The sequence below is a fragment of the Bacteroides sp. 3_1_13 genome, from assembly GCF_001185845.1.
Classification (GTDB): domain Bacteria; phylum Bacteroidota; class Bacteroidia; order Bacteroidales; family Bacteroidaceae; genus Bacteroides; species Bacteroides xylanisolvens.
In genome coordinates, this window is record NZ_KQ236956.1 from 1,012,402 (window position 1) to 1,069,749 (window position 57,348).

Below are 57,348 nucleotides of genomic sequence, written 5' to 3' on the forward strand. Positions count from 1 at the left end.
ATGAATCACTAAAGAAATACTTCGTACAACGCATAAAGAAAGCCGAAGGCTGGACGCTGCGCGATGTGGAATTTAGAAACTCAATCAATTTATTCAAGTCTGTTATCATTGATGAAAGCCATCGCTGTAAGTCTGCATCTACTCAACAGGCAAAGTTTTGCAAGGGTATTTGTACAGGTAAAGAATGGGTGATAGAGCTTACAGGAACACCGGTAGTAAATCGGCCTAAAGATTTGATTCCACAGCTGGCAATTCTAAACCGTATGGATGATTTCGGTGGCTACAAACCATTTGTTAACCGGTACTGCTCCGGACAAAGAGAAGCATCGAATTTGAAGGAATTGAACTTCAATTTATGGAAATATTGTATGTTTCGTCGTGAAAAGTCTCTCGTCCTTACAGATCTTCCAGATAAGATACGCCAGGTAAATACATGTGAAATTACTAATCGTAAGGAGTATATGGATGCAGAGCGTGATCTTATTATGTATCTACAGAAATATAAGGATGCCGACGATGAAAAGATTGAAAAGGCTCTGCGAGGGGAAGTCATGGTACGTATCAATATTCTACGGCAGATCTCCGCACGTGGAAAAGTACGCGATGTTATTGAATTTGTGAAAGACTTCCGAGAGAATGGAAAGAAGATAATTCTCTTTTGTTCGCTTCATGAAGTTGTAGATCAACTGAAACGTTACTTTCCCACTGCCGTATCTGTTACCGGTAGAGATTCGCAGGATGAGAAGCAAAGAGCGGTTGATGCCTTTCAGAACAATCCAAAAGCGGATATAATCATTTGCTCGATAAAAGCGGCTGGAGTTGGTTTAACGCTTACTGCATCAAGTAATGTCGCTTTTGTTGAATTCCCTTGGACGTATGCTGATTGTTGTCAGTGCGAAGACCGGGCACACCGTATCGGGCAAAAAGACTCTGTTACCTGTTACTACTTCCTTGGCCGGCGCACTATTGACGAAAAGGTCTATCGCATAATTCAAGAGAAGAAAAACATTGCTAATGCTGTAACTGGTTCTACCGCGGATATTGAAGAAAATATCGTCGATATGGTTGCACGTATCTTTGATACTGATTATGATGATGAATAATTTAAGTCTGCAAAGATATGAATCTAATCAGGCTGAACTGGTGACCAAATGATTTCTCCATTGATATATCTGAAGTGTATTGAGGAACGGTTTGCAACCTTCTCTCCTGAAAAAGTAAATTCTTTATGAAAATTCTCACTTTCATGGTTAATGGTAATAACCAATGTATCATTTGTCGTGACTTTCTCTGTATTGATTTTATAAGATACAGATGTTTCAAGTCTACTTGAAGGGCGGATTGTTCTATTACGATATATTGTTGACATATATTTGTTTTTTTGCAAATATAATAATAAACTAATAAGCCTTGGGCGGCTTTATAAAACCCAATATTAGAAAGTATGAATAAACTTGGAATTTTGGCGGCTATCGTATTTGTCGCAATTGTTGTGGGATGTTTTGTTACCATCCCTTATTATAACGTTTGGCAGCAAGAAATGTCTGGAAAGGCTGAATTCGCTAAAGCAGAACAAAACCGTAAAATAAAGATTGAAGAAGCTAAAGCTAATCTGGAAGCTGAAAAACTGAATGCCCAAGCTGAAATCGAACGTGCCAAAGGTGCTGCCGAAGCGATTAAAATTGAAAATGGAAGTATTACTCCTGCATATATCCAATATTTGTGGGTACGTCAACAAAGCAATCTGAATGATAAAACTGTGATATACATACCAACGGAAACAAACCTTCCTGTTTTGGAAGCGTCGAGAAATAAATAATAAATCTGCTATGCGGTAGATTCTTGTTTACCGCATAGTTCAAATCAGTATAGAAAGGAATCAAAATGAAAACATTTGAAGTAACATTAACGATTGAAGCGTCCGACTGTACCACAGTAGAGGATGTTTGTAAATCTTTAGAAGAGAATAGTTCCCTTATCGAATTTGATTTATCAGAAGGGAATATTACAGATTAATGTATCAGAGTAAGAATTTGAGTAAACCAAGAATAGATATGAATAGTAAAAACAACAAAAATGAATCACTAATTGAACATATTGATAGTTTGATTGGTGAACTTAACATTGTGAGAAATCATGTATTAAACAATGACTTGCAAACGGCGAGTGAATATACCAACGCTATAGTGACAGGAAGTGAAGAGTTGAGAGACAAGATTGAGGAGAATGATAATGAAGATAATTAAGTTATAACAACTTTCAAAACAAGAAAGAATTGAATGAAACGTCCACAGAGTAATGGATTATTCGAAGTTGCAGGAGGTCAAGAGAAAGAACGTGGCTTCTGCTGCATGAAACTGATAACTTTCCTCTCTGCTAATAATGTAACAGATTGGGATGAATGGCATGGAGCGCATCTTTCTGCTATGTCAGGGAGATGTCCCTATGCTTCGCAGTGCCCAATTCATGAGAGAACGATAGCAGTAGTAGGTAGAAGACCAATACAATTTAGCTTATTTTGAATAATGACTAAAGAAAAGTGCATTTTATGCGGAAAAGAAACGGTATCGGTTATTAAAACTGGTACCGTCTTTATGTGTTATAATTGTTATGCAGATCAGCGTAATCCTACGCGCTCTAAAGAAGTACATAATAACGAGGAAGCTCGAATACAAACAGAGTTCTTTAAACTTATTCCTCTATATTTCCCTAATATACCTGACAAACTTATATTTGCCGTTCCGAACGGTGGAAGCCGTCATATACGTGAAGCTGCTAACCTGAAACGTCAAGGAGTAAAGCCTGGTGTTTCTGATGTGATCGTACTTATTCCCAAAAAGGGTTTTGCTTCTCTCTGCATAGAGTTTAAAACGAGGGTAGGGAAACAGTCAGAAGAACAGAAAGAGTTTCAAAAACAAGCGGAATCATGTCGTAATAAGTATGTGGTAGTTCGAAGTGCATCACAGGCAATCGAAGAATTACGAAAATATCTTTCTTAATAGAATTGAAATTTGTAATACTGAAATTCCACAGATTGAAATAGCTTTTATATGATAGGGGAGAGGGCATCTATTTTTTATATCTTTGCTCTAAAATTACAAGTATGACATTTGAAGAAGCAGTATCATTAGTTGACCGGATAAAAGAGCAAGTTATCGGTGTACCTGTTAAAGGCCGCTTGATTGAATCTTTGTTCATTGGGCCTACAAACTGGAATGAAATGCATGTTTTTATGAATATCAGTTTGCAAAAAGGAGAGGATGAAGCTATCAGCGAGTTTATCGGAAAAAGTTTCTCTGTGTATGGCAGGTCAGTAACTTATATTAATCCGGATCTTCCGCGGTGGGATGTAACTGTGCTGGATGATTGGGAAAAGACTATTTATAATTAAAAAAAGTGTCTGCAATGGGCAAATAAATAGAAATTATTACTATCCTCATAGTAAGCATGGAGGGTTAATAATATGGGGATTCAAACATTAATATTTTATCTACAAAACTAGCTAATGTTTGTTTTTTTACTACTTTTGCAAAAAAACAAACAAATGCATACACCTAACTCTATTTCCTGCATACTCAAAAGTAATCTAAGAATACCTGATACTATTAACAATCAAATAGAATTAAAAGGACGATACAAAAAGAATGGTACTAAGGATTATAATGGATTTTACTTCGATACCTTAATTGATGAGAATACTGAAGAATCTATAGTTATAAAAGTCAGCAAAGGCATTAGAGATCAGCTTGAAAATGACTATATTTATTCGTTCACTGGAGTGCTTGTTATATCGAATAAAAAAGACTGCTTATTCCATTGCTATTTAAGTGTAACAGACACAACAGCTAAGCTGGAAAGAAGAATATCCACAAAAGAAGAACAAATACTTAAATTGTTGGAAAAGAAAAGTGGAAAGAAAACATCTAATATATCAATTGAATTAGAAGATATATTATTAAAAAATATAAAGCCGAAAATATGTCTGCTATTTCCTCAAAGAACAGAAGTCAGAACAGAATTCTGGGATGCATTAGGTTCAGGAATAAATATGTATGACTGCCATGAAGTTCAATGTAACTTTGGCAGCATACAAGAGTTTACCCGTTGTATAGATAGTTTAGATTCTAAGAAGTACGATGCTATTTTCATTTTAAGAGGAGGAGGCGAAGGATTAGAGTTCTTCAGTAATTGTGAAGTTATCAATTCTATATTAGAATGTAATACTCCCATATTTTCAGGAGTGGGACATGGAGATTCAAACATTCTATTGAGATCATTCGTTAGTGAATACAAAAACAATCCAACTGACACAGGATACCACCTTGCTAAATTAGCCAAAGGTACTAGAAAGCGGATAGAGGACCAATTAGAGTCCAACAAAAATCATAATAATATGATCAAAAACAAAGATGCCATTATTGAATCGCAAAAAGCACAAATAGATGAACTCAAGAAAAATAAAATGATTTATATTTTAGCAACAGCAGCAACAGTTGCCATTATATTGTATATGCTGATGGGGTAATACTGCGATTCATAGATCATCCTCATCACCGGAATGCAAGTTTAGTTCTAACTAGTCAAAGGGGGATAGACATAGAGAGGTAGCTTATTCGGCTACCTCTCTAATACATAATACTATTTTAATAGAGATATTATCTCATTAGGAGTATGAATTACATGGTCAGCATCTGATCTTAACAACGACTCTTCATTAGCACTTCCCCATAAACAAGCTACACTTTCAATTCCCGCTCCATTTGAAGCTATCACATCACTAACCTCATCTCCAAAAGAAATAACATCTTCCGCACTTAAACCTAATTGAGTCAATGCTAAATTCATTCCTTCCGAGTTTGGCTTTTGTAATTTGACATCATGATAAGCAACAACTGTATCAAAAGGTATATTGAAGTGATTTAACACTTTCTTTACATAAGCAGAAGGAGCTTTACTCACAATTCCAACTTTTAAATCATTATCTTTTATAAATTCAAATACTTTGTCATAAGCTTCATATAATACAAATTTAGGAATCAGTGAATAAACCGTATTCCAATTGCGAGCACTTCTATACGACTTAGCAATATTTGAGTCTACTAAGGTTTGATCAAGATCAAAAATTATACCTTTCTTCATAAATATACATATTAGAATAATAGTTGTGATTCGTAATCATGTTTATACTGAAGCTGGTTTCCTGACTGCAAGAATTTGTATAACATATTCGCTTCACGTAATTGAAGAGCTCCTTTTCTGATTAAATAACTATTTCCACAAACATTCTCCATTTCATTCACACGTTGATCTTTATAAAAGACCGCTGCTAAAATTTTATTATTATCAATGGTCGTTTGGACAGCGTGCATTGTGCCACCCTTTATCCCAGTTTGAATTACAATTGTAGCAATAGCTAACCCGGCTTGTAACCTATCTCTTTCTACGAAGTTCGTTTTAAAAGCAGGAGAGCCATAAAAATACTCGGATAGTAGTACTCCACCTTTTTCTACTATTTCTATAGCAATGCTTTCATGTGCCTTTGGAGAAATAGTATGAAGACCATGAGCTAATATAGCTGTAGTTGTTCCATTTTTTACAGATAAGGCAGCTTTATGAGCAATAGTATCACATCCTAATGCTAAGCCACTAACAATATTAAATCCTTTTTCTGCAAAATATTCTCCATAATATTGCCCTGCTTCTTCTCCTTCTATGGTAGGGTGTCTTGTCCCAATTATTGCAATTGATTTCTTATTATTAATACTATTAATATCACCTTTATAATTAAGTATTATTGGAGCTACATCTTTAAATCTATTATTAGTATATGATTTCAGCTTTTTAAGTTGTATCGGAAACAAATTATCATATTGAGAAATGATATGTACGCCGTTATTCAAAGATTTATCTAAAACTCTTTGAGCTTCATCAATAGCTTTCTGAAAAAGATCTGGAGTCAACTCTTTATTTAATCTTATATAATGAGTTTTTATGCACTCCCGTACATATGATACAATGTCATTATCAGAAAATAAGTTACGTTCTATCATGGCTTTAGCTACCAACTCCACTGTCTTAGGACCAAAACCGGGTAAATGTTTTAGTTTAATAATTAATTCCGTCTCTTTAGATATACTCATATCAATTATAAATTTTCGTTAGCATGTTCATCATGACTCGTTCTTGCAATGCAAAATAAATAAAAAGTTGCGTTAGGCCATTCTTCTTTTAATGTTTTTATTATTTCAGCAGATGTGACGCAAGCTGTTGAAATATCATCGACAATCAACACCGATTTATTATTAAGATCTTTTTTTACCTCTATTTCAAAAACTCCGTCCATTTCTGCCTTCCTAGAAGCTAAATCCGGTAATCTATGTAGAGGAGTAGTTACCCTTTTTTTCTTTAACAAACGTGGTAAATATGTTGCAGAAACAGCATCTGCAATAGCAATAGCTAAGGGTCTTAATTTTGAAGATTTCAATGCTGTTGTTTCAGAACTTCCTAATGTTCTAATAACATAATCAAACTTTAAGTTTGCGCTATTTATGGCTTCAATGCATTTATCGATAATATACTGATCATTTTTATCATTTCTATTCCATTTAAATTGCTTAATCATGCTAGTCCACTTGGTTGTATCTGTATATCCTTTAGGAATATAATATACTATATGGTATGCCTCTTCCAGACCTGCATCTGTATATTGAGGATCATTTGATAAACTTTTTAATTTCATACATTACTCTCTTGTTGTTTTTGCAATAAAAATACCAGTGACACTTTTAGCACCTGTTTCTAAAAGTTTAGCAGAAACTTGTTTAAAGGAGGAGCCTGATGTTATAATATCGTCAAATAGTAATATATTTTTATCTTTATACTGTTCTGAATTTATTATTAGATATGGTGTTATATTTTTATTACTAGTGCCTTTCGTTTCTTCATGTTCAATTGCAGAAAGGTAGTTAAAACCGTTTTCAATATTTAAAGCTTTAGCTACTATACTACAAAAATATTCAAAACGCTTATTTGTCTTTTCTGGTTTTGAAGCAGGTATTATCATTAAACAGGTGTTTTCAAGATTAACACTCTCTTTTTTAATACTTTCCACTATTATATTAGCAGCATATTCAACATCAGCTTTATGTCCATCTTTAAAACTATATATAAAACTACGAATAGTCTTTATATTAATATCTACATCATTTCCTATACTAGATAAAGGGTAATAATCATGAATTACATAGTACTTACATTCTTTAAAAGTCATGCTTTTTTCTTTTCTCATTCGAACTAAACATGAATCACGATGACGGAATTCTTTAATTTTCTTATCATATTTAAGAGTATACATAGCATTTTATATTTAAGGATTAATGATTTTCAAAAATAAAAATAGATATCAAAAAAAACAATTTTAGAAGAATGTTTATAAACATAAAGCCAAACCTCATTACACTTGGTCGAGCTCCATTCATAATTGGAGAGTCTATACCAAATATTACAACAGACATCCACGTTTGTACACAAATGTACCGATTATAAATGAGATAAGTAAAAGAAAATATCCCAATTTTCGCAAGCAGGGATATTCGAAGTTTCTTTATTATGAATTTAAAAGTAGTTATTTCCTTCTTATACTGCACACAAACCAATAGACGACGATTAAGGTAATGCTACCTATATAGACTTTGTCTTTATATAAATCCCACCATGAAAGTTTTACTATCTTTTCCTTTTGGCTTAAAATAGCATCCATTCTATACCCCAATGAATCCAATCTATTCGAGAGCTGCTGCAAAGTAATAGATAGTGTTTCGTCAACTTCAGTCCGTTCTTGCTCCTGTTTGGAAGCGGTGGTAGTACTTTCTTTGACCGGGTATTGTTTTCCGGTTGAATCCGGAAGCGATAAGTAAACTGTTTTATTCTCAATTTTCAGATCACTCAACTTGTCAGTAGTAATCTTCGTTTGCTTACTTACATCAGTCCTCAATGACTCAATTATACTTTGAATACGACTCAATTCACCGGAATAGTCTACCTGCTTTTGAGTTTCCATATTCCGGGAAGTCTTGCAGGAAGTAAACCATATTCCCGACATCAGGAATATGGTTATATAGATTAGCGTTTTCATGGTCGGATCACTGTATTACGAAGAAAATTAGAAAATTCACTTCTTACATCGAAGCAGGGGCACGCCTTAATATATTCTTTTGGCTCTATCTCTCCACTGCTGTCCAGATCCGGCGAAGTATCACGGTGTCCGAGCACTTCAATTATAGGGTATTCCTTACAGAGCTTCGCGACCAATTCGCGTAGTGCCATCTTTTGAGCTGGAGTACGTGTATCTGCAGGTTTTCCAGATGCGTCCAAGCCTCCGATATAACAGATGCCAACACTATGCTTATTATATGAAGACTCTGAAAATCCTTTGGTATTACAATGCGCTCCGTCAATGCTTAACGGTCGCCCATTCTCAACCATTCCGTCAAGGTTAACAATGAAGTTATAACCGATCTGATTGAATCCCCGAGCCCGGTGCATCCGGTCAATATCTTTGGCTCGTAGAGCCTGTCCGGCACGCGTGGCCGAACAATGGATGATAATTGCATCAATAGTTTTCATTTTGCGTCTCCTTTTTGTAAGTAGTTCGTTAAATAGGGGATGTTCTTTATAAACTCAACACTTAATACATAGTGCAAGAAAGCTACTACCTTATGGCCATTGCTAGAGTTGGGTAGAATTTCTTTGATATTCCTTAGAATGTTCACCCCGTAGAAATAGAAAACGCTATACGTAATAAATGAAACACATTGTAGCGCACCTTCCGGATTTCCTTTGTGTTCACCAATAAAGTAGATGCAGCTAACCAAGGCAAAGAAAATAGTTGCTTCTACGATACATCTCCAAGCCTTTTTAAAAGAAAAACTCTCATGATTGATAAGGAGTGCAGTAAGTAGCCCGCAAATGAAATTGAGGGCAAATACAGCAATAAGACTTTTGATCTCCCCAGAAATAGGATTGAGATAAGCAGCTATGCCGGTAACCAATCCAATAAGTAAGTTTTTGAAATAATCCATATCATTTTTATCTAAAATATTAATACTTTATTTTAATACCTCGCTACAATCATCAATAGCTGTCTGAAATACTTGTTTCACTTCGCCAAAGGTTAGCCCATGATCCTCATGTAGCGAGAATCCGGTTACTCCATTTCGCGAAGTATTGAAGAAACCTACTGTGGCTTCATCCTTAATAATCTCGGCAGTAATATCTTTCACCGCTTCGGTACCACGAGTTGACATTCTGTACTTAATCCTGATAGCGTCCGTAACCTTAGTTGTGGCAGTACTGTTAGTTGATGTAATGTTCATTCTTTACCTCCTCCTTCAATTAGTTCATTAATTTGCCCGAAAGCACCTGCTGTAAAGACATCTGCACAAATCTCCTTTAAGAGAGTGGCGTCTTCTGTTGTAATCTCAAGTATTCCTCGGTTATTTATGATTTGTTGGAGCATATTGTAGGCACGTAGTTTTTTTGCCATATCCATACCTGATTGAGGATTCATACCGGCAGCATAAAGCGCTTCCGAAACCATATCACGAAGAAACTGCTTCTGTTCCTTGCCATTGACTATTTTAATGGCTTCCTTGCCTCTAAAATCTATTAAAGGTTTGTTTAAATTTAATTTCATAATCATTAATATTAAGCGATTGATACTAATAGTCCTTTTCTGAACTTCATATTACTACCAAAATCAAAATCAATTCCTTGGTAATAGTTTATACTTCCATCTGAATTCCGGCTTGTAATACAACCAAAATTATCGGCAAGGCATAATTCACTCGATAAAGAACCTTTCACATAAACTCCTCCATCAAAAAAGCCGGCGTATGTTGTACTAGCCAGTGGGTAGCTTCTGTCTGATGCATTTAGATTTCTGGAAGCATAAATACAAGCTCCACCAAAATTGGAACCAATAGATGCGATCCCAAAACGTCCGTCTGTTTCTGCATTGAAAGTAACGTTAACAACGCCTTCTTTTGCCGTTCCAGAACCTAATTTCAAACTACGAGATGTTCCGCCAAAATACCCTGAACGCGTCCAAACGAGACGTCCATTTTCGATAGTAAAACCACCTATGAACCCGGAGTCAGCATCTATCCTGCGAACCTTTATCAAATCAGTATTCAAATACCCGCCTACAACAATTGTAGTACCAAGTTTTGCATATTCGACTGCATCCTCAAATGCTAATTTACCCAATCCGTCTCGATCAATCTTGGAGTTAATCATTGTCTGCAGATCACTATGCAGTGCGGTGATTGTAACAGCACCTTCCAAATTAATTTTAGATGAATGAATCGTCGTTTCACCTGCTGCCTGGTTAATATAAGATATAAGCGTATTGCCGTTTTCCAGTTCTTTAGAAGCATATATCTTATTACCGTCAGCTGTAGTAATCCAACCTGCAGTATCTATCCGCTGCGTCAGGCTGTCAACTCGAGTTACTTGTGCGGAGATTTGAGTATTGAGTACTTTCAAATCGGCTGTACACTCATCGGAATAGCTTTTCAGTTTGTCGTGAATAGCTTTGTTTGCTTCTTCAACAGCTGTATTAAAACTAGCTAAAGCAGAGTTGAATAGAGTAAACTTATCATCTACATTCTTTTTTTCCTCAATAGTCGTTTGTCCATCTGCAATAGCCGTATTTATTGCAGCAATAAGATTATCAATAGCACCAAATAAGGAAACCTTGGCATTAAGTAAGGCTGTTTTTGCAGAACCTTCCAAATAGGTGTTTACATATAGTTTGCTATATGTCGCTTCAACGGCAGATTTCGTATTTTTGACTGTATTCAAATACTTCTCTATCGCTTTCGCTTCCGCCCCATCAATGATACCGTCCGCAAATGCGCCATCCACATAATCATGTAAGCCATCGACTGAATCGGCAGCGTCCTGCGCAGCTTTAGCAGCGTTCGCTGCATCCTCTAAAGCTTGTATTGCTTGTTGCAGTGCCTCGTCAGAATATTCCTTTAGTTTATCCTGTATTGCCTTATTTGCTTCTTCAACAGCAGTATTAAAATCAGCATAGGCAGAATTAAAAAGAGTGAATTTACTATCCACGTCTTTCTTTTCTTCTGTTGTCGTGAATCCATCAGAAATTGAAGCATTGATAGCATTAATCAAGTTTTCAATACTTCCCATCAATGTAACCTTAGCATTGAGCAAACCAACCTTTGCAGAGCCGGATAAATAAACATTCGTGTAGAGTTTATTATAAGTTGCTTCGATAGCTTGTTTAGTGTTGTTGATCGTATTGATATACTTTTCAATAGCTTTTGCCTCTGCTTCGTCTATAAGACCGTCAGCGAAGGCTCCATCTACATAGTTATGAAGTCCTTCCACTGAATCGGCAGCATCTTTGGCCGCTTTAGCTGCATCCTTTATTTCCTGATGAGCAGCTTCCCATTCAGACAGATTTTCCAATCCGGAAGAACCTGCTTTTATTTGGATGTTACCGCCTATCTCACTTTTTACCAGATCGAAATATGTATCACCGTCCGGCGAAAGGATTCTTTCTGTTGTTACGCGGCCCGGCAGAATTTCAGTAAATCCGTATAGCTGAACAAAACTTCTACTACCTTCATACTCGCTGTTAAGCACTCCGGTGAGTAAATGATAATATCCAGTTATCTGTTCTATTTTAATAGCTGTTTCACTCAAGAGGAATGTTCCAGCTTGATTCTCCTTGCCAACTTTAGCATATAGATAATATTTCTTTTCCGGGTCAATGAGTGCCGGAGAATTGTATTCAGCCATATCCCAGTACTTATATTCGTCTGCCTTATGTGAAGAAGAAAGAGAACTAATGCCGAGTGTTAAATGCTGAAGGATTCCTGCCGGAGCGTTCAGTATTCTTGTGCTGGCATTATAAGTAATATTGTGAGATACCTGAACTGGATTCGTTTTTGAATTGACAAAACGGAATTGCAGGCTTTCATCACCTACAAGCAGTTGCATGGTTGAAACGGTTATTGGATTGACAGAGCCGGAGAAGTTCAGCAGTGCATCTTCAAGCATGGACATCGTTTCCTTTGCATCCCGGAACCGACGCTTAGTAAACTGCAGGGCGTCCTTATGCTTGATATCTACCTCTACTTTGTTCGTCTCAATCTTATTCAGATCACTTGAAACAGATGTACTGACTGGTTCGTTTGATAACTCTATTTCCGGAGAATATGGATTATTAATATAGCGCTTGATTCCGATCATGCGAATAAGAGAACCTTCCGGATGAAATTGCGTATCATAGAAATCAACATACCCTCCGAGTACTATTTTACCGCCTATCTCCAACCAGCGTTTTTTAGCCCAAATACCGTCCAATGTCCCGGTAAATATGAATGCTTTATCTTCATGTTCATAGAGGTATTTAGCTGCTTCCTTGAAAGCTTCCCAGCTCGCACCTGTTTGTGTGCTGTCATTACAGATATAAGCCTTCGGCAATTGCATTCCGAACACTGCGTATGTATCACCAACCTTCGGGCGCCAGACTTCCGGTTCCGGCATTGTTATCCCATCGATTTCTTGCGGAACAATTTCAAATCGACGTGCCTCTTTCTTGTCTTTCGCTTCATGGATATACTTTACTTCGAACTCCTTGCCTGTAAGCATGCCGGTTTGGAAAATGACAGTCATACTTTCTCCAGCTATGAGACAATCTTCGAAATTCAACTCTTCAGGAATGTCTTTATCTACAAAGTCAAAGAAGTTATTCTTCTTGTTCACTTCAATAACAGCACTGACAGTACCGACACGGGAAGGATAAATAGCTGTACAGTCCAGACTATCTTCCTTTGCTGTTGTAAGTTCTTTATCGGCACGCATGACACAAGTTCCATCCGCATCGGTCTTATAGATACGCGCCTTAGTAGAATCGAAGCCCTCTTCATTCTCAAATTTGATTCCATCAAATCGGATAGTCTTATTCTTTGGAAGTAACAGGTACTTAGATCCGTATGTGGAATAATCAATATTGCGATCTGTAGTTTCTACCAAAATTATTTCGGGTGGTATATCCCCGGATTCGCGACCAACACCGACCTTAAAACCGTGGCCTTTACCATACGACAGTTTCAAAGGGTTTTCCTTGTTATACTCAACTTTACGCAGATGGATAGTCCTAATTTGTTTTCCTTCAACCGTTTCTTCAATGATCTGCCATTCTGTTTCATATAGTTCTGCAAGTTGATTGAAAGCATTAAGAATATAGGTGTGATTGTAGTTGATTACTTTTTCCGTTCCTTCAATGCAATCACCGACTTTCCAACCGGTACTCCGACGGTTCAGGTTTTCAACGAGTAGACGTAGATGTTCATGTGGCTTGGCTGTATATGAGAATTTAATACTTCTGTCAACGGTATGACGTACTTTCCACAGCATAGCATCAGCCTCCCCAGTTTCCAGAATCAGAGTATATTCGAAGTTACGTTCACCGTTCTTCTTGAAATTGCTATCCCTCTTCAAAGAATAACGCTTCCCGTAGAAGTCACACCAAGAGCCGACCGGTATTTCCAAGTATCCAGGATGAGAAAAATACAAAGTGAGTGTATCTTCTCCCATGATAGCTTCATAAGAGTAGCTTTCATCTTTTACTTCGATTTTTATTTCCTTATCATCATTATATAAAGTTACCATGTCCTTAGAATTATATCCTAAAATATAAACGTCAAATAGAAATGTATTGAATAATAGGCATAAAAGTAAGGAAATGATAGACGAATCATTGATAAAATAATATATTACACACAACATCAACTGCATTGTCACGAAATAAATCCAAATGAAAAATATTTAAAAGAAATCACTCAAAATGTAGTTTAATTCACCTAAGTTCTCTCGGGACAAATTGTGCGTTAAAAGATTTTTCCAATGTTACGACACAGAACCTCGGACAGAATGGTTACTGTAAGTTTCCAAATGGACTGTTAATCCAATGGGGATATGGTGGTGGGTATTCAGGGGCTACTAATTATTTTTTTTCTACGTCTTTTTTAAACACTTACTATTCAATATCAATGTGTGCAGAATATGCCGTTACTGCTGAATCCGTCGTTTTATGCCCTTATATTAACACTAAAGCTACTACTTATTTCAAAGGTGGTATGACATATACAAGTGGTAATGTAGTATATCCTACTTCTTGGAAATTCTTTTGGATAGCTATAGGCCGTTGGAAATAGAAATATTATAACATAAATTTGATTATGGATAGATTTAGTAGAAAATTGGTATTACTTTTATTGCTTGTAATTTGGCAAAGTTCTCTCGGAACTAATGCAATTCAATCATCTGGTCAAAGTTTCGGACAAAATTCATATATTAAGTTCAATAATGGTCTATTAATCCAGTGGGGAGTAAAGGCTGGAGCTGTAGGATTCTCCTCATTATATCTACCTACAAGTTTCTATGATACGAATTATATCGTACAACTAACGGGAGTATCAGCTAATACAACAGAGATTATAGTGTATGCTCCAACAATATATACTAAAACAGTTTCTTCATTTAAAGTAGGTACAAGGTATATAGCAAGCGGAGGAGAAATAGCTTGGACAGGTTGGCAGTTTACTTGGTTTGCAATAGGTAAATGGAAATAATTTAAAAACAAATATCATGAAATATTGGAAAAATGGATTCTATGACGAACCGGTAGACGGTTCGGTAGAAATTACGGATGAATATTATCAAGAGTTACTGGCTGGTCAATCTACCGGCTTGATAATAACTGAAAGCAAAAAAGGATATCCTATTTTAGTTGTGCACGAGGCTACTATCGAAGAAACCAGAGCGCAAAAACTTGATGAATTACGATTGTTCGATTCATCTGAAGCAGTGAATCAATTCAGTATAAACGGAGTATTTGGATGGCTGAATAAGAATACTCGTGTAGGGCTTATGAACTCAATTAGTATTGAAAGAGAAACTGGACGATCTGAAACAAGTATTTGGCTAGGTGATACGCAGTTTATTCTCTCTATCGAGAAGGCCGTTAATATGCTGCAACAACTAGAATTATATGCCCTTGCGTGCTATGACACAACACAAAGGCATATCAACGCTATCAATCAATTAGAAACAAAAGAAGAAATTGAAGCATACAACTTCAAAACTGGTTATCCCGGAAAGCTCAACTTTGCCGGATAACCTATCGTATAATCGTAGTTTTCGATTTCCTCAATAGTCTGCAATGATCTGACTGCTGCGATGTGCGATTGTGTCACATTGTAGCAGTTTAATGCATACATTTCAATCTCATTCAGCATTGATAAAGCGTCAGGTATAGGGATAACATACTTCACTGCATCATACCACAGGATTGTATGCGTTTTCCCTGCATTTTTCTCAATCGAAATTGAGTTAAATAATCCAACACGTGTGGATTTGTCTAACCACATACTTTCCCCTTTAATTTTAAAAGAATTGACATCGGCCGATTTGTCAAATATCTGTATTTTAGATATTTTCATTTTTCGCACTTCTTCGATGTCGTACTCATATTCTACCAAAATCGGGTATCCATTCTTACTTTCAACTATCAGTAAACCGTTAGACTGCCCATCTAATAGCTGATTGTAATGCTCATCCGTTATTTCTACTGAACCGTCTACCGGTTCATCGTAGAATCCATTTTTCCAATACTTCATAATATTTGTTTTTTAGTTATTTCCAACGCCCGATCGCAAACCAGTCCCATGATTCTTGTGATAATCCAGTAGTACCCCCACTTGCATAATTTCTATTCAAATAAAATCTACTAACTGTTTTATTTATTGCCAAAGGAGATGATGAATATACGGCGGAGTCACTACTAGGCTTATATACAGTTGCAAATATTTTATATTCAGTATTATAAAAAGATGTAGGCATAGTCACACTATACGAAGCTGTAGATGAACCTCCAACTCTGCCCCATTGTACAAGTAATCCATTATTGAATTTTGCATAACCGTTCAAGGATAGGTTTACGCTCATTGCGTTCGATAGATCAGCTAAAGCATACGTAGTCCCGAGAGAACTTTGCCAAATAATTGTGGCAAAAATCAATACTATTTTTCTACTAAAACAATTCATAATCAAATTGATGTTATAATATTTCCTACTTCCATCTTCCTATTGCGATCCATCCGAATATCTCCCCAGCTTCAATTGTTGGACCTACCGAATAAACTTTGAAATAAGATATATTTTTCCCATTTATCATTTTTACTATCGAATTCATAACAGAAGAAATAGCAGTAGTTACTACAACATATGAGGTATTATAAAAACTAGTAGGAAAGTAAACTATTTGATTTACGCCATTTCCTCCAGTTCCCCACTGAATCAATAACCCATCCGGTAGCTTATAATATCCGTTCTGGGATAGGCTTTTTGTTGTTACATTGGAAAAATCTTTCAATGCGGCGTTCGTCCCGAGAGAACTTAGTAAAGTTTTCTCCGCATCCGTCATGAATTTTCTTGTAGTACTTTCTTCAATCATTGATGCTGGATGAGAAGCCGGATGAGAGTAATTATTAGCTCCGGAGGCTATTCCGCTAAGTTTTGTACGTTCTGCATCCGTCATAAAACGATGAGTCGAATCTTCTTCAACGTCCGTCGCTGTATGTTTATGAGAACTTGCAGCATAACTACCCTTGGGTTGGTATGCTGAATCGTGGTTGTGATTTCCTGCCGCCTTACTATTCCAAGTAGATCTTTCCGAATCTGTGACAAATCTATGTGTAGAATCGTCCGTAATGTCAGTTGCTGCATGTTTATGAGAAGACGGTGCATAGCTACCTTTAGGTTGATATACTGAATCGTGATTATGGTTTCCCGCAGCTTTACTGTTCCAAGTGCTTTTTTCTGCATCAGTAACAAAGCGGTGAGTACTATCCGGAGTAATATCCGTTGCTTCGTGTTTATGCGAACTCGCTGCATAACTTCCTGCTGGCTGATAGACCCCTGTATGAGTATGATTCGACGGGGACGCACCAACCTCGGAAGCTGTATAAGATGGTTTACTTGCAGCTTTCGCCCATGCAGGCACATCGCTTGCTGGCATAGAAGTTGGAAAATCACTTATTTCAGACTTCTTATGAGTATGCGCTTTAGGTGTACGTGCGTCACTTAGTCGACTATCATTTCCTTGGCAAACAGTTCCGGAAGTTGTGCCAAAGTTCTTATTGAAAGCTGTATTTTTTGAGAATACAGGTTCGTATATTCCTGCATGGTTATGTGTATCCAAAGCTGCTTTCAAAACCTTCCCTTGTTCGGCAGAAAGGACCTTGCCAGTACCACCACTTGTTAGGTTGTTGACAATATCGGAAACGTTGATTTTCTTCCCTAACTCTGTTGCCATGGTAGCGGCGAAGTTCGGATCATTATTAAGGGCATTAGCCAATTCAATAAGCGTGTCGAGGGCTTCCGGTGCTCCAGCTACAAGTGCATCCACTGCATCTTTTACTTTAGCATCAACTCCAGAAACTGCGTTATTGGCGGCCTGTGCTGCCGCATTTGCGCTATCTGTGGCAGCTTTAGCAAGAGCTGTTTGCGCTACTGATGCGTTTTTGGCTGTATTAGCATCATCAGTAGCTTTTTTCGCTAAAGCTGTTTGGGCTTCCGATGCAACTTTGGCAGCGTTAGCCTCTTCTGTTGCTTGGTGGGTTTCTTCTTTGGCAGCATTAATACTTATAATTGCTGCGTTAGCGTCATTAGTAGCTTTCTTTGCAAGAGCAGTCTGTTCAACTGATGCGTTTTTGGCAGCATTTGCATCATTCGTAGCTTTTTTTACAAGTTCTAGTTGTGCGGTAGCATCTCCTGTAGCAGATGTCATTTCTTGTATAATACCGCTATACTCTGACTTACGTTGGGATTCGGCTTCTACACGTTCTGTTTCAGCAGAGACACGCCTAGTCTCATTTGAGGAACGAGTATCTTCTGCAGCTTTGCGGGTATCTTCATTTTGCTTTCTTTTATTTTCTTCGGATACCCGGGCTGTCTCCGCTGATTTACGTTCTGTTTCAGCGGACTTTCTTTTGTTTTCTTCTGATACTCGGGCTGTCTCCGCTGATTTACGGTCTGTTTCAGCAGATACGCGTTCAGATTCGACAGTAACGCGATTATCTTCGGCTGTCACACGTGCAGTTTCATTCGTTTCTCTCGTGGATTCGGCTTCTTTTCGTTCATCTTCGGCTGTTACGCGATCTGTTTCAGCTGTAGAACGTGTTGTTTCAGCCGCTTTTCGTTTGTCTTCTTCCTTCACACGTTCCGATTCTGCAGAAGAACGTCCTGTTTCAGCGGTCTTACGTGCATCTTCATTACTTTTACGTGTTTGTTCATCTGACACTCGTTTATTTTCTGTTTCAACGCGGCTAAGTTCTGCAGATACACGTTGCCCTTCAGCGGTCGCACGAGCTGCTTCCTCTGCTTTACGGGTATTCTCATTTATGATACGTACTGATTCTGCAGCTGACCGGGCTTGTTCTTCATTTGAACGATTTCTTTCAGCATCGATACGAGTAGCTTCATTGCGTTGTCGAGTATCTTCATTCGCTTCTATTTGGGTTCGGGAATCATCGGCCGTCTTTGCTGCGTCATTGGCCTTCTTTGTTGCTGCAACTACGTCATCATAGGCTTTCTTTATGAATTCAAGACTAACTTTTACACTTGTTTGTACGCCATTCACCATTTTAACGCCAATAGTGTACAATCCTACCATGCTATCAGCAAGCGTTAATTCGCTGATTTTTTTCTTTTTAATTGGCATAATTTTTTAAGTCAATATAAAATATTCCATCTTCTGTTATGATAAATTCTCCTGCTTCGGATGCAAGCAGGAAGTCTGTTTCTCCAATCCGGAAACTAGTAAATACAAGTTTCAAGGTAAATTCCCACCATACCCCATTATTAAGAAGAAAATTGTTTGTCTGGCAACTCTTATAATAGCAAGGATAGCTTTCACTCCACTCATCACAATAAAATATACGTTCCGCATCGGAATACTCATATCCTTCATTATCTGTCTTAGCAGACAGTTTTGTGAGATCATAGAGTAGGGCATCGCGATTACGCCAGAACGTTTCAATCGTCCCGGCCCGCATCAGGCATTTGAGAGATACTTCTTTGGTTTGGAATTTCACAACTTCACCGTCATAGATTGCTCCATCTTGACGTTTGAAATTCTGTAATAGGTTCTTTTTTACCGTCGGAGCCTTTAGTATTTCAGCATTGCTACCTTGCAATACGACTACGCCATAATCGGATAAGTCTTTGTTATCAATCTCGTAACCTTTAGGCATTGGAAGCTCATTTACGGGCTCCTGGTATTCGTAATCGACTTCTCGGGGGAAGTCGTTACTAAAAATAAATTTAGCAACTTCAAGGCTCGGATTAATAACATAGTTGCTTTGGGAAGACAGACGTAACTTATAACTCCTGCCGATTAAGGGAAAGTAAAATTCATGATAACTCAAGTCAGAAAGTATATCAATCAGTCCACTAATACCCAAACTGCCTATATATGCAAACTCAATGCTTACTTCAGCCGTATCCAATATAGGACTAGAAAGATCAAATTCCTGTCCGTCTTCTTCTGGCCAATCATTCTTGTCCGGTTCCTTCATGGCTGGAAATGCTACCAGGTTATTATAACTTCCCTTTGTAATACATATACCCAAACTGATATAAGCATCTATTCTGTCTATTAGTAATTGCCCTTTCATCGCTTAAGTGTTATACCTTTAGTGTTTAACGTGTCTATTCCCAGCTTTACAGCGTACATGAACTCCCTTATTTCCACAAGGTTAGATGTGTAATTGGAGATATCCGATAAATGGGAAACAATAGTATCATTACATCGAAGCATTTCAGCCATATTCTTATCCATATTTATGAGATATGACAGTTTCTCTGCTATTTTCTCTGTTCCTGAATTAATACTCTTAACTTCCTCATTTATAGAATAGGTATGCGAAGTCACTACAGCAAAACTACCGTCTAGCTTATCTGCAGAGTCTTGCGACATTGAAGCAAATCCTTTCTTTGATGCCTCACGCTCATCGTCGTTATCATTCCAGCCGAACATTTCTGCCATTGCATCTCGTTTTACTTTCATTTCATTAGAGAGCTGTTGCCCTTCTGCCTTCAGTGCATTATACTCATCTTCAGTCATACCGTCATCCATAGCATTGTTAAGTTTTTCTCTCCAAGCCATTAAGCTGTCCATGAATTCTTCTTTAAGCATAGAATTTACGATAGCATTCTTCATGTATTCCTCGAAATTGTCGGCGAAATCAGCACTATCAGCATCCATGTCTGTTAGTAGATCTTGAAAGTCAGAACGAAGAGAAGCATAATCAATAAGAGTTGTATCAGCAATTTGTTGTTCCAATACCTCTGCCACTTGTCCGACACCATTTGCGATTTGATCGGCAAATTTCTGTGTGTCTGAATCAAGTTGAGACCAGAAGATACCGGCATGTTCCTGAAGTTCCGCAAGTTGTTCATCGGTCAAATCAAATAGGCCAGTCATACGACCACCCATTTTCTTCTTAAATTCCTTTACGGACATGTCTAATGCCTCTGCTGCTTGTTTCCAGCCCTCATCTGACATATCTTCAACCTCGCTGTACCCTTTTGAGTGAGACTTTCCAGAAGCACCAGAATTTAGATACTGCCGACCTAATACTTTTGCATTCTCACTTTGCAATTTTATGTTAGCGATGGCTGCTTCATATACTGCGTTTGCAGTATCTCCTGTAAGAGTTTCTGCTAGTTCTAACTGTTTCTCAATTACCCGATCAAGAATGTTGATGTAGGATTCATATGCTTCTTTTGCCTTTTCATATTTCTCGGTCGTATCATCCTTAGTGAACATACTGAAAATCTTCGTCGCTACCTGTATTACTGCACTAATAACAGCAAGAATAACAGATGCCTTCTCAACTGTACTGATAGCGTTAGCCGATGTATCTGCTGCCATTTCAACACCACTCATAGCAGTCAATGCAAAGGTCCCTATTTCACCAATCAATGAGATAATTTCACCAGCCGGTCCACCGATTGATTTTCCAACATCAGTTAATGCGTCTGATAATTCATCTAACTGTGCTTTTACATCTTTCTCTGCTTTCTTTACCTTAGCATCCTTCTGTACCACCTTATCTTTCGCCTCATTGTATCTCGAAGTCTTTTCTTTTACTTTATCCAAAGCCTGTGCCTCGGTCAGATAAGCTTTTGTGGAATCAATTTTACCAGTCTTTTCGTTGAATTTAGAGGACTTGACACCATTTTCAATCTTAGCACCACCTTTTACAGCTTCTTGAGTCTGTTTAGCATTTTCTAATTCAATTTGCGCATTAGCTAACTCTTCCTCTGCTTCTGCTAGTTCTTTCTTCTTGTCAGATAATGATTGAAACGGGTTACGTGAATCCAATTCATCCATAATTGATTGAATAGTACTAGTATATTCGCGAAGCTGGTCCGGAGAAAGAACTTTGGCAGCCGTACTCTTTGCATTCTCTAATTGAGTCAGCAGAGAATTAAGAGTTTCAGAAGACGTTTCTTTCAGATTTTCAAATGCACGAACATACTCCGGAGACTCTTTCAACTTATCGTAATCCAGGCCCATCAATTCCATTCCCTTGTTTTTTGTCGCCTGGGCTATGGAACGATCAATCTGTTCTACTTGATCTGTATCTCCATTCTTTACAGCTTGTTTTCGTTGTTCCTGCAGGGTAGCAATATCTTCATTGAACTTTTTCTCAATTGCGAGACGTTGATCTGTATAATCCTGATACTGATTCAACAGTTCGGATAAGTCATCTCCACGATTATATTTAGTATTTGTAACTTCCTTTTTTTCATTAGCAACTTTATCAAATGCATCAAACTGTTTCTTTACTGGCTCTGATTTGACATATGCTGATGCATTGAAGGTTTTCTTTTTATTTTGTGGATTAGCTTCGAAAGCTGAACGAGCTTTTTCAATTTCTTGTAATTTCTTATCCTCTGCTTCACGCTCGATAGCCTGTAACTCTAGATTATGATTGAGTTTCCTTTGTCTAAGGACCTTTTCGCTACTCTCTTTGAGCTTGTTGATTTCAAGTTGTTCGAGTTCATTTGCAGAGTCCTCTTTCATACGCTGCTGCTCTCTATTCTGCTTATCTAGCAGGAGTTTATACTTCTCCTGTTCTTCACGGAGCTTGTGAGCTTGGTCGTCCTGCTTGGAAGATGAATCATAGACTTTTAATTCTTTTTCAGCTTCCTTCAGCTTCTTGATATTTTCTTTGTAGGAAGTAATAACGGCAGAATCTATCCCTTTGAACTTTCCAGCATCCATTTGCTTCTTTTGTGCTGAAGCGATTGATTCCAATGCTTTCGTAGCATCATCTTTTTGTTTTGTCCAAAAGGCTTTATTTTGAATGGCTGCTTTTTCTTCTTCTTTCTTTTGTTCTTCCTTTGCTTTCTTCTGAATTTCATTTATTTTCTCTACTTCTTCTTTTGCAAGACGGGCAGACTCTGCAGCTTCATTCTTCTTTTTGGCTAATCGTCCAATTTTTATACTTAATCCGGGATCCTCAATACCATCTTTTCTGTTTTTTTCAGCTTCATCGATAGCCTTTTGCCATTCAGCGGTAGCTGCATCAAGTTCTTCTTGCTTCATAACAGCTCTAACCTTAATCCCCATAACATATTGCTCATTTTTATCTTTGTTGAGTAGTTTTAAAATATCATGGAGTTCCATTGTTTTAATCTTCTCCAAATCAAGATTTTTTAAAACATTTGGCATTATAGATTGAAGTTGTTTGTATGCACTTAATTTATCAAATTGACTGGATGTTTCGTCTCTTATAATATTAACAAGGCTTTCTGCCTTATTTCTCAATTCATCAAAATGTTTTTTTTGAGTCTCCATAGCAGCATTATGCTTTTTCATAGCTCTTTCGGAGTCTGATTCTGCTGTAGCACATTTATAAATTGCATAGCCAAGTCCAGCAAAAGCAGCTGCAGCTAATACATAAGGATTAGTTAACATTGCAGCAGCATTTTTTAGTTGTGCAATAGTTTGAGCTTTGAGAGCTTTTGTCAATAAGATTCGAGAAGATGTATTCTTTGCAATCATTGTTGCCTCAATAGCATACAAGCCTTTCTTTAGGACTAAATCTGCGGCCTCAATAGCACGCTGTCGATTTACAATTGCTGTTACCGTTGCATATACTTGCTTAGCAGTACTTACAGCAAGAATACTGCCTTTGTATCCTGCAAGGGCAGTCGTAACAACAACTATTAATGCTCCTATTTCTTTCAATGCTTCTTGAGCGCTTCCGTCAGCAAAGGCTTCATTCATAGATTGTGCCGCACTGGATATCTCTTTCAAAATTTCCTGTCCTAACGGGCGAAGGGCTGCTGTTATATTATTACTAAGAAGCTTCATTTGATTCTCGGTTGATGAAGACATTTCTTTGAAAGCAGCTTCTGCTGCACCTGTTGCATTTTTCATTTGATCCAGATCGGACGCAGCACCTACTGCATTCTGTCCGGTTATCATTAGGGCGGCTTGTAAAGCTTCGTCAGTACCTAATAACTCTTTCATTTTTGTGGTACTTCCATTTGCTTCGTTATAGATGAGCTGTAATGCTTCTTGGAAAGAACGTCCGGAAAAGGCTGCATCACCTAAATGGTTAGCCGTTCCCATAATTGCCGCACGTATTTTAGTCATAGCTTCGGCTGTTGGAACTCCTTGTTTAGTTATTGATACGACAGCTGCTAGCACGTCTTCGATATCAATGCCAAAGGACGAGGCAATAGGAGCAGCTTGAGCAATACTCTTTCCAAGTTCTCCCATTGTAGTCTTACCAAGCTTGGCTGTGGTAAATAACATATCAGAAACAGATTCTGCTTCGGAAGCTCCTTTTTTATACGCATTAAGAATTGTAGTGATAGCATCTGCCGAAGTAGCCGTTTCTGTAACGCCACCGATAGCAGCCTTAGCAGATACTTTTAGAATATTCATAGCATCCGCTCCATCATGTCCTGCAGATACAATCTGATATAGTGCTTTAGCTGATTCTACGGCTCCAACTGGAACCTCTCTAGTCATATCGATAGCACTATTCATGAAATCGGTAAGACTGCCTTTTATTCCGCTTGAAAGTGTTGCAACTTCTTTCATGCTTTGCTGGAACTGCTTTTCGAAGTTATATGCTTCTTTGGCTGCTTGAGTAAAAGCGATCCCCGCACTAATGCCAATCCCTCCGAATACATCAAAAGCGGTAATTTCACCGGCCATTGCCTTTATGATTCCCATCGCTTCTTGACGCCCGGAATATAGCCTTGAATTATCTATACCTGTAGCGAAATATAACGCACCATCTTTATTCTGAATACCCATATAGCATTTATTCTTAAAATATAAAGAGGAGGTAAAATTTGGCTATTTCGAGAAGAATAAGCATCTTTGCAGTGTTCTAAGACCAAGGAACGATTTTTATTTCAACGTATTAGGGAGTTGATTCGCCTACTATATCACAATATAGGCTATCAATTCCCTTTGCTACATAATCCTAATGCGTTGCAATAGATTATGTTCCTTGGTCGGAAAGAATAGGGGAGAGATAGCCTTTTTCTATAATATATAAATTACTATTCATTAGCGCCATGACCAAGGAAAATGAGAACGTATCTGTAGCGAATAAAAGGAACTACACAGAAGAAGAAATCAATGCTGCTTACAAGAAGGGCAAGGATGAAGGAAGAATTGAAGGGATGCTCGCTTATCAGAAAAGATTGATTGAGAATCTACAGCGGGATAATGCATCTCTCAATCAGAAGCTTCAGGAGATTAAAAAATAATCCCCCATATCTTCACAGATACAAGGGACTAGAAAACATACTCTAAACCAATTTAATAAAAAAACAGTTAACCTAATATATAAACACAATGGCAAATTACCTTATCGTTTGACCTTTCCAGCAATATCGTTATATTTCTTTATCCTGACTGTCTTACTAGGGTCATCAAAAGACGGAAGTTCTACCCACTCATAATCTCGTCCTTCAACATTTCCGTCTTCGTCAGTCATCTTATTACGCTGTCTCATCACAAATGAGTACTCCTGAAGTAATATCTCTATTAATCCATAGCTACTATCCAACGTTTGATTAAACGTTAATCCTAGAGCTTCCTTTGCAATAACTAAGAATCTACTTTGGTTATATCCTTCCAGCTTTGCAGATTCTTCCGAGCGGCTATTATCTCCGTCTCTCGTAGCGGGCTCACGTTCCGAAGCATCGTGATAGAGGTACAAAAAGGGTGGTACCCTATGCGATATATGATTGCATTGAATAATATGCGTATATCCTCCCATGTCGTATTGTCAATGAGGGCGTTTTTAAACCATGCCGGCGGATCACTTGGCTTGTTATGAATGCCCAGGCAAACGACATCGAGAAGTAGTCCTCCATATTTATTCATCAATTCTGGAAAATCAGCATTCAGCTCACCATCTTTAACAATCATTTTATCAATATCTTCTTTTTCAATTTCAAGGAGAAGTGGACGAATTCTAAACCATGTCCGGACAGTGATAGGCTTTATTACAATACAATCACCGGGATCCTTTCCTTTCGGAATAGAATCTCGGTTAGTAAAATCAAATGGAATCTTGACAGGCTGCTCCGTTACGGATTCCGATTCTTGCTGAAATAAGTTCTTTATACTCATAATTTCCTCAAGGAGCCTAGCCCGTTGTACTTCCAGGCAATACATTCAGTTATTCGCGACTAACTTTCAATACTTTCGGCTCCATTCTTCAAAAGTTTGCTCCTGCAGGCGGATTCGAACCGCCGGTATCTACATAACCAATGTAGCGCTTTTACCAACTAAGCTATACAGGAATCCAATTAGTTATTTCTTAGCTGCACTTGGAGCAGCTTCTCCGCCTTCGACATTCGCAGCATTCGCTGGGGCTTCTCCGCCTCCGGCAATAGTAACTACTTCGCGCATGAAAGCGGTCTGTCTCTTACCGTCTGCAGTAACAGCAGCTTGCATATATACACGAACAAGCAACAACTCTGCTTGCTCTGATCCGGGAGCCTGTGAAATCTTTGAGGCGATCTTGCCATTTACGATGGTATAAACGACCTTCTTACCGTCTTTAGGTAATGTTTCACACTGGAACGTTTTAGAGATAGAAGGAGTACTAAGAGGCTTTTTCCAGATATTTTTTCCTCCTGTTGTATCTACTTCACCGCCTGCCAGTTCTTTAAGGACTTCATTGGATGGAGTAGGGATGGAGAACTCAACATAATCTGTCGTATCTTTCACCAGTTCAACATAAAGGGGTTCTTCACTACCTTCTACTTCAATCTTCACTTCCTTGGGATCTGCAAAGTTAAATGCAACACTTCCTTTTGTCGGAAGAGGAAAATCTTTGAGGTCCGCTCCTGGAACACCGTCACCGACTGTTCCGAATTTAATTTTACCTACGCCCATAGCGATAGGTCTTACTTCTCCTGTCATAATTATTGATCTATTAAAATTTCTAATCTAATATTTGTACAAGCAAAGCCCTCTTTGAAGTCCGGCATTGGAACACTCCAGAGAACTGTCACTTCTTTACATGTACCGTCATTGCTATTGATTGAATCAAGCGATTTCCTTACCTTACGCCTAAGTTCCTTCATGCGCTGACGTCGGGGCATGCCGTTTTCATTCAAGGGGACAAAGATATTGACGTTAACAGGTACTTTATTAATGAAGTCGAGCTCATTCAATTGCAGGTGATTGATAACGATATGTTCATTAGTAACACCCGATTCCGATGCATCTTTGTAAATCATAACATTAGTTTTTGCAGTAATCACAGCATCGTAGACTATATCTACAGCGTCGAATTCATCCATAATCAAATCTTTCTAAAAACAGATTTCAATGTATCTCTTAGATATTTCTCACATTGCGTATTAGCTCCTGAAACTACTTCATACCCTTTAGCTTCTACGGATGCCGCGTATTCCATTCCTGCAACACCAACCAACACGTAACCACCGGAATGAGACAGAGATACTTCTTCTGCAAGCCTACGCCCTTTATACTTACCGGTTGTCTTATCAGTTCCTTTTTCACTTTCGGTAAAGTTCTCTGCAACCACTTTTCCGTTTTTCGCAATTATATATCCAATAGAGCTTCGAAGGTTACCTGTCTGGTCTTTATATGAACCACTCCGACGAGCCACTTCGATAAACTTTTCACCTCCAGCTTGCAGGAAAACAAGCATCTTGTCTTCCGCTTTGCTTTGAAAGTGTTCAAACCAACGTTCCATTTCATCAAAGGTGAATAGGGGAGTCATGCCGTTTCTCATACGTTAATAATTGAATGTGATTGATAAGGTTCCCAACAGATAATCGGTACGTCAATACCTTTGGAAGCGACTTTCAAACGCAAAAACTTACTACCTGATTGAGGCTGAATTTTGGTATAGAAATAACCATGCACTTGCGCTTCATCACCAGCCGAATTACGTTTATAGACAACAGTACCATCACTTACAGGATCATAACGTCCGGGAACGGATATTTCAATCGGTTTCCCCGGAACCCATTCACCGTTTACTGTCTTTCCGTTAACGTCGATAGTGACTATCGCTGTATGTGGATATCGTTTTACCATCTGTTACCAGCCTTTCCTTTGATAATGATTCGTTTCCCGAGTTTACCGGCTTTCTCCGGCTCCCCGTTTTCTATATACAGTTGTTTTGCAGTCTGGACATAGAAAGAACGGGGATGAGTGATAGAAAGCTTATTCTCACTGAAATCTTGTGAGTTTACTAACATGGCGTACGTATCAGCGACACAAAGACCGACTTGCTTCATGCTTTCAGCAGTACATTCTGCTTCGGAGTTGATACCCCGCTTAACGAAGACTACCTTATCCAAGAAGCCTTTCATATCCTCAATGGAGGGATATTCTAGTATTGTTTCTCTGATTGTTGCCATAATAGATGATTAATAACCCTCTTCGTCTGTTTTTTCAGTATCTTCACCTTCCGTCCATGCCTGGCCATCAGTTTTCATGATGTACATTGCATCAGGGTCATTGATTACTGGAATTGCGTTAGCTTCCGCTTTAGTCCACTCTTTGAACGGTTCCAGTTCAGACCACTTGCTGATAAAAACAAAGTCTTTTTTCAGCGTGGAAGCTTTCTTCTTGTACTCGACAGAGTGTTCTGCTGCAATAGGTCCATGCTGAACGTCGCCACACTGCAAATCTTCCAAGAAACAAATATTGGCAGCTTCCCATGGATTTACTGTAGTACGTTGATGAGCGGCATTCTCAATACGAACGGATGGACTTACAAGAACGATCTGAACACCTTCCGTATTCTCTTGGGCAGCAAGATACTCATTGATAACTTTCTTGGAGATAGTCAGCTTTTCTTTCTGATTAATCCAGCCCCTAACCTTTTCGATAACTGCCTTCTGTTTCTTCAATAGAGCAAATCTATCTTTGCGCATCACTACATATTTGATAGTAACACCTTCGGCAGAAGCGGCAACTACGGTATCTTCAATATCCTGCAAGCCGTCGGCCGTTGTAGACTTAGACCAATCCACAGCAGCAACTTTCTTGTTTTCATTAGGCATACCACAGCCTACAAATTCTTCGGTAACAATACCATTGTTATTGCTTGAATTGAGAACGAATCCACCTTTGGACATCAACTGCATACACCACCATTCAAAACGACCGCGAACAGCATTATATACAAAATCCTGATCTTTGAACGCAAGGTCAAGAATAGATTTCAAATCCGAATCACCTTCACAATCCCTGCTAAGTTGCTGGTATTCATTCCAATCACTTTCGTTCATACCGCGTTTTACAGCAGTCTTAGGAATATCACCTGACATCTTACCGATAACTTCACGTTTCTTTTGAGGTGCGGAAGAATCGAATGAAATAACGTCAGCGATAACTGGTGCACCTTTCTCACCTGTAAGAGTCTCCCATTTCAGAGAGTTCTTCTGCTTTACACCGAAGAAATTAGGGAAAAACACCGGCTTAACCTTACGCGAGTTAAGGCGGGCGCCCATATTCTTACGGTTCACTTGTTTAATTAAACTTCTTTCCATATATAGTTATGAATTAATGGATTACATAAAACGGATAAAATGAAGCAACGCTTTAATAGCATCATCAACAGGGTAGGGCATTACTGCTTCATTAACAGTACCACGCACCAAGAGACCTGACTGCTGGTTAGCTACGGTCACATCAACCTTGTTCATGGTGATAACCTCCGGGGTATACTTGAACTTTGCAGCTTTGGCAGCAGCTTTAGCAGTTACAAGTACTAACACATCATCTACTTTCACAGCCCCAATCGGACCAGCAAGAGTTATTGTGTCATAGGCCGGGGCGGTCTTGTCGATTGCGGAGATTACATCGGAAGCTCCAGTTAAAGCACCGCCGATTGTAACCGCTTCCCCAACTTTAAACACATGATTCTTTGCTACCTGAATAGCTACCGCATCGGCAGCAGCTACAGCCGTAACTCTTCCAGTCTTAACAATATGATAAAGACCGTTAGTGTCCTTACCCACCATAACAAGCGGAGGAAGTTCATCAATGATTCCCTTCAGTTCCGCACGGGCAATAGTTCCACCGCCCTGAATGTCCTCGATAATCTTTTCGATTCCGGGGGCATACTGAAATTCACTTTGCTTTTTTCTGAACATAGCTTTTAATTATTAATTATTATTCTTCAAGTCCAAGGCTGGCAGTCCCGTTATTAACACCTTCCTCGTCCTCCATTAGTTCCAGCCATTCTTTCTCTGAACGTTCTTTGGGCTTGTAGGAATTAGGCTTGTAATCACCACCGGCAACCTCATCATCTATTACTGACTGTCTGATTTCAGCGTATTCTTCTTGCAACTCTTTAATCTGATCTTCAACAGAAGTTTCAGAATTGACATCAATACGGTTAAACCACTTTTCAGGCAGTTTTGCATCTGCAAATAGTGTTCTGGCTGATGCCTGTTTCGTGGAAGTTGTGACTGTTGATACGACAGAAGATACCGATGCGGTCAACTCGGAGATTTGCTTCTGTTGGGCTTTCAATAGCTTAACTACAGATGCGGGCAAATCTTCGAAGTCTTCATCATCGTCTTCTTCATCATCGTCATCGGATTTTACTGTTTTCTTAGTCTTTTTAGCCGACTTGATAGGTTTACCATCCTTTAAACCATTGTTCTTTTCATACTCGGCAATAGCATCCTTTTTTGCTTTTTCTATTGCGGATGTGCTTTCAAGATCAGGAAGAATATTGTCTTTGAACAAGGCAATATAAGTATCAATATCCTCCTCCTTTTCGATTTTGAAGAGTTTCTGAACCTTTACAGCGTACTTTTCGTTTACACCTGCGGCTTTCAAGCCCTTTTTAATAGCATCAATGATTGTCATAACGATTTTCTATTAAAATATAAGGGGAGTAAATTTTTCCTGCTTATATATTTTATTTCAGAATCAAATGCATATATTTGTAATTATGTCAAAGTATAAAATGGATTATATAGAAGATAGACACGAATATTACAATGTGTATATATCTAAGTGTACACAATGCAAGCATTTTAATTTTGATAAATTAAAATGCCCGGCATACCCTAATGGCATTCCTGTTAAGTACCTTGATGGTTCACAGGTACATGACAAAAGAGAAAGCGACCAAAAAGGGGAGTTCGTCTTCCTAAAAGAATCCAATTAACGAGTTTTCGCTTTTGTATAATTCCATCCCATTTTTTCAGATATCCGTTTCCATAATATATGATAATGGACCACTGAAGCCATTGTTGGGGATAGTGTATTATTATTGATTCTAGCAGTAAACTCTACTCTTAGTTTGTTATTCTCCCGATTCACTAGCTTTTCGAATTTACTAATTGTAATTCCCCATCCTTCTTCGGGACGTTTCATAGCGAATGTATAATTAGGTGTTACAGCTCTCATTTCTGATACATTATGAGCTATTGCAAGATACATATCAGCCGGACTGAATGAGTTACCTATTCGTCCCAAACTCTTTTCTGGTTCTTGCCAGCCTCTTGGGTGATTATGTGTGAAAACGCAATCTTTCATCTTTGCACATTCTTCATCCGTAAACGCAACACTATATTTGGCTCCGCGCTTATCGATTACAACATTACCATTCCTGTCAAATAGGACTCCTGTCTCAAAGCTTTTATTCAGGCGTATTTCATTCTCTGTGTTGGTTATTTTGTTATAGAGTTTTCGCTCATTCCATTTTTGTTTAATATTTGCAATTTCAGAATCAGTCTTGATACGTTTAGGTTTAGAAACCTTTATAACTTCATTCGTAATAGGTTGGGAAACTATTTCTCTTTGTAGTCCTCCATCATTGGTAAAGTTATCCTTGTACCAGAAAGCCGATTGCAATCCATCTTTATTCTCGATGACGAAATCCTTTGCTCCCTGGGGAATGTCTGTAATAACCTGCTCTTTCGGAACTGTGTCATTCAGCAGGAAATCAGCAAAATTTTCCGGCTCCATGGTGATAGGAGTGGCAAAGCAGATACAAAAAGGATGAAAGCCTGTAAACTTGAACGTTTTCGGATATTTACCTACCATCGCATCACAGATCTTGCACGGTCCTCGATTATTGGCCGAGCGATGTATCTCAATACCTAATATGAAGTCTTGTTTGCTCCAACGTTCATAGTCTGCACTCCGGTAAGCTGTGTTCGTCGTTGTTGCAGATGTCCGGAGAGCGTTCTTATATGCAGAACGATAAACGCCTTGTCCTGGGTGGTAATCTTTCATCGGTTGAGACAAAACTAATTCGCCTTTCTCATTCCGGATCCTGCGAAAGCGTTTTTGGGGATTTTGCAAAATTTGCCGTATATCACTACTGATTCCGTTTGAATTACGTCCGGCAACTACGCCACTATCAAGATAGAATTCGAGTTGCGATTTCGTCTGCTGTGTAATATTCCAGACCCTATCAGATAATTTGAATCCGTTAGCGTCTATATCATTTTTTAGAGCTTCAAATGCAGATAGACTATGGGAAAACATACCATCTTTCGTTGCACTGGAAATAGCCATTCCCTTGATGAACTGGGAAATAAAATCATCATTCTTTCTTTCTGCTCGTTCCCAACCGTCCTTTTGAAATGCAGAGATATTAGCATATAGCATTGATTCAAGATTCAGCAGTTCCCGGTCAACTGCACTCTCTATTCCCTGATTGCTTATCCATACATTGTTTTTCCCCGCATCAGACCATTTACGGAGATACGGGGAAACAGAAAGTATAAACTGATTAAAGATATTGGCTATTACGGCCTGCTGTGCAGCAATTTTCTGTATATGTTGTTTATCGTAGAAAGAAAGTCCGGGCATAGCTTAGAAAGTTGCTCCTATGAGTGAATTATTCTGTGCAGTTTCTTTCTCATCATTCTTCTTACGATTCAGTTCCGCTTCCACATCATCTGTATAGGGCGAATTTTTAATAATCGTCTCTTTACTATTGAATTGAGAAGCAGTTTCAAGGTTCTTGAGTTCTTCCGCCAAATCCTGTGGGAGAATACTACCAAACTCTACCTCAATGTAGTTGTCATTTAGCTGTGATGCATATTTTGTATGTGTAATATTTGCCATTCCTGCTTGGACGATTGCTACTGTTCGTTGAACAACTGGACCAAATATTTCCATCTGTTCAGTAGCTTTTATCTCTGCATCAATCAGCATAAAACGACGTGAAGTGCCGCTAAGGTTGCCAAGTCCCATTAGTTTATTTATAGACAAGTCCGGACTGGAAGCTCCGGAATGTATTGCATCATCCAGTTGGTTTAGTTCAAGTGTAACGGATTCACAAGATTGTTGCCATGCAAGATAATCTGCATCACCGTGATACGATGTACCGGTATCTGAATCAACCTCCATACTGAAGTTCAATTCCTTACCAACCGTTTCTTTGCTCGGAAGGTTAGCTAAACCATAAGTTTTCAGTATAGGTTCAGAAAAGTAATCATTAGTATCTGATAGCCGGGAAAGTCTCATTTCTTTCTTGTCAATCAAATTAGCAACATCTTCCCAATCCGGACAATCGACCTCGGCATATACTACCGGAATCTTGCCAAAACGATTCTTTATCTTTTTCACTTGCCATACACCGTCCATGATACCGGAGTAGATAACATCTTTCGTATAAATTTTCACGCATTCGCAAGTACGGCCATTGACTTCTGCATTGTATTTATAGAGAAAACCGTCCATATCGTCGTCCTCATCAAAGTGTGGATAGAATTCACATTCGACATTACTATCCTTGGGAGTAGAAAGAATCTTAACTTTCAACTGACTTTTTCCATCGTTCTTGGTAACAGGATAGAATACAATAGCAGCCTTGGTTTCAGACAACACTTTGCGAGCAAACTCTTTCAATACAGATTGCATCTTGAGTTTTCGCTTATAGACTTTTTTGAACTCGCAGAGCCCGTCGTTCGAATCTTCTGCTGTGATAGTCATTTCACCACCAAATAGAAAAGCAACAGAATTACGAACGATCTTTTTAGGTAGGTTGGTTACGACCTTAGCTACATCGACAGTCTTGTCTTCTAGTCTCTTTGGCTTTTCGGCTCCTGTTTCGGGGTCAACTTCTACTTCTGTATCTGAATATACAGCAATCTTTTTAGGCTCCCGATACCCGACAGATTCTTTACGTCGGGTTCTGTCTCCATTGTATTCCTCCATATATTCACGAGGATTACGATTTTCACGGGTATCAACGCATAAATCACCTACTATGCTACCGAAATCTTCATTTTTCAGAATATCCTTAATGTCTGGCATATACTTTTCTTTTAAAATATACGCCCTAGAAGTATTTCCTGAAGTGGTAAGATAACATTTTTCAAAATTCATAGGTGTTTTCTCGGATATAGGCTGAATCATTTTGTATTTTCGCAGAGCGAGGCAGAGCAATATCGAATTAATTTTTAATTCGGTATATTATGTTTTGTAGAAAAAATAACAAGAGAAAGAAATTAGGTATAGTCACTCTGTATCTACTGATCCGATTAAAATATTGGATGTATAAAGAACAAGAAAAAGGTAATCCAGTCTTACAACTTTTATTGATGCTAGTTGATTTTTTCAGTAATTAATATTTGATTTAGGCATGAATGAATATAACTATCCACGCCCTACCTTACGAGTAGATGTTTGGAACTTCAAGCCAAGTGATTCTGCAAATTCTGCAAGAATTGTCATTCCGTCCGGAGCGTCGTCGTGAGCGTTATCACCTTCACGCTTGTAGCTAGTGAGTGACTTCATAAAACGCCAATAATCCGAACCTTTAGGGTATTCTGATTCGTCTAAGAATACACAATGCTTCTTTATCCAGCCAGCCTTCATAATGATACGTGTTTCCTTGTGCTGGGTTGTTGGCCGGGCTTGTATAACACACGATTTCTTTTTTGATGTAACAAGCTTACGCACATTGATAGCAAAGATACGACCACCATTATTTGACTCAATGCGTAGCTGATCGCACTCGGTATCTATTACCATTTGTGCCAGGCGCGGTTCTGTAACTTCAACAGGATCCTTTGTGAAAAGAATATCAGTAATGAAATATTTCGGTCCGAACACCTTTGCGAATGGTGCGCAGAAATCATCATCTCCTTTATCGGCTGTATCACAAGCTCCGAGTGTCCCATCAGGTTTCTTTCCTGCAATATCGGCTAGTTTGAAGCGCATGAGAGACGATTTTGGGAATAGTAACCCTTTGGACTCGAATGGTTCCTGCATATATTCGGCCATCCAAATGCTTTCGTCGGTTTCAGAACGTAGTTCCCGGTAATATTCCGTAGTATGTACATCAGCGCAAAAAGTTTCATCATTCTCATCTAGTGCAGCGATCCGGATGATTTCATTATACTTGCCAGCTTCTTCCATACGTCCGAGGACATCACTAGAAGACCAGCGGGTACCGATGTCAATCATACAGCAGCTTCCCTCAATACGTGAATCGTGCGTACCTTGTTTCCAAGACCATACCTTTTCATTGTTATTGTCAGATAACGCATCTTCCAGGCTCTTGTATAAGTCGTCGGTCATGGCGAGCATAGACGCACCGAAGCCGATCACGGTACCACCAACACCGCCACCGAAATAAGATACCTGGCGAGCGCCTTCCACATTCCAACTTTTCACATTCTGTTTATCACCTTTCAGATGAATATCAGGGAATATCTCTTTGTAACGCTTCGATTTTACAATATCACGGGTATCATACGAAAGTTTGTTGTATAGAGTATCAGAGCAACAATTACGCATTACGGATTCTTCTGGAAAGTGTCCGTACATCCAGGCAATGAATAGGGAAGATATATAAGACTTTCCGGCACGTGGCGGCATACTTACAGCAAGACGATAGATAATATTAGCTAAATAGGAGGTATACACACGCATGAACGCTTCGGCTACTTTCTTCAAGAATAATCGTTTGGCAAAGAACTTAGGATCATAGTATAAGCAGAAAGCCCAGAAATCATTCCGGGCTTCACGCTTACGAAGTATAGTCGCTGCTTTCGCTCGCCTAAGCAATATTTCTCTCTCACTCTTTTTCGCCACGTACTATAGCTGCTAATTGTTCATCTGTCATTGATTCCAGTTCATCGCTAAGATTCACATTTGCGTCAATCTCTTTGCGATCACGCCATTTCTCCGGCTGCCGATTCTTCAACCAAAAAATAGCAGCTGTCGTATCAGGTGGGTAATGCTCAATATATTCTTTTGAGTCTGTTATTCTTCCTTCGGTTGTTGCAAATTTTGTTGCCTTACAGGAATAACCGATAGCACGATTATATAGCCGAGATGCAACGTTCGCATCCGCAATATTCTTTCCTTTTTTTAGGGACTCAAGAAATTCGGGATAGTCCTTTTTCCATTTGTTCAATGTTTGTTCGGAAACAGAGAAAAATTCGGCTAGCTCTTTATCCGTTGCACCCAACAAACAAAGCTTTAGGGCCTGATCGGAGAACTCTATTCTGTACTCTGATTTACGCCCTCTTTTTTTCTTCTCGGCCGGATTCTTCTTCTCTGTCATAAACTAACAATAACTAACAAATAGTGATAACTCTTGCCTTAGCTTGGATAATCTTCAAATTAAAATATAAATAGGGGCTACTTTTTACAGTTCTCTGGAATTACTTTAGGAACAGCATTATTCCAATTAATACTATGGTGTAGGCGTCTATATACACTTCCCATTGGGCGTATCTTTGTACAAGAAGGAGCATACATAATTGTGTAGAAAGACTTAACATAAGTCCCACTATCCAAATATATATCAGTCATCCCGCCATTTGATTGTTGAGTTGTTACTTGATTCAAAGAAACATGTGGAATCTGAAAAAACAAATTTCCTCTACTTCCTAGTAAAGTGTAGGTGTTTACATCTTCATTAATTTTACCAAAAAACTTAAAAGGCATGTTTGTATCACAAATAAATGAGTTCATTGCTTTCCGTTTAAGTAATTCACCACGAACTATATTATTCTGCTTTCCTCCGATAAAATCTCCTCTTTGAGCTAATGCAACAGCTAAAGCACCTGTTTTATTTTTGAAATCAATTAGAGCATCAAGTACTTTATCAAGATTGATAATGTTTTTCTGCTTCATTTCACCATATTGATTATAAGTGTATGAGAATTCCGTATAATCATCATCTAACTCAATAAAATATTGGTAGCCTTTTTCTTTTGCTATTTCAAAAGAAGCATTTCTCGCATAAATAATAGCTCGACGATCATTGAAGTTATCACCCTCATCTGTTTCTGATGCTATTTCTTTTTTGTCGAATACATATATGTTCTCGTAGTTTTTGCGATAACGATCTATCTTCGGATCTTCATTATCTAATACTATGATAATATCACCTGTATAGCCACATTTCCGTAATGTTTTTACTGTATGTACATTGTCAGGACGCCCATGTGTAAGTATCAATGCAACGAAGCTATTATTTTTCATCATTGCTATAATCCTCCAAATATGAGTCTGACAATTCTTTCTTTAAACAAACATATCCTAGTTCAATAGCTTTATTAAAATCTATAATGACAAGAGCTGAATTTTCCATTAAATTTTGAATGATGTTGTTTGAATGAGCATAAAATTCAGCGATTTTTCCATAATCGAAAACAATGTGCCTTGAAGCTGCAAGCTGAAGAAAATCTTTAGTCTGCTTGTCTAAATTACACCCCTGAATTTGTTTCATCAGACAATTGTAAGTTTCAAGATTATAGAGTTCTGATATTGCCGGTTTATTGCCAGTCGGTGTGTAGACTGGAGATACTATTTTTTTTGTATAAAGATTATTATCTTTCTCATCGTCAGAATTATGGATATCAGTCGAAAGTTCGATCTCGTCTACTGAAAACTCCCAATCATTCAATACATCAGGCGAGAAGTTTTCTATCACTAACTTCCAATCGAATTCAGAAGTATCGGAAGTATGATTATCTGCTAGAGCTAGCAGTTTTCTCTTTTCATCTTCCGTAGATAGGTCTTTGCGCTTAATAACAATAAGCTCGGTACCGTCAGACTCAACAATACGCACTTTGAGTCCTAACTTTTGAGCTTCTTCATACACGCCATTTCCAGCGATTAACACATTGTCACGGTCGGCCAATACGGATCGACCGGCTCCACATTCAACCAGACTTTTGTGGATAAGCCGCTTGTTTTCGTCCCCATGGATACGATAGTTCCGGGGATCAATTGTAATTTTTTCTTTTTCTTCCATGACCAAGGAATTTCAATTAAAATATAGATTCCTTGACTATTTCCTTTTTATTATGCTTGACTGTAAAAAACGTATATATTAGATAATAAATTTTTTATTAAGATAATCAATTATATTATTAATTTGACCAAAGATTAGTGATGGAACTTTTTCTTTTGCATTCCAAATCGGTATATCAAAGTCTAAAATTTGATCACCATCAATACAATTATAAATAGTAGTATACCGCTGACAATCTTTAATTCCTCGTGCAATTTCTCTATAGTACACAATGTCTATCTTGTTTTTTTGAACTTCAAAAATAATATTCTTTTCAAACATAGGAACTAAAACCCAGTATTTACCTATAATCTTCACAAGTTCATCATAAGCAGTATTTACATTAATTTTGTTGAAGTCAATTCCAAATGCTTTCAACAAAGCTAACAACTTTGTACAGTCAGAATCAGAAGTAATATATTTTCCTCCAAGTTTCAGATTTAATTTTATATCTTGCTTTCTTATTAAATTATTGGCTTTACCGATACGTGCTTTTATTATACGCAAATTACTTTCTGCCGTTTCTTTATCATCCATCAATGAAATAATGGTACATGATAATAAGTTACAGAGTGTTGGGTATTTCTCCAAATCTCTATCCAATAACACATTGGTAATATACCATTTTATTTTTTCTTTTAATGAATAGATATATTCTTTGCTGTTTGAAAATTTGCTTATATAACCTGTAAAGTCAGTCTTATCTCCATAAATATGGGCATATATCTTCTTGATATTATCAATATCGCAGACTGTGATTATTTTATCTAAGCAAAACTTGTTATCTCCACATGTTTTATCAAATTCAACCGGTCCAGGAGTATATCTATCAAAATGAGCGGAGAAAACATTGAGTATCCTAAAAATGTGAGCAGGATCTATTCTATCAAGATCTTCTATGATTAATACAACCTTTTTTGTCGGATTCTTCTTTTTATATTCTCGAATGATGTCACAAATTAATTGCGAGATAGTATCAAATTCATATATTGAACCTTTTAGTGAGTCGAATTGGGTGATATATGATTCATATGTTTCATCATCTGACTTAAATTGTTTTTTATATGTTGCAAATTTATCCTTTACTTCTTTGAGCTTTTTAATAACATTGCTAATATTAATGTCAATTCCATAGATGTTTATATCCGGGATTATGCTCAAAATATCCAAAAACTTATCTTCTTGATTATTTGTGAAAAAGTAATAGAACAAAGAAGCCGCATTCAATTCTATTTCATTGATATTAATCTCCTCACTTGAAAGTAGTTTAATTAATATATCCCTTTTTATCAATTCAAATATGTCTTTATTATCCATTACTTGATAATTTACAGGATATATCGGAATGAACAGATAATCATTTGAATATTCTTTAATAAAACTACTGATAAAGTAGCTTTTTCCATTGCCGAATTTAGCTGATAATATGCATCTTGAATTAGCGTCAAGATATTGTTTAAAATCCTTGAGATAAGGTTCTATTGGAATCATATTTTCTTCTGTAGTCATGTCTTTGTTGTTTTTTCACCAAAAGTAATAATATTACAAATTAAAACAATGAACTTCCATTTATTTTCTTTCTAATAAGTTCTTGTACTCCGTTATAAATCTCATATAGTTGTTTCAATGTTTCCGGGCCTTCCCAATCGGAAAAATTTCCGTCCTGGAAGAAGTGAAACTCAAAAACACGGGCTGCTACCGGACCTAAATCAAGGCTTTCAAATGTATCTCTTACTAAATGCAGTTTATTTAGTATTTCAGCATTTCTATCTTCTGATTCATCCGGGATATCTTCAATATCCAGCCTGGAATAATCTACATTATCATCCACAGGCAGGGGCTTGTATCTACTCCTATATTGTGAAGTAGGAGAGGATGCGTTTAGCTTTATCATCTTCAAAACAAAGAAATCAAGCTCTGTGTAGCCATTTCTTTTTGTTTCAAGTAGTTTATCCAGTAACCTGCTTTTCTTTTGAAGGAGCGAACAAATGACCTCATTCAAGACGTCTGTTGCTTCGTCTGAAATACCAGCAAGCCCACAATGATACAAAGAGTAATCAAGCCAGCGTTCGTAGCGTTTAGTTATGTAATTATTTACTGCTTCACTTGCCATAAGCACAAAGATTTTATATATTTGCTGTTCCTAATAAGCAATACAAGCTTTGTGCTTATAATAGTGGTCGGCGGTGGTACGCCGGCCGCTTTCATTTTCTAGCATTACTTATACTCAATAGTGGAATTATTGCTTCAGCAATATCCGTTGACATACTGACAATAGCTTTTGAAGTATTCGTTTCCTCCCAGTCATAATTCCATAAACCCAATTTTCCTTTTACATTTTCAATTGGCTTTTCAAAGAGAACGGGATTAGCGAGTATCCAGTGATAAACACCTTTATCCGCCCATATTGAGGGATGGTTTTGCACGCAGTCTACAATCTCCACACTACCGATGATGGAGCCAAAAGGAAGATCGTTGAAACCTACACGGCTCATAGGTGTATTAAGAACCTTTAGTCTTTGATTTGGCTGTAAGCAGCCAAACTTAGCAATATCACCCTTTGCGCTTGAATGTATAAGTACACGTCCACGGAAATTTGTTCGCCAACTCCGGTTCTCAATATCTTTGATACCATGAACGATCAATGAGGCCCACGGCTGTTTTACTGTCAATACTTTAACTCTCATTTTCTTTACTCTTAGCAATGTTATAATTACACAAATACATCCCAATATCTTTTTCGGCAATGTCTGCAGCAGGAATTTTTTCGCCGTAAATTGTATGTAGGGCTTCGTTGTCGCCCTTCCATGCCTTCCAAAGTACTTCCGGGGTATATTTCTCCGGAAGGTGCGGAAAAAACTTCAGGAAGGCATCAAAACTCTGCATAGCTTCTTCTCTAGCAATTTGAATACTTTTTGCTCCCAGGACAATATCTTTGGTAAGCGTTTCAGAACGGGAGTATCCCTTCTCTGTATCTTGGCGTATCCTGACGCTTTCCTTATGCTCAATCTCACGGCGTCTGTCTTTGCAAAAATCAGCAAGCGCTACCATGATAGCTTGATTGTTGATTTTCGTCCCCCATACAAATTGTCCTCGGCTGCCATTTTTTAGCTGGGAGAAGAAAATACATAACTCGGCTAAATTCAGGTACCAGTAGCTGGATAGTATCGACAAGGCTGTTTCCGCTAGCTGGGCATTAGTCAATTCAACACCGGCATATCTCAATACAGATTTCAAATGCTCGGTAATGATCTCTATCGATGTTGAGTTGCTAAAGCTCCTGTTTACATCTGCCAGAGTAGGTATATGCTCTGCATTAGCCACGTCATATAAAGCGACATTACAGTTTAACTGCGCGATTGTCCCACTCCATTCAGCGACCAATTGAGAGGCTGTCGATCCAGTCTGTAAGGCCTGTTGTATCGGAGTTAACTCCTTTTGGGTTACTATTGTCTCCTGGACTATTTGCGACGGTCTTAGCACCACCTGCAGTCCTGTTTTTATTAGTTCTCCGTTCATCTTTCTTGTTTTTAAGTTCAAATATTAACCATCGGGCAAAATGAGACATCGCATCTTTAGGTGACTTCGCTGTTTCCCCCTCATTTTGCAATTTCATAAAGAACTTCTCCAGATACCCATAAAAGGTTTCTAGCGTGAATTCAGGGTTGCCGGAAGAACGAGTATTCATCGTTACTGTTTCCGCCCATGACCGATTTGATTTCAGTTCAGTATAACAGTCGTCCAAAGACTTGTCGAAAAAACTATCAGCCGGAAACAGATCTCCCACGCGTAAGGGAGATATTGTCTTATTGTCTTTAGTCTTATCTTTAATGTTAACCGTTTTACTTACCCTTTTACTTACCGTTTTACTTACCTCTTTACTTACCGTTTTACTTTCGTCAAGTAAGTAATAAACTGGCGATTTTGCATTCTTTTTACCCGATTCGAAAGTTATTAAACCTTTTTGCTGCAATCTGTTCCTAACTTCAATGACGGTCTTCTCTGATATACCGGTTGCGAGGACGATAGTCTTGTTGGGATGTTCAAACGGATTCTGCCAACCCCGAATATTGCACTCATTCAAGAGATAGAAGTACAAAAAGACTTCGTTCGGGCTGAATTCTACACTTCGATTCATCTTCCAAAATTGGTTTATATAATCTATATAGGTCATTGTATGCTATGCCGTCAGTTTCTGACGTATTAAGTTCATATTCTTTGTTACGAGCCCGATAATACGGTCATGATATTTGGTATCATGATTAAGGACGCCTTGAGATTGAACGACACGTAATGTTTTTAGATTGACTTCAACCGTTTCAATGCGTTTATCTTCAATACGAGCTGACAAAATCAGGCTGTTCTCACGTTTCCAGTATTCATTAGTAAATACACAATGATGCATTTTATCTCCCTCTTCCTTAAAATCTTCGATAGATTTTAGAGGTATAATAGTCAATTGATTATCAGTGATAACCAAATCTTGAAACTTACTTATTCGCTCGAGGAATTTATTAATAGCTTCTTTTTGCTTTAGCATCTCTTGTTCCCGTCGTTCTTTTTCAGCTTTTTCCTGTTCTTTCTTACGCTTGGCTACATAGTAGTCGTGAGCTTTACGCAAGTTCTTAGGGCAAACATAAAAAGCATTATGAAGATCCTTGTGATAGCGATCTAGTAGTTCCAAATAATCAAACCACATTGGAGCATCTTTAATCTGATATTTATTACGAAGACAAATTTTTATAGATGGCCAATACTTATCAATTTTATAGCGGTGTCCCTCGAAATAATCTATTAATTCATAACGTCTTGCCTTTAGAAGTGTTTCAGCCTTGGGAGAATGGGGAATTGTATTGGCGGCAGTAAGAAATGACATACCGCGTAATTTACAATCTATACCCATTCGAATATATTTAGGTCTAAAGACAGAGGCCGGATGATAGCGTTCGCAGTAAATATCATTGTTATGATTGTAATAATACGATCCAACAACTTTATTCCGTATCTCCAGTTCTCCGCACCAGCCATTGAAGCCCATATTATTGGCTCGAGCTACTACTTCCCGGTTACCGTCGTCTTTTATCCAATGTTGTAGTATCTCACGAATATAATAACGAGGCTTTGTTTCTGCCCGGTAATAAGCAATCAATTCAAAACTTCGGATAACTTGGAATTCCTCACAAATTTCTGCCTTGCCAATAAACATTGTCTGTTTATTGATACGCTTCCTCGACTGTTCTATTTTCAAAGACGTATCACAATGAGGACAAACAGCACGTTTACGTTTTACAAGTTCCGGAGCGAAGCGTTGGCCGCACTCCATACAGATAATACGTGACTTGGTTGCATATCCTATATGTTTCAAACACTCATTCTTAGCCCAGTCAATCATCAAACTCTCAATATTAGGCAGCTGGCTACTTAAACCTGCTACTCTAAGCTGTAATTTCGTTCTTGGCTTCATAAGTCTTCAAATAATAAAAATTGTCCGGAAGGTATTTGCTTTTTCATCCCTTTACGCTTATTAGGGGCAGAAGCAGACTTTTTAATTTCTGGTTGTTCTGTAGATGCTTCTTTTTTCACATTTCCAGCTGATACCTTATAATTGGTTTGCTTACTAACTTTGATATCATCTTCATCGTAGTAATGAACTGCTAATCCGAATACTTCATCATCAGACATACATACAACGCTACCACCGCGTTTTTTTGCCTGACTTATGATATAGTCGTAGCATTCATCTATTTTCTTATTTGGCTTTGCATAGGAGGTAGCAAAGAGAGGGTCACGCTTTGCTCGCTCTTCTAAATATGATTGAATAACCTGTTTAGGTGATTGATATTCTTTTCCCATAGCATTAATAATTAATTGATAAAGGCATTAATAGATAAGTCAAGCTACGAACTTCTTCATCGCAGCGAGTAAGAATTGAGGCTTTCGACGGGTCACTCATAGTAATAGCAATATCCTCGGAGGGAATATTGTTTATCATTTCGATTAAAAAGCTACTCTTAAAGCCAATTTCAATATCACAACCAGTTCGTAGAGCAACAGTTTCTTCAGCTGATTTACAGAAGTCTAAATTATGGGCTGTAATTTTAAGGGAATCAGGACAAAACTTGAGTATCACCAGAGAAGAGTTTTCATCACAGAAAACAGATACGCGTTTTAAGGCTGATACAATATCGGTTCTTTTCAATACTGCACGGTTGGGTTGCTTTTGAGGGATAACAGCACGATAATTAGGGAACCGGCCTTCAATCATGCGGCAGGTTAAACGGTATGAATCAAACTCAAATAAAATATTAGTCTGATTTACTGATATTTCTACTTCCATGCAATCTTCCGGAACAATATTAGAAAGGACTTTGGCAAATTTACTTGGCAGGATGAAGGCTGCCCGTTCCTTGCGCGTATAAGCGGAAGGATTCTCAATCATCGCAAGTCGGGTGCCGTCTGTTGCAACAAATGAGATAGTATCTAAATCTATATCAAAATAGACTCCATTCAGTACCGGACGTAATTCGTCATTGGCACTGCAAAACAATACTTGCCTTATTCCATATAGTAAGTCATTTCCTGATACAAGTAATGGGGTAGCAGTATTATCTGTACTCATTGTCGGGTATTGATCTCCTTTTTCAACAGGTATAGAAAACTTTCCATTAGCATATTTGACTACCAATTCTTTTTCGTAGAGATGAATAGTTAATGGCTGCTCCGGGATTTCTTTTAATCCATCAAGTAATGTTTTGGCATTAGCCATAAAAGAACGATCAGTAAAGTCTGTTTTACCGTCAATATTGGTAGAGATACGCCCGCCTTCTTCTCCTGCTGTAACTAGGATGATACCAAATTCATCGACGACAAACAAAAAGTTGTCATAGGCCGGTATTGAATTTTTGGGCTGTATGATTCGCCCGATTGATTTAAGCTTATCTAATAAAGCTGTTTTTGAAACTGTAATTTCCATGCGTCATTGTTTTGTGGCGCATAGCGTAAAAATGAGATGAGTTTCAGTAATATGAACAATTGAAGCATATATATGCAATAAAAGCCGGATAAAATCATTGTTTTATCCAGCTCAACACCATTTCGGTTGCAAATATATAGAGAGTTTTTGTTTTTGCAAACGTTTCAGGTCTTTTTTTCTTCTTTTTTTTGCAATAAGTCCAAAACAGCACGATTTGCTTTATCACAAATACTATAATCTATATCAATGTAGATATCGGCCATTTTATAATCGTTATTCACATGACCAAGGCAGAAATCAATATCAGCTTTAGGAACTCCAGCCTTGTTGCGTGCCAAGCTGGCCCAGCTGTGACGCGCCCAGTTCGTGGTGATCTTGAAATCGAGTTCTAAGTTCATGCAAATGTCTTTCAGCCCATTATTGACTGCCCGCATAAAATTATTCAAGTTACAATAGTTGGTATGAAAGTAGGAGAGGAAATAACCCTCTGTGTATTTATCAAGGAGGATGCGGAGTTCCGGTTCTATTTTTATCGAAAGCGGTATTTGCTCATGATTGTTCCGCGTTTTTGTTTTGGAACGTGTGTATTCCAGCCTTCCACGACGTTCACATGACATGCTATATAAATCATTGATATTGATTCCCATCATATAGAACATCATCATAAAAACATCACGAGCCATATTAGTACATTTCTTATCAGACTGAAAATCTCGGATTTTTAATAAGGTGTTGGTATCTATATTCTTTCGTTTTCTCCGATACTCCGGGATTTCAACTTTCTTGAATGGGTCGCCAGGAATCCTTATAATATCAAAGTCTTCGTTATTATAATAGAGTTTTGCCTTGTTATACAATGCTCTTATTCCCCTAAGATAATGGCTTACCGTGCCTGGCTCTAAAGGTGTGCCGGCAGGTCCGGAGTGATATAAGTCTTTGATCATCTTATTCAGCATGAATGAAGTGATAAGTTTTATATCTATCTTTTTTCTTTTCATGTACCAACATAGGGTATCGATAGAAGATCTGTACCATTCGGCAGTTTTTCTCTTTTCCGTTTGAATTACTATATTTTGAGTAAACTCTACAAAATCTATAAACTCGGCATCAGGAACTAATGATTTTTCTATTTCTTCTTTTAAGTCCTTACATGACATAAATTGGGTTCTTTCTTGTCCTAGCTTCAAATACTCTCTCCTGATCTTTTGGATATACGCATTTATTTCGTACTCTATCATTTCACTGTTAGGTACGTTGGGTAGGATCCGGCCGGAGTCGTCCATGTTTTCTGGGCGGATATAGTAGCTGGTTGCTATATACTGGGATTCTCTATTATGATAGATTCTGATTTTTATATTTGATGTTCCATCTTGTTTTATATGTCTTCCTGTTTGGAAAACGATTGCTTTAAATGTTGCCATACTGTTTTAATGTTTTTTAAATGTTTAAAATTGCATTAAACAGCTTGAATCGGGGTAAATTGGCGGGAAATTGCTTTATTTTCCACTAAATAGGTGCAAATAGAAAAACTTGTTCAAAGATAGTTCAAAGAATTATCCCTTTTATTTGCCCCAAAATAGGGTATAATTGGGTCTATTTTGCACAAACAAAAAAAGCCGATACAAACTGTATCAGCTCAACACCATTCAATTTTTCTTGACTTGAATTTTTCGTCGGGGTAGCGGGATTCGAACCCACGACCCCCTGCTCCCAAAGCAGGTGCGCTAACCGGACTGCGCTACACCCCGAAAAACTTTTAACCGAACTCCCTCTTTTTTGTAGTCGGGGTAGCGGGATTCGAACCCACGACCCCCTGCTCCCAAAGCAGGTGCGCTAACCGGACTGCGCTACACCCCGCTACTTTTTTGAAGGGTTGTTCTTTTCAAAAGCGGTGCAAAGATAGGGAGTATTTTTTAATTAACAATAGCTAAACGAATGTTTTTTATCTATTATTTTTCAATGCCTTGAATCTCATAGCTTTGCGTCTTTACTTTTTTTCTTGGCAGAGATCAAAAGCATCATCGGACGCCGTAATTCATCTTTCATGCCCGGGATGGTATCCAGCAATCTTTCGTCCGGTTGTGGCTCTATAAGTTCGCATATCTCAAATCCGGTTTGAAGGAGTCCGTTTATATACGTAGTCAGCGTTTTGTGGTATTTGACAACTTCTTCGCCCAGAAAGATTGCTGTGCGCCTGCCTTCCGTAAAATAGCGATCTACCGGCCAATGGATAGGCTTCCCGTCTTGGTCGTAATACCATTCCTGATTGCCATAGGCTGTAAATACCGGATGTTCTACGGAGAAGACGAAGGCGCCTCCCGGAGTTAGGCAGTTATTGATTTTCCTGCATATATCCGTAAAAGATTCGAGATAATGGAAGGTTAGCGAACTGATGACAATATCATAAGTATCCGGCTGGAAATCAAAGTCTTCGATAGCCATGCATTGGTATTCAATGAGTGGAGAAGGATTCCTTTTCTGGGCTTCTTCGAGCATTTTCTCCGAAATATCAATTCCGGTAACGTGTGTTGCTCCGTGTTCTATCGCATAGACACAATGCCAACCGAATCCGCAGCCTAAGTCTAAAACTCTTTTCCCTGCAAAATCGGGGAGCATTTTCTGCAATACATGCCATTCTCCGGCTCCTTTCAAGCCTTCCACCGAGCGGGACATTTGAGAATATTGACTGAAGAAATCGCTATTGTCGTATTTGTTTTCTTTCATAATTTAATAAGAGGATGAGTTGAATGAAAGCACAAATATATGATTTAATTTATATATTTATAGAAAAGGTATACATAAATCAGGGTAACCGTCTCAAAAGTTTGTTTCATTAGAGCACAGATTTGAATTAAATGCTACGTAGTGAAAAACATCTATCATAAGTATCATTCATTTTAATAGTATTCTCATTATCAAAAGAATAAGTATGATAGATAGCTTTAAAAAAATGTATCTATCATACTTTTACCAGCAAAAACAGGTTATCTATCATCAATAGAATAGTCGAATAAAGGCCCTATATGCATAAGATAGCTTGTTTTTGTTGCAATGAATCCGTATAAATCCGATGATCACGGCTTAATAATCCAACTTTAATGGCGATAAGTTTATAGCCCACACCTGTAAACCGTGCAGCCCGCATCTGTAGGCTGTACGGTTTGCAGGTGTGGGCTGTACAGCCTGCATACGTGGGCTATATAAATACCACCGTTCCCAATAGATTATTAAGCTGTCAAATACAGGTTATCATCCTATAAAACGTGCATCCCTATGCCTTTAAATGGGTAATCTCACCTAATACTACACTAAAATAGACAAAGTATAGGCATGATAGATAGCTGTTTTTTGCAATAAAAGTATGATAGATACCTTTTTTAAAAACGATCTATCATACTTATTCTTTTGATAATTAGAATTCTATTAAAATGAATGATAGCATGATAGATATTTTTTCACTATGTAGCTATTCAATTTAAATCTTGTATCGGCATGAACAAGTCCATAGTGTGGTATATTGGGGTGTGGTTTCTTTGTACACGAATAATTTGTGAGTATGAACTATCTATCGATGTTTTCTGTTTTATAAATAAGAATTTTAAAATGAAAAGCCTTATGAAAACAAGAAAACAAAAAGAAACAGGTGAAAAAGAAGTCCACTTGTTAGAGCAAAAAGGATATGAAAAAATGGTGAATGAGATTGTCCCCGTTCAACAGGCGGAAGTATATCGCAAGCCGACTCATAAAGCAGTCAAAGAAGCTGTAAAGGAGCTAAATCCGGATACAAATAGTCTGGGCAGCAGAGGATGATTTATCCTCTACTGCCCAGATTAATCCATCGTATTAAAGGATCCGGAAGACTTTCGGTGGTTCTCATTTAGGGAAAGTAAGAACAAAACAGCTTCCTTTCCCTAATTCTGATTTTACGTTGATACTTCCGTCATGCAAAGCCATGATCTGTTTGCACAGGCTCAATCCGATACCCGAACCGGATGTTTTGGTAGTGAAGAAAGGAACGAAAATCTTATCCAAAACAGTTGGTAGAATTCCCTCACCATTATCAGATATTGCTAATGTCGGGTTGTCTTTAGAGAAAAACTTTATTTGTATTTCTTTATCTGCTTTCCGCTCGCACGTTTCGCGGGCATTTTTTAATAAGTTGATAAGCACTTGCTCTATCTGTGCACGGTCTGCATATAAATATAAATCGGATGCGGGCATTTCGAAATGAATATACTCTTCCGGAAATAATTTCTTTAAGTCCGTAAACAATTCGGCAACAGATACTTTGGTGCGGACAGGTGTCGGAATACGTGTCAGTCGCCGGTAATTCTCCACAAATCCCAATAATCCTTTACTTCTTCTGTGAATAGTCTGCATGGCTTGCAACATGATAGAATACTCCTTTTCTCCGAGTGATTCGGGGATTCCTCTTTCACTTAATGTTTCCGAAAGAGAGATAATAGGAGTGATGGAATTCATGATCTCATGTGTCAATACACGAATCAGCTTTTGCCAGGCTTCCATTTCATTTCGTTCCAGTACGGAATGGATATTCTTTAAACTAATTAGCCGTTGCTTTTTGCTTTGTGTGGCGAACGCACCTTGTGTGACAAATGTGGTGCAGGAAATTGCCATTTCCAGAACGATGCCATTTTGCTCGATGCGAATAATGGATATGTCATTGCTGGTAGAAGCCTCCTGAAGAACTTCCGGAAGTTGTGATAGTTGCCCCAGATGAGTGACTGCTGCCTGATTCATCCATTCGATATGCCCGGTTACATCGGTTACGAGTACGGCGGTATCTACTTTATTCAATAAATTCTCGTAATATTGATGCTTGATTTCTTCTGCCAATAGCTTTCCCCGAAAGTCCTTTAATGCATTAGATAGTTCCTGTGCCCACTCATCCATCATTTTATTTTTAAAAGGAGGATGAAGATTCTGCGTTATATCGTTGTATCGGAGTCCATCCGTTAATTGCCGTAATAAGGCGATTTGTTTGAACTGTATTCGGTAGAGATGTATGCCGACGCCTATTAGAAGGAGAATACAGACGGTAGTACTGAACCATAACTGCCTTTGATACAGCAGACAACTGCTAATGGAAAGTAGAAAGATAACTATGATGTGCAGAATTACTTTAAACTCAAATCGTTTCATAAGCCTAATTTTTCAAGTTTGCGATATAATGCAAAACGGGTAATTCCTAAATATTCGGCAGCACGGGAGATGTTTCCGTTGCTGATTCGGAGTGCTTTCTCAATGGCCTGTCGTTCTAGTTGTTCGAGATTCAGTATCACTTCTTCCTCTTTTTTCTGTTTGGACGTGGTGTGAAAAAGAAAGTTTTCAGGTTTCAGCATGGAGCCGTCTCCTAAAATTACGGCACGTTCTATCGTATGTTGAAGTTCCCTTACATTTCCGGGCCATGCATATTTCAGCAGTTTGTTTTTGGCTTCCCGGGTCAGTCCGTGTATTTCCTTTTTATATTTACGGGTATAACGGTCCAGAAAGTGATCAGCAAGCAAGATGATGTCATTGCCACGTTCACGGAGTGGAGGTATATGTATTTCAATCGTGTTGATACGATATAATAAGTCCTGACGGAAATTCCCGTCTTCCACCATCTGACGGATATCAGCATTAGTGGCGCAGATTAAACGGACGTCAATGGGAACGGTTTGCGTACTTCCCAAACGACTGATTTGCCTTTTTTCGATGGCAGTCAGTAATTTGGATTGCATAGGAAGTGATAGATTGCCAATTTCATCCAGAAATAAAGTCCCGTTGGTTGCTACTTCCATTCGTCCCGCTTTCGATTTCTTGGCATCGGTGAAAGCGCCTTTTTCGAAGCCGAACAGCTCACTTTCAAACAATTGTTCGGGGATACTTCCCAGGTCGATCGTGACAAAAGGTTTGCCGTATCGTGGAGAACAACGATATATTAGTCGGGCAATCACGTCCTTGCCTGTACCGTTTTCTCCGAGAATTAGTATATTGGCATCTGTATTACTTAGTTTATTTATCGTGGTAAACACTTCCTGCATAACAGATGATTCTCCAATAATATCATTTTCCGAAGTATTCTGACCACTAAGAACTTCCACTTGTTCTTTCAAAATGCTGACTTCCTGTTGTGACTGACGCAATCGCATTCCTGAAGTCAGCGTAGCCAGCAATTTATCCTTTTCCCAAGGCTTGGGAATAAAATCAGTAGCACCAGCTTTGATGGCCCGAACAGCTTTGTCTGTATCTGCATAGGCAGTCATGAAAATAACAATAGCCTGTGGGTCAATCTGCAATATCTGCTTTAGACTTTCAAATCCCTCTTGTCCGCTGATGGCATCCCGACTGAAATTCATGTCTAATAAGATAAGATCAGGATGAAAGGTGGTCATGAAATACTCGATACGGTCAGGGGTAGTAGCTACTTTTATTTTTTCCGTATAAGGTTCCAGTAACAGGTTGAGAGCAAAGAGCACGTCCTCGTTATCATCTACTATAAGTATCTTTCCTAATTTGTTCACTTCTTCCATATCTTATATCTATTAGATTCCGGGAGCAAAGATATGGATAAATCTCATGTGTTGTGTGTGCGATTGCGCACTAATTTTGTGCGTATATGCACACACAATCAACTGAATGGATATTGATAAATTGTTGAATGATAGTAATTTATGCAAATGGCACATCTTTTGAATGATGAATAACAAATAAAGACAACGAATGAATCTGAAATTAATCTTCATATATCTCGGACTATTGTCGACAGAATTATTGATTGCTCAAAATCAAATTACAGAGTTATCATTGAAGCAAGTCATAGAAATGGCCCGTATGGAATCTCCCGATGCACAAACGGCACGTCACAGTTTCCGTTCTGCATATTGGAACTATAAATATTATCGTGCCAATTATCTACCGTCTTTAAGTTTGACATTCGATCCGAATCTGAACCGTGCCATTAATAAGATAACGATGGGGGACGGTTCGGTAAAGTTTGTCGAACAAAATTTATTGAATACGGATTTAACCTTGAATCTTTCACAGAATTTATCCTGGACTGGTGGTTCTTTCTTTCTTGAAACCTCTGCTCAACGTATGGATTTATTCAGCGAACATAAATACTCATGGCAGACTTCCCCTATTATGATAGGTTATCGCCAGTCTCTTTTTGGCTACAATAGCCTGAAATGGGATAGACGGATAGAACCTGTACGCTATCAGGAGGCAAAGAAAAGCTACGTAGAGACACTCGAACTCGTATCAGCCAATGCGATTCATAAATTTTTTGCCTTGGCCACTGCCCAAAGCGATTACGATATTGCTTCCTTTAATTATGCCAATGCCGATACACTTTACCGTTATGCACAAGGCCGTTATAATATAGGTACCATCACAGAAAATGAAATGCTACAACTGGAACTCAACCGTTTGACGGAAGAGACGAATCGCATGAATGCCCGTATTGAGATGGATAATTGTATGCAGGAACTCCGTTCCTGTCTCGGTATTCACGAAGACCGGGAGCTGCGTGTTCTTGTCAGTCCCCAAGTTCCGGATTTCAGTGTGAACCTGAATGAAGCACTGGTTTTAGCTTACGAAAACAGTCCGGACATACAGACGATGGAAAGACGCAAACTGGAAAGTGAGAGTGCAGTTGCGAAAGCCCGTGCCAATGCTGGCCTGAAAGCAGATATCTATCTCCGTTTCGGATTGACGCAGACTGCTGACAAACTGCCCGAAGCTTATCGAAATTTGTTGGACCAGCAATACGTGAGCATCGGCATTTCTCTTCCTATCCTGGACTGGGGGCGTGGAAAAGGACAGGTACGAGTAGCCCGTTCCAATCGTGATTTGGTGTACACACAAGTAGAACAGAGCCGGACAGACTTTGAACTGAACGTCCGTAAACTCGTCAAACAATTCAATCTGCAAACGCAACGTGTCCGCATCGCTGCCCGTACAGATGAAACAGCCCAACGAAGAAGCGAAGTGGCACGCAAACTCTACTTATTAGGTAAATCTACTATTCTTGATTTGAATGCCTCTATTTCAGAGAAAGACAGTGCTCGCCGTAACTATATTTCGGCTTTATATAATTATTGGAGTTTATATTACACACTCCGTAGCATGACACTATATGATTTTGAGCGAAATACGATGCTGACAGAAGACTATCATCTTCTGATTGAATAGAGAACAACGAAAAGTCAGTAAAGAATAGAAATTGAATCATAGCTAGTAGAAACTTGTAAAACACCAGATAATTTCATGGATATAAAATTAGAAAAGAAACCGTGGTACATTCGTTACAGATACTATCTGATAGGAGGGATATTGTTTGTCGCCTTCCTGATTTATGTGATTACTTTGTCTTTAGGTCCCAGAAAACTGCGGATAGATGCCGAAGATATACAGATTGCAGAAGTAAAAGTGTCTAATTTCATGGAATATGTGGACGTGGAAGGGCTCATTCAGCCTATACTAACCATCAAGATCAATACCCGTGAAGCAGGAAGTGTGGAAAGAATTGTCGGTGAAGAGGGAAGTTTGCTTCAACAGGGAGACACTATTCTTGTTCTTTCCAATCCCGATTTGCTTCGTAGTATTGAAGACCAGCGCGACGAGTGGGAAAAGCAAATGATTACCTATCAGGAGCAGGAGATTGAAATGGAACAAAAAAGTCTGAACCTGAAACAGCAAGCCCTTACCAACAACTACGAATTGGAACGCCTGAAAAAAAGCATCGCTCTCGACCGCGAAGAATTCCAGATGGGCGTGAAGAGTAAGGCTCAATTGCAGGTAGCAGAAGATGAATACGGCTACAAACTGAAAAATGCAGCCCTGCAGCAAGAGAGTCTGCGGCATGATTCTGCCGTTACGATGATACGCAAGGAACTGATCCGTAACGACCGGGAGCGGGAACGGAAGAAGTATGAACGTACTTGCGAACGGTTGAATAGTTTGGTGATTACAGCTCCCTTGAAAGGCCAGCTTAGTTTTGTAAAGGTCACTCCGGGGCAACAGGTTTCCTCTGGTGAAAGTATTGCTGAAATAAAAGTATTAGACCAATACAAAATCCACACTTCACTTAGTGAATATTACATTGACAGGATCACCACCGGATTACCGGCTACAGTGAATTATCAGGGAAACAAATATCCGCTGAAAATAACAAAAGTGGTTCCCGAAGTGAAAGACCGTATGTTTGATGTCGATCTTGTCTTTACAGGAGATATGCCCGATAATGTACGAGTTGGCAAGAGCTTCCGTGTGCAGATTGAATTGGGACAGCCGGAGCAAGCACTCATTATTCCGCGAGGCAACTTCTACCAGTCTACAGGCGGACAATGGATTTACAAAGTAAATACATCAAAGACAAAAGCAGTCCGTGTGCCATTGAGTATTGGTCGCCAAAATCCGCAGCAATATGAAGTAGTAGAAGGTTTACAGCCGGGAGATTGGGTAATTACAACCGGATATGATACCTTTGGGGATGCAGAAGAGTTGATTTTGAAATAAACACATATAATTTATGACTTTACATTATATAAAAGTAGCATTTAGAAACTTGTGGAAGTACAAGGTGCAGAATATAATCTCTGTCATCGGATTGGCAGTAGGACTACTGTGTTTCAGCGTATGTATGTATTGCAGCCGTTTTGTAGAATCCACCAATCATTGTTTTGATAATTATTCCCGCATAGCAGAACTAAATTTTTATAATGAACAGACTGGGGATTATTTTTCCGGTACACAAGTAGCGTTATCCGAAGAACTTCGTACTTGGGCTATGGGCGAAGTGGAAGCGATTTCCTGTATGGCATATCCCCGTGAGCGTTCTTTTCTGGTTGAACTATCTTCGGATAAATCATTGCCATACGATCTTGAAATCATGGAAGTAGATACCCTATACGATAAAGTCTTTACTCCACAAATAGTAGTTGGTAACTGGCAGACAGCAAGTCGGATGCCGAATGCTGTTATTATAAGCCGGTCCACTGCCATAAAGATATTTGGTCAGGTGGAAACTGCCATTGGCAAACACCTGACTCTAACAGAACGGCTTTATACTTCTCCGGACAGCACCCCGAAGGCAGGAGGTATTGTGTACACAGTGCAAGCAGTGATGGAAGATATTCCGCTGAACAATGGTTTTAGTTTTATGTGTCATATCGATGCATTGGTTATCAACGACAGTGAAGGACTTTTTCAGAGTCCGAAACGTAATGATATAACGGGGGCTCGGACATACGTTTTGTTATCTCCGCAGGCTGGCATTACCGATTTCGAAAAACAATTCTCCAAGCGCGACTATACTTATATCTTATATAACCAGACTTATACCGTTATTGCCCGCTATATAGGAAACCTATCGCAGGAGAAAGGTGCTTATATTTTGGGATGGGTCACCGGAATCGTCGGTACATTGATATTGCTGGTCGGATTGATTAATTTCTTTCATTTTCTCATCGGCTCTTTCCTGAATCGCACTAAGGAATACGCTATAATGAAAATGCTTGGTGCTGACTGGAAACGGCTGTTCTGCCTGTTATTAATACAATCTCTGATTGTCGTATTTGCATCCTCGTTTCTGGTTGTATGGGGTGTGGAGCTGATTGGTGATAGAATGGATTTTTCTTTACCAGGTCTCACAATGAATTTCCCTTCTGAAACACTTCTAAAGCATATTCTGCAATACATTGTTTTGCTTGTGTTACTTTGTGTGGCAGTCTGCTTGCTCGTCTCTGTCCGTATTCGCAGATTTTCCATACAAACAGGTATATATGGAGGCCAAAAGCGTCGTGGGAAACAATGGGGACGTAACTTTATGCTTGGCATCCAATTTTTAATTTGTTGGGTATTCGTAGCGCTGACCGCCAGCCTGTTCCTACAATCGGGAAAGATGACTGAAACCTTATTCCATACGTTAAGTCAGGAAGATAAAGAAGCGATTCTTAGTATATCGCTGGACTATTCATTCCTAGAGAATAAAGAGAAACTAGAAATGGTGGAACGTTTCAGGCAGCATGCCGGTGTGAAAGATATTTTGTTATCTGACATATCCTATACTCACGGAGTATCCGGAAACTTATTAATGACGGAGAAGGGAAATGATAACTCTTGGATTGATATCAATGTAATGTGTGTACCATTGAATTTCTTCACCTTCATGAACATTCCGATGACGGAGGGTAGGACGATCCGGACAAAAAAGGATCTCGTAATGGATGAAGTTTGGCAGAAAAGACAAAAGAGAGATATCATCGGAATGAACTTCTACGACTGGACCAATGATTTTACCGTTTGTGGAGTATGCGCCCCCTTTCAGACAGATGTACATAATCATAATGGCGGATTTGCTTTCACGCTTTATGATTCTTCCGAATACGTAGGGCACTGCTATGTGAAATGTTATCCCGAACAGCAAAAAGAAGTAATTAAATGGATTGAGACTATCCGTCGTGAAGTGCTGCCGGAGAATATTCCCTCCCAGGTACGTACATTTCAGGATGATTTGTACGAAGTGCAGGCACTGGAATATATCCTGAAAGACATCATTTCATTTTTTGCAATTGTAAGTATTATCATTACCCTGTTGGGAGTGTATTCCAGTATTACGCTTGATACAGAATGGCGCCAGAAAGAAGTTGCCATTCGCAAAGTGAACGGAGCTGGAATATGTTCTATCATCTGGTTATTTGCACGTTTGTACCTGATTTTGCTGGTAGCGACTGCCGCCATCGCTTTTCCGCTCATTTACGTGGTATTGCAACTGTGGAAACAAATGTACACCGTATTCTTTAATGATGGAATATTATACTGGGGAAGCATATTTGGGGGAGTAACCTTATTAACAGTAATCACCATTATTTTTAAAATACTGAAGATTGCACGTATCAATCCCGCAGAAGTAATCAAAAACGAATAAAAATATAATTCTAAAACAATACAGTTATGATTAAGACCATTAACTTACAGAAGATTTTCAAAACGGAAGAAGTAGAAACTTGGGCGTTGAATAACGTCAGTATCGAAGTGAAACAAGGCGAATTTGTAGCCATCATGGGGCCCTCCGGCTGTGGTAAGTCAACATTGCTCAACATTTTGGGGCTGCTCGATAACCCGACAGGAGGGGAGTATTACCTGAATGGAACGGAAGTCTCTCGGTATACCGAATCGCAACGTACCAGTCTTCGCAAAGGTGTGATAGGGTTTGTGTTTCAGAGCTTTAATCTGATAGACGAGTTGAATGTATACGAAAACATCGAACTACCTTTACTCTATATGGGTATTTCCGCTTCCGAACGGAAAAGGAGGGTAGAGGCAGCTATGGAGAGAATGGCTATCACCCATCGTAGCAAGCATTTTCCGCAACAACTCTCCGGTGGTCAGCAGCAACGCGTCGCTATTGCCCGTGCCGTCGTGGCAAACCCTAAACTGATT

General features: G+C 38.5%; 59 protein-coding genes and 3 tRNA genes (2 of these 62 cut by a window edge). 15 read left to right on the top strand and 47 right to left on the bottom strand.

Features of this window, described 5'->3' with window-relative positions:
* A protein-coding gene (locus HMPREF9009_RS16700; protein WP_049702763.1) for a DEAD/DEAH box helicase crosses the window boundary here: on the top strand, window positions 1-1,103 show its 3' portion. 565 nt of this gene lie to the left of the window's left edge; 1,103 of the gene's 1,668 nt are visible here — the last part of the coding sequence; its start codon lies off the left edge, out of view; its stop codon occupies window positions 1,101-1,103.
* Window positions 1,104-1,126: 23 nt separating this feature from the next.
* On the opposite strand, the gene HMPREF9009_RS16705 is transcribed toward HMPREF9009_RS16700, so the two are convergent.
* Window positions 1,127-1,369 (bottom strand): hypothetical protein, encoded by a 243-nt coding sequence (locus tag HMPREF9009_RS16705; RefSeq protein ID WP_049702764.1) that lies wholly within the window; start codon window positions 1,367-1,369, stop codon window positions 1,127-1,129.
* A gap of 75 nt (window positions 1,370-1,444) precedes the next feature.
* Between HMPREF9009_RS16705 and HMPREF9009_RS16710 the strand changes: the two genes are divergently transcribed.
* The 6 genes from HMPREF9009_RS16710 (at window position 1,445) to HMPREF9009_RS16735 (ending at window position 4,525) form a co-directional block, all read left to right on the top strand.
* A complete protein-coding gene (locus HMPREF9009_RS16710) occupies window positions 1,445-1,819 on the top strand; it encodes a hypothetical protein (protein ID WP_049702765.1) in 375 nt (124 codons plus the stop codon).
* Between the two features lie 65 nt (window positions 1,820-1,884).
* The gene (locus HMPREF9009_RS26325) at window positions 1,885-2,016 is read left to right on the top strand and encodes a hypothetical protein (RefSeq protein ID WP_255353091.1); all 132 of its coding nucleotides are present in this window, start codon (window positions 1,885-1,887) and stop codon (window positions 2,014-2,016) included.
* Window positions 2,017-2,054: 38 nt separating this feature from the next.
* A complete protein-coding gene (locus HMPREF9009_RS16715; protein WP_157446485.1) occupies window positions 2,055-2,246 on the top strand; it encodes a hypothetical protein in 192 nt (63 codons plus the stop codon).
* 348 nt (window positions 2,247-2,594) lie between these two features.
* Entirely contained in the window at window positions 2,595-2,999 is a 405-nt protein-coding gene (locus tag HMPREF9009_RS16725) for a VRR-NUC domain-containing protein (RefSeq protein WP_049703358.1), read from the top strand.
* 104 nt (window positions 3,000-3,103) lie between these two features.
* Complete coding sequence (locus HMPREF9009_RS16730; RefSeq protein ID WP_049702768.1) at window positions 3,104-3,391, top strand: hypothetical protein; 288 nt, start codon at window positions 3,104-3,106, stop codon at window positions 3,389-3,391.
* A gap of 153 nt (window positions 3,392-3,544) precedes the next feature.
* Complete coding sequence (locus HMPREF9009_RS16735) at window positions 3,545-4,525, top strand: exodeoxyribonuclease VII large subunit (RefSeq protein ID WP_198154755.1); 981 nt, start codon at window positions 3,545-3,547, stop codon at window positions 4,523-4,525.
* 113 nt (window positions 4,526-4,638) lie between these two features.
* Here the strand turns inward: HMPREF9009_RS16735 and HMPREF9009_RS16740 are convergent, their stop codons facing one another.
* The 10 genes from HMPREF9009_RS16740 to HMPREF9009_RS16785 all read right to left on the bottom strand — a co-directional run bounded on the left by HMPREF9009_RS16740 (window position 4,639) and on the right by HMPREF9009_RS16785 (window position 13,704).
* Window positions 4,639-5,139: an HAD family hydrolase gene (locus tag HMPREF9009_RS16740; protein WP_049702770.1), complete on the bottom strand. Its 501-nt coding sequence runs from the start codon at window positions 5,137-5,139 to the stop codon at window positions 4,639-4,641.
* Between the two features lie 11 nt (window positions 5,140-5,150).
* Window positions 5,151-6,140: a DNA-processing protein DprA gene (locus HMPREF9009_RS16745; RefSeq protein WP_049702771.1), complete on the bottom strand. Its 990-nt coding sequence runs from the start codon at window positions 6,138-6,140 to the stop codon at window positions 5,151-5,153.
* 5 nt (window positions 6,141-6,145) lie between these two features.
* Window positions 6,146-6,739, bottom strand: coding sequence for a ComF family protein (locus HMPREF9009_RS16750; protein WP_049702772.1), 594 nt, complete (start codon window positions 6,737-6,739; stop codon window positions 6,146-6,148).
* Between the two features lie 3 nt (window positions 6,740-6,742).
* Window positions 6,743-7,354, bottom strand: coding sequence for a phosphoribosyltransferase family protein (locus HMPREF9009_RS16755; protein WP_049702773.1), 612 nt, complete (start codon window positions 7,352-7,354; stop codon window positions 6,743-6,745).
* Window positions 7,355-7,624: 270 nt separating this feature from the next.
* The gene (locus HMPREF9009_RS16760) at window positions 7,625-8,134 is read right to left on the bottom strand and encodes a hypothetical protein (protein ID WP_049702774.1); all 510 of its coding nucleotides are present in this window, start codon (window positions 8,132-8,134) and stop codon (window positions 7,625-7,627) included.
* A complete protein-coding gene (locus tag HMPREF9009_RS16765; protein WP_049702775.1) occupies window positions 8,131-8,625 on the bottom strand; it encodes an N-acetylmuramoyl-L-alanine amidase in 495 nt (164 codons plus the stop codon). Before HMPREF9009_RS16765 ends, HMPREF9009_RS16760 begins: the two co-directional genes overlap by 4 nt.
* Complete coding sequence (locus HMPREF9009_RS16770; RefSeq protein WP_049702776.1) at window positions 8,622-9,080, bottom strand: phage holin family protein; 459 nt, start codon at window positions 9,078-9,080, stop codon at window positions 8,622-8,624. Before HMPREF9009_RS16770 ends, HMPREF9009_RS16765 begins: the two co-directional genes overlap by 4 nt.
* A gap of 27 nt (window positions 9,081-9,107) precedes the next feature.
* Window positions 9,108-9,374, bottom strand: a complete 267-nt coding sequence (locus HMPREF9009_RS16775) for a hypothetical protein (RefSeq protein ID WP_049702777.1) — start codon at window positions 9,372-9,374, stop codon at window positions 9,108-9,110.
* Window positions 9,371-9,694 carry a hypothetical protein gene (locus HMPREF9009_RS16780; RefSeq protein ID WP_008998680.1) on the bottom strand — a complete coding sequence of 108 codons (324 nt, stop codon included), beginning with the start codon at window positions 9,692-9,694 and terminating at the stop codon, window positions 9,371-9,373. The genes HMPREF9009_RS16775 and HMPREF9009_RS16780 overlap by 4 nt, the downstream gene beginning before the upstream one ends.
* Before the next feature lie 11 nt (window positions 9,695-9,705).
* A complete protein-coding gene (locus tag HMPREF9009_RS16785; RefSeq protein WP_049703359.1) occupies window positions 9,706-13,704 on the bottom strand; it encodes a hypothetical protein in 3,999 nt (1,332 codons plus the stop codon).
* A 569-nt stretch (window positions 13,705-14,273) separates the two neighbouring features.
* On the opposite strand from HMPREF9009_RS16785, the gene HMPREF9009_RS16795 reads away from it, so the two are divergent.
* Together HMPREF9009_RS16795 and HMPREF9009_RS16800 are read left to right on the top strand one after the other, a co-directional pair.
* Window positions 14,274-14,666: a gp53-like domain-containing protein gene (locus tag HMPREF9009_RS16795; RefSeq protein WP_049702779.1), complete on the top strand. Its 393-nt coding sequence runs from the start codon at window positions 14,274-14,276 to the stop codon at window positions 14,664-14,666.
* 16 nt (window positions 14,667-14,682) lie between these two features.
* Window positions 14,683-15,213: a DUF4376 domain-containing protein gene (locus HMPREF9009_RS16800; RefSeq protein WP_049702780.1), complete on the top strand. Its 531-nt coding sequence runs from the start codon at window positions 14,683-14,685 to the stop codon at window positions 15,211-15,213.
* Here the strand turns inward: HMPREF9009_RS16800 and HMPREF9009_RS16805 are convergent.
* From HMPREF9009_RS16805 to HMPREF9009_RS16825, 5 genes are read right to left on the bottom strand one after another with little or no spacing between them, the layout of a single operon-like run.
* On the bottom strand, window positions 15,183-15,713 hold the full coding sequence (locus HMPREF9009_RS16805) for a DUF4376 domain-containing protein (RefSeq protein ID WP_049702781.1): 531 nt from the start codon (window positions 15,711-15,713) through the stop codon (window positions 15,183-15,185). The two genes, HMPREF9009_RS16800 and HMPREF9009_RS16805, sit on opposite strands and share 31 nt — an antisense overlap.
* A gap of 16 nt (window positions 15,714-15,729) precedes the next feature.
* On the bottom strand, window positions 15,730-16,140 hold the full coding sequence (locus tag HMPREF9009_RS26475) for a gp53-like domain-containing protein (RefSeq protein ID WP_259018449.1): 411 nt from the start codon (window positions 16,138-16,140) through the stop codon (window positions 15,730-15,732).
* A gap of 25 nt (window positions 16,141-16,165) precedes the next feature.
* Complete coding sequence (locus tag HMPREF9009_RS16815) at window positions 16,166-18,769, bottom strand: gp53-like domain-containing protein (protein WP_232313598.1); 2,604 nt, start codon at window positions 18,767-18,769, stop codon at window positions 16,166-16,168.
* Window positions 18,770-18,806: 37 nt separating this feature from the next.
* Window positions 18,807-19,772 carry a hypothetical protein gene (locus tag HMPREF9009_RS16820; RefSeq protein WP_049702784.1) on the bottom strand — a complete coding sequence of 322 codons (966 nt, stop codon included), beginning with the start codon at window positions 19,770-19,772 and terminating at the stop codon, window positions 18,807-18,809.
* Window positions 19,769-24,442, bottom strand: a complete 4,674-nt coding sequence (locus tag HMPREF9009_RS16825; protein ID WP_083444206.1) for a phage tail tape measure protein — start codon at window positions 24,440-24,442, stop codon at window positions 19,769-19,771. Before HMPREF9009_RS16825 ends, HMPREF9009_RS16820 begins: the two co-directional genes overlap by 4 nt.
* A 266-nt stretch (window positions 24,443-24,708) precedes the next feature.
* On the opposite strand from HMPREF9009_RS16825, the gene HMPREF9009_RS16830 reads away from it, so the two are divergent.
* Window positions 24,709-24,903, top strand: a complete 195-nt coding sequence (locus HMPREF9009_RS16830; RefSeq protein ID WP_004303094.1) for a hypothetical protein — start codon at window positions 24,709-24,711, stop codon at window positions 24,901-24,903.
* A gap of 101 nt (window positions 24,904-25,004) precedes the next feature.
* Here the strand turns inward: HMPREF9009_RS16830 and HMPREF9009_RS16835 are convergent, their stop codons facing one another.
* From HMPREF9009_RS16835 to HMPREF9009_RS16980, 29 genes are all read right to left on the bottom strand, one after another.
* Window positions 25,005-25,205 carry a hypothetical protein gene (locus HMPREF9009_RS16835; RefSeq protein WP_049702785.1) on the bottom strand — a complete coding sequence of 67 codons (201 nt, stop codon included), beginning with the start codon at window positions 25,203-25,205 and terminating at the stop codon, window positions 25,005-25,007.
* A 41-nt stretch (window positions 25,206-25,246) separates the two neighbouring features.
* Window positions 25,247-25,774: a hypothetical protein gene (locus HMPREF9009_RS16840; RefSeq protein WP_049703361.1), complete on the bottom strand. Its 528-nt coding sequence runs from the start codon at window positions 25,772-25,774 to the stop codon at window positions 25,247-25,249.
* Window positions 25,775-25,873: 99 nt separating this feature from the next.
* Window positions 25,874-25,947 (bottom strand) — tRNA-Thr (locus tag HMPREF9009_RS16845).
* A gap of 10 nt (window positions 25,948-25,957) precedes the next feature.
* A complete protein-coding gene (locus HMPREF9009_RS16850; protein ID WP_049702786.1) occupies window positions 25,958-26,572 on the bottom strand; it encodes a hypothetical protein in 615 nt (204 codons plus the stop codon).
* Window positions 26,573-26,574: 2 nt separating this feature from the next.
* On the bottom strand, window positions 26,575-26,955 hold the full coding sequence (locus HMPREF9009_RS16855) for a hypothetical protein (RefSeq protein ID WP_049702787.1): 381 nt from the start codon (window positions 26,953-26,955) through the stop codon (window positions 26,575-26,577).
* Window positions 26,956-26,957: 2 nt separating this feature from the next.
* On the bottom strand, window positions 26,958-27,413 hold the full coding sequence (locus HMPREF9009_RS16860) for an HK97 gp10 family phage protein (RefSeq protein ID WP_049702788.1): 456 nt from the start codon (window positions 27,411-27,413) through the stop codon (window positions 26,958-26,960).
* Window positions 27,410-27,721: a hypothetical protein gene (locus HMPREF9009_RS16865; protein ID WP_049702789.1), complete on the bottom strand. Its 312-nt coding sequence runs from the start codon at window positions 27,719-27,721 to the stop codon at window positions 27,410-27,412. The genes HMPREF9009_RS16860 and HMPREF9009_RS16865 overlap by 4 nt, the downstream gene beginning before the upstream one ends.
* On the bottom strand, window positions 27,715-28,047 hold the full coding sequence (locus HMPREF9009_RS16870; protein WP_049702790.1) for a hypothetical protein: 333 nt from the start codon (window positions 28,045-28,047) through the stop codon (window positions 27,715-27,717). The genes HMPREF9009_RS16865 and HMPREF9009_RS16870 overlap by 7 nt, the downstream gene beginning before the upstream one ends.
* Window positions 28,048-28,056: 9 nt before the next feature.
* Entirely contained in the window at window positions 28,057-29,184 is a 1,128-nt protein-coding gene (locus tag HMPREF9009_RS16875; protein WP_049702791.1) for a major capsid protein, read from the bottom strand.
* Window positions 29,185-29,205: 21 nt separating this feature from the next.
* Window positions 29,206-29,790 carry a hypothetical protein gene (locus tag HMPREF9009_RS16880; RefSeq protein WP_049702792.1) on the bottom strand — a complete coding sequence of 195 codons (585 nt, stop codon included), beginning with the start codon at window positions 29,788-29,790 and terminating at the stop codon, window positions 29,206-29,208.
* A gap of 19 nt (window positions 29,791-29,809) precedes the next feature.
* Window positions 29,810-30,514, bottom strand: coding sequence for a hypothetical protein (locus HMPREF9009_RS16885; protein WP_049702793.1), 705 nt, complete (start codon window positions 30,512-30,514; stop codon window positions 29,810-29,812).
* A 300-nt stretch (window positions 30,515-30,814) separates the two neighbouring features.
* The gene (locus HMPREF9009_RS26015) at window positions 30,815-32,473 is read right to left on the bottom strand and encodes a hypothetical protein (RefSeq protein WP_198154756.1); all 1,659 of its coding nucleotides are present in this window, start codon (window positions 32,471-32,473) and stop codon (window positions 30,815-30,817) included.
* Window positions 32,474-32,476: 3 nt separating this feature from the next.
* Window positions 32,477-33,925 (bottom strand): phage portal protein, encoded by a 1,449-nt coding sequence (locus HMPREF9009_RS16900; protein ID WP_049703363.1) that lies wholly within the window; start codon window positions 33,923-33,925, stop codon window positions 32,477-32,479.
* A gap of 342 nt (window positions 33,926-34,267) precedes the next feature.
* Window positions 34,268-35,710 (bottom strand): phage terminase large subunit, encoded by a 1,443-nt coding sequence (gene terL / locus HMPREF9009_RS16905; protein WP_049702795.1) that lies wholly within the window; start codon window positions 35,708-35,710, stop codon window positions 34,268-34,270.
* The gene (locus HMPREF9009_RS16910; RefSeq protein ID WP_049702796.1) at window positions 35,694-36,185 is read right to left on the bottom strand and encodes a helix-turn-helix domain-containing protein; all 492 of its coding nucleotides are present in this window, start codon (window positions 36,183-36,185) and stop codon (window positions 35,694-35,696) included. The genes terL and HMPREF9009_RS16910 overlap by 17 nt, the downstream gene beginning before the upstream one ends.
* A 77-nt stretch (window positions 36,186-36,262) precedes the next feature.
* Window positions 36,263-37,114, bottom strand: coding sequence for a GREB1-related protein (locus HMPREF9009_RS16915; RefSeq protein WP_049702797.1), 852 nt, complete (start codon window positions 37,112-37,114; stop codon window positions 36,263-36,265).
* Window positions 37,101-37,886 (bottom strand): ParB N-terminal domain-containing protein, encoded by a 786-nt coding sequence (locus tag HMPREF9009_RS26245; RefSeq protein WP_232313599.1) that lies wholly within the window; start codon window positions 37,884-37,886, stop codon window positions 37,101-37,103. Before HMPREF9009_RS26245 ends, HMPREF9009_RS16915 begins: the two co-directional genes overlap by 14 nt.
* A 78-nt stretch (window positions 37,887-37,964) precedes the next feature.
* Window positions 37,965-39,434, bottom strand: a complete 1,470-nt coding sequence (locus HMPREF9009_RS16925) for a P-loop NTPase fold protein (RefSeq protein WP_049702798.1) — start codon at window positions 39,432-39,434, stop codon at window positions 37,965-37,967.
* A gap of 40 nt (window positions 39,435-39,474) precedes the next feature.
* Window positions 39,475-40,038, bottom strand: coding sequence for a hypothetical protein (locus tag HMPREF9009_RS16930; RefSeq protein ID WP_049702799.1), 564 nt, complete (start codon window positions 40,036-40,038; stop codon window positions 39,475-39,477).
* Window positions 40,039-40,129: 91 nt separating this feature from the next.
* Window positions 40,130-40,612 carry an ASCH domain-containing protein gene (locus HMPREF9009_RS16935; protein ID WP_083444237.1) on the bottom strand — a complete coding sequence of 161 codons (483 nt, stop codon included), beginning with the start codon at window positions 40,610-40,612 and terminating at the stop codon, window positions 40,130-40,132.
* Window positions 40,602-41,411 carry a hypothetical protein gene (locus HMPREF9009_RS16940; RefSeq protein WP_232313674.1) on the bottom strand — a complete coding sequence of 270 codons (810 nt, stop codon included), beginning with the start codon at window positions 41,409-41,411 and terminating at the stop codon, window positions 40,602-40,604. Before HMPREF9009_RS16940 ends, HMPREF9009_RS16935 begins: the two co-directional genes overlap by 11 nt.
* Window positions 41,299-42,063 (bottom strand): helix-turn-helix domain-containing protein, encoded by a 765-nt coding sequence (locus HMPREF9009_RS16945; RefSeq protein ID WP_232313600.1) that lies wholly within the window; start codon window positions 42,061-42,063, stop codon window positions 41,299-41,301. The genes HMPREF9009_RS16940 and HMPREF9009_RS16945 overlap by 113 nt, the downstream gene beginning before the upstream one ends.
* Before the next feature lie 42 nt (window positions 42,064-42,105).
* On the bottom strand, window positions 42,106-43,389 hold the full coding sequence (locus tag HMPREF9009_RS16950; RefSeq protein ID WP_049702801.1) for a PcfJ domain-containing protein: 1,284 nt from the start codon (window positions 43,387-43,389) through the stop codon (window positions 42,106-42,108).
* Complete coding sequence (locus HMPREF9009_RS16955) at window positions 43,386-43,778, bottom strand: PcfK-like family protein (RefSeq protein ID WP_049702802.1); 393 nt, start codon at window positions 43,776-43,778, stop codon at window positions 43,386-43,388. The genes HMPREF9009_RS16950 and HMPREF9009_RS16955 overlap by 4 nt, the downstream gene beginning before the upstream one ends.
* A gap of 4 nt (window positions 43,779-43,782) precedes the next feature.
* Window positions 43,783-44,898, bottom strand: coding sequence for a DNA polymerase III subunit beta (gene dnaN / locus HMPREF9009_RS16960; protein ID WP_049702803.1), 1,116 nt, complete (start codon window positions 44,896-44,898; stop codon window positions 43,783-43,785).
* 164 nt (window positions 44,899-45,062) lie between these two features.
* Entirely contained in the window at window positions 45,063-46,319 is a 1,257-nt protein-coding gene (locus HMPREF9009_RS16965) for a phage integrase SAM-like domain-containing protein (protein WP_049702804.1), read from the bottom strand.
* A 252-nt stretch (window positions 46,320-46,571) separates the two neighbouring features.
* A tRNA-Pro gene (locus HMPREF9009_RS16970) sits at window positions 46,572-46,646 on the bottom strand.
* A 34-nt stretch (window positions 46,647-46,680) separates the two neighbouring features.
* A tRNA-Pro gene (locus HMPREF9009_RS16975) sits at window positions 46,681-46,755 on the bottom strand.
* A gap of 114 nt (window positions 46,756-46,869) precedes the next feature.
* Window positions 46,870-47,622, bottom strand: coding sequence for a class I SAM-dependent methyltransferase (locus tag HMPREF9009_RS16980; RefSeq protein ID WP_049702805.1), 753 nt, complete (start codon window positions 47,620-47,622; stop codon window positions 46,870-46,872).
* 891 nt (window positions 47,623-48,513) lie between these two features.
* Between HMPREF9009_RS16980 and HMPREF9009_RS16985 the strand changes: the two genes are divergently transcribed.
* Complete coding sequence (locus HMPREF9009_RS16985; RefSeq protein WP_008022408.1) at window positions 48,514-48,708, top strand: hypothetical protein; 195 nt, start codon at window positions 48,514-48,516, stop codon at window positions 48,706-48,708.
* 63 nt (window positions 48,709-48,771) lie between these two features.
* Here the strand turns inward: HMPREF9009_RS16985 and HMPREF9009_RS16990 are convergent, their stop codons facing one another.
* On the bottom strand, window positions 48,772-50,061 hold the full coding sequence (locus HMPREF9009_RS16990; protein WP_049702806.1) for a sensor histidine kinase: 1,290 nt from the start codon (window positions 50,059-50,061) through the stop codon (window positions 48,772-48,774).
* Window positions 50,058-51,434, bottom strand: coding sequence for a sigma-54-dependent transcriptional regulator (locus tag HMPREF9009_RS16995; protein ID WP_049702807.1), 1,377 nt, complete (start codon window positions 51,432-51,434; stop codon window positions 50,058-50,060). The genes HMPREF9009_RS16990 and HMPREF9009_RS16995 overlap by 4 nt, the downstream gene beginning before the upstream one ends.
* Before the next feature lie 190 nt (window positions 51,435-51,624).
* Between HMPREF9009_RS16995 and HMPREF9009_RS17000 the strand changes: the two genes are divergently transcribed.
* The 4 genes from HMPREF9009_RS17000 to HMPREF9009_RS17015 all read left to right on the top strand — a co-directional run.
* Window positions 51,625-53,097, top strand: coding sequence for a TolC family protein (locus HMPREF9009_RS17000; protein ID WP_049702808.1), 1,473 nt, complete (start codon window positions 51,625-51,627; stop codon window positions 53,095-53,097).
* 75 nt (window positions 53,098-53,172) lie between these two features.
* Complete coding sequence (locus HMPREF9009_RS17005) at window positions 53,173-54,423, top strand: efflux RND transporter periplasmic adaptor subunit (protein ID WP_049702809.1); 1,251 nt, start codon at window positions 53,173-53,175, stop codon at window positions 54,421-54,423.
* A 13-nt stretch (window positions 54,424-54,436) separates the two neighbouring features.
* Window positions 54,437-56,833, top strand: a complete 2,397-nt coding sequence (locus tag HMPREF9009_RS17010; protein ID WP_049702810.1) for an ABC transporter permease — start codon at window positions 54,437-54,439, stop codon at window positions 56,831-56,833.
* A gap of 26 nt (window positions 56,834-56,859) precedes the next feature.
* On the top strand, window positions 56,860-57,348 hold the 5' portion of the coding sequence (locus tag HMPREF9009_RS17015) for an ABC transporter ATP-binding protein (protein WP_049702811.1). The gene runs 186 nt beyond the window's last position; only the first 489 of its 675 coding nucleotides appear in the window; its start codon is at window positions 56,860-56,862; its stop codon lies off the right edge, out of view.

What these genes read in the sequence shown, in the direction of transcription:
- HMPREF9009_RS16965 (WP_049702804.1), bottom strand. Translation starts at nt 46,319, where the DNA reads ATGGCAACATTTAAAGCAATCGTTTTCCAAACAGGAAGACATATAAAA.
- HMPREF9009_RS17010 (WP_049702810.1), top strand. Translation starts at nt 54,437, where the DNA reads ATGACTTTACATTATATAAAAGTAGCATTTAGAAACTTGTGGAAGTAC.
- HMPREF9009_RS16930 (WP_049702799.1), bottom strand. Translation starts at nt 40,038, where the DNA reads ATGGCAAGTGAAGCAGTAAATAATTACATAACTAAACGCTACGAACGC.
- HMPREF9009_RS16755 (WP_049702773.1), bottom strand. Translation starts at nt 7,354, where the DNA reads ATGTATACTCTTAAATATGATAAGAAAATTAAAGAATTCCGTCATCGT.
- HMPREF9009_RS16760 (WP_049702774.1), bottom strand. Translation starts at nt 8,134, where the DNA reads ATGAAAACGCTAATCTATATAACCATATTCCTGATGTCGGGAATATGG.
- HMPREF9009_RS16985 (WP_008022408.1), top strand. Translation starts at nt 48,514, where the DNA reads ATGAAAACAAGAAAACAAAAAGAAACAGGTGAAAAAGAAGTCCACTTG.
- HMPREF9009_RS16955 (WP_049702802.1), bottom strand. Translation starts at nt 43,778, where the DNA reads ATGGGAAAAGAATATCAATCACCTAAACAGGTTATTCAATCATATTTA.
- HMPREF9009_RS16715 (WP_157446485.1), top strand. Translation starts at nt 2,055, where the DNA reads ATGAATAGTAAAAACAACAAAAATGAATCACTAATTGAACATATTGAT.
- HMPREF9009_RS16830 (WP_004303094.1), top strand. Translation starts at nt 24,709, where the DNA reads ATGACCAAGGAAAATGAGAACGTATCTGTAGCGAATAAAAGGAACTAC.
- HMPREF9009_RS16950 (WP_049702801.1), bottom strand. Translation starts at nt 43,389, where the DNA reads ATGAAGCCAAGAACGAAATTACAGCTTAGAGTAGCAGGTTTAAGTAGC.
- HMPREF9009_RS16775 (WP_049702777.1), bottom strand. Translation starts at nt 9,374, where the DNA reads ATGAACATTACATCAACTAACAGTACTGCCACAACTAAGGTTACGGAC.
- HMPREF9009_RS17005 (WP_049702809.1), top strand. Translation starts at nt 53,173, where the DNA reads ATGGATATAAAATTAGAAAAGAAACCGTGGTACATTCGTTACAGATAC.
- HMPREF9009_RS16980 (WP_049702805.1), bottom strand. Translation starts at nt 47,622, where the DNA reads ATGAAAGAAAACAAATACGACAATAGCGATTTCTTCAGTCAATATTCT.
- HMPREF9009_RS16910 (WP_049702796.1), bottom strand. Translation starts at nt 36,185, where the DNA reads ATGACAGAGAAGAAGAATCCGGCCGAGAAGAAAAAAAGAGGGCGTAAA.
- dnaN (WP_049702803.1), bottom strand. Translation starts at nt 44,898, where the DNA reads ATGGAAATTACAGTTTCAAAAACAGCTTTATTAGATAAGCTTAAATCA.
- HMPREF9009_RS16795 (WP_049702779.1), top strand. Translation starts at nt 14,274, where the DNA reads ATGGATAGATTTAGTAGAAAATTGGTATTACTTTTATTGCTTGTAATT.
- HMPREF9009_RS16815 (WP_232313598.1), bottom strand. Translation starts at nt 18,769, where the DNA reads ATGGTAGGATTGTACACTATTGGCGTTAAAATGGTGAATGGCGTACAA.
- HMPREF9009_RS16800 (WP_049702780.1), top strand. Translation starts at nt 14,683, where the DNA reads ATGAAATATTGGAAAAATGGATTCTATGACGAACCGGTAGACGGTTCG.
- HMPREF9009_RS16750 (WP_049702772.1), bottom strand. Translation starts at nt 6,739, where the DNA reads ATGAAATTAAAAAGTTTATCAAATGATCCTCAATATACAGATGCAGGT.
- HMPREF9009_RS16870 (WP_049702790.1), bottom strand. Translation starts at nt 28,047, where the DNA reads ATGGCAACAATCAGAGAAACAATACTAGAATATCCCTCCATTGAGGAT.
- HMPREF9009_RS16825 (WP_083444206.1), bottom strand. Translation starts at nt 24,442, where the DNA reads ATGGGTATTCAGAATAAAGATGGTGCGTTATATTTCGCTACAGGTATA.
- HMPREF9009_RS26325 (WP_255353091.1), top strand. Translation starts at nt 1,885, where the DNA reads ATGAAAACATTTGAAGTAACATTAACGATTGAAGCGTCCGACTGTACC.
- HMPREF9009_RS16765 (WP_049702775.1), bottom strand. Translation starts at nt 8,625, where the DNA reads ATGAAAACTATTGATGCAATTATCATCCATTGTTCGGCCACGCGTGCC.
- HMPREF9009_RS16995 (WP_049702807.1), bottom strand. Translation starts at nt 51,434, where the DNA reads ATGGAAGAAGTGAACAAATTAGGAAAGATACTTATAGTAGATGATAAC.
- HMPREF9009_RS16850 (WP_049702786.1), bottom strand. Translation starts at nt 26,572, where the DNA reads ATGACAGGAGAAGTAAGACCTATCGCTATGGGCGTAGGTAAAATTAAA.
- HMPREF9009_RS16860 (WP_049702788.1), bottom strand. Translation starts at nt 27,413, where the DNA reads ATGAGAAACGGCATGACTCCCCTATTCACCTTTGATGAAATGGAACGT.
- HMPREF9009_RS16925 (WP_049702798.1), bottom strand. Translation starts at nt 39,434, where the DNA reads ATGACTACAGAAGAAAATATGATTCCAATAGAACCTTATCTCAAGGAT.
- HMPREF9009_RS16820 (WP_049702784.1), bottom strand. Translation starts at nt 19,772, where the DNA reads ATGAAAGGGCAATTACTAATAGACAGAATAGATGCTTATATCAGTTTG.
- HMPREF9009_RS26015 (WP_198154756.1), bottom strand. Translation starts at nt 32,473, where the DNA reads ATGCCCGGACTTTCTTTCTACGATAAACAACATATACAGAAAATTGCT.
- HMPREF9009_RS16855 (WP_049702787.1), bottom strand. Translation starts at nt 26,955, where the DNA reads ATGGATGAATTCGACGCTGTAGATATAGTCTACGATGCTGTGATTACT.
- HMPREF9009_RS16745 (WP_049702771.1), bottom strand. Translation starts at nt 6,140, where the DNA reads ATGAGTATATCTAAAGAGACGGAATTAATTATTAAACTAAAACATTTA.
- HMPREF9009_RS26475 (WP_259018449.1), bottom strand. Translation starts at nt 16,140, where the DNA reads ATGAATTGTTTTAGTAGAAAAATAGTATTGATTTTTGCCACAATTATT.
- HMPREF9009_RS16840 (WP_049703361.1), bottom strand. Translation starts at nt 25,774, where the DNA reads ATGAGTATAAAGAACTTATTTCAGCAAGAATCGGAATCCGTAACGGAG.
- HMPREF9009_RS16945 (WP_232313600.1), bottom strand. Translation starts at nt 42,063, where the DNA reads ATGAATCGAAGTGTAGAATTCAGCCCGAACGAAGTCTTTTTGTACTTC.
- HMPREF9009_RS26245 (WP_232313599.1), bottom strand. Translation starts at nt 37,886, where the DNA reads ATGGAAGAAAAAGAAAAAATTACAATTGATCCCCGGAACTATCGTATC.
- HMPREF9009_RS16740 (WP_049702770.1), bottom strand. Translation starts at nt 5,139, where the DNA reads ATGAAGAAAGGTATAATTTTTGATCTTGATCAAACCTTAGTAGACTCA.
- HMPREF9009_RS16725 (WP_049703358.1), top strand. Translation starts at nt 2,595, where the DNA reads ATGTGTTATAATTGTTATGCAGATCAGCGTAATCCTACGCGCTCTAAA.
- HMPREF9009_RS16705 (WP_049702764.1), bottom strand. Translation starts at nt 1,369, where the DNA reads ATGTCAACAATATATCGTAATAGAACAATCCGCCCTTCAAGTAGACTT.
- HMPREF9009_RS16785 (WP_049703359.1), bottom strand. Translation starts at nt 13,704, where the DNA reads ATGGTAACTTTATATAATGATGATAAGGAAATAAAAATCGAAGTAAAA.
- HMPREF9009_RS16710 (WP_049702765.1), top strand. Translation starts at nt 1,445, where the DNA reads ATGAATAAACTTGGAATTTTGGCGGCTATCGTATTTGTCGCAATTGTT.
- HMPREF9009_RS16880 (WP_049702792.1), bottom strand. Translation starts at nt 29,790, where the DNA reads ATGTTCAGAAAAAAGCAAAGTGAATTTCAGTATGCCCCCGGAATCGAA.
- HMPREF9009_RS16770 (WP_049702776.1), bottom strand. Translation starts at nt 9,080, where the DNA reads ATGGATTATTTCAAAAACTTACTTATTGGATTGGTTACCGGCATAGCT.
- HMPREF9009_RS16735 (WP_198154755.1), top strand. Translation starts at nt 3,545, where the DNA reads ATGCATACACCTAACTCTATTTCCTGCATACTCAAAAGTAATCTAAGA.
- HMPREF9009_RS16915 (WP_049702797.1), bottom strand. Translation starts at nt 37,114, where the DNA reads ATGATGAAAAATAATAGCTTCGTTGCATTGATACTTACACATGGGCGT.
- HMPREF9009_RS16875 (WP_049702791.1), bottom strand. Translation starts at nt 29,184, where the DNA reads ATGGAAAGAAGTTTAATTAAACAAGTGAACCGTAAGAATATGGGCGCC.
- HMPREF9009_RS16935 (WP_083444237.1), bottom strand. Translation starts at nt 40,612, where the DNA reads ATGAGAGTTAAAGTATTGACAGTAAAACAGCCGTGGGCCTCATTGATC.
- HMPREF9009_RS16865 (WP_049702789.1), bottom strand. Translation starts at nt 27,721, where the DNA reads ATGGTAAAACGATATCCACATACAGCGATAGTCACTATCGACGTTAAC.
- HMPREF9009_RS16990 (WP_049702806.1), bottom strand. Translation starts at nt 50,061, where the DNA reads ATGAAACGATTTGAGTTTAAAGTAATTCTGCACATCATAGTTATCTTT.
- HMPREF9009_RS16885 (WP_049702793.1), bottom strand. Translation starts at nt 30,514, where the DNA reads ATGACAATCATTGATGCTATTAAAAAGGGCTTGAAAGCCGCAGGTGTA.
- HMPREF9009_RS17000 (WP_049702808.1), top strand. Translation starts at nt 51,625, where the DNA reads ATGAATCTGAAATTAATCTTCATATATCTCGGACTATTGTCGACAGAA.
- HMPREF9009_RS16730 (WP_049702768.1), top strand. Translation starts at nt 3,104, where the DNA reads ATGACATTTGAAGAAGCAGTATCATTAGTTGACCGGATAAAAGAGCAA.
- HMPREF9009_RS16900 (WP_049703363.1), bottom strand. Translation starts at nt 33,925, where the DNA reads ATGCCAGACATTAAGGATATTCTGAAAAATGAAGATTTCGGTAGCATA.
- HMPREF9009_RS16780 (WP_008998680.1), bottom strand. Translation starts at nt 9,694, where the DNA reads ATGAAATTAAATTTAAACAAACCTTTAATAGATTTTAGAGGCAAGGAA.
- HMPREF9009_RS16805 (WP_049702781.1), bottom strand. Translation starts at nt 15,713, where the DNA reads ATGAAGTATTGGAAAAATGGATTCTACGATGAACCGGTAGACGGTTCA.